Annotated in this window: 50 protein-coding genes and 1 tRNA gene (1 of these 51 running past the window's edge); 16 read left to right on the top strand and 35 right to left on the bottom strand. The window is 39.4% G+C overall.

Translation table 11 applies throughout. The features are described 5' to 3' along the window. A protein-coding gene (locus F959_RS03370; RefSeq protein WP_004877570.1) for a beta strand repeat-containing protein crosses the window boundary here: on the bottom strand, window positions 1-3850 show its 5' portion. Its footprint begins 1169 nt before the window's first position; the window shows 3850 of its 5019 coding nt (coding positions 1-3850); the start codon lies at window positions 3848-3850; the stop codon falls past the left edge of the window. Between the two features lie 502 nt (window positions 3851-4352). Here F959_RS03370 and F959_RS03365 point away from each other — a divergent pair. Then, window positions 4353-4429: transfer RNA gene (locus tag F959_RS03365), tRNA-Arg, on the top strand. Between the two features lie 47 nt (window positions 4430-4476). On the opposite strand, the gene F959_RS03360 is transcribed toward F959_RS03365, so the two are convergent. Next, window positions 4477-5775, bottom strand: coding sequence for a hypothetical protein (locus F959_RS03360; protein WP_004877569.1), 1299 nt, complete (start codon window positions 5773-5775; stop codon window positions 4477-4479). A 186-nt stretch (window positions 5776-5961) separates the two neighbouring features. On the opposite strand from F959_RS03360, the gene F959_RS03355 reads away from it, so the two are divergent. The 3 genes from F959_RS03355 (at window position 5962) to F959_RS03345 (ending at window position 8104) form a co-directional block, all read left to right on the top strand. Further along, window positions 5962-6459, top strand: coding sequence for a YcxB family protein (locus F959_RS03355; RefSeq protein WP_004877568.1), 498 nt, complete (start codon window positions 5962-5964; stop codon window positions 6457-6459). A 33-nt stretch (window positions 6460-6492) separates the two neighbouring features. Continuing rightward, a complete protein-coding gene (locus F959_RS03350; protein WP_004877566.1) occupies window positions 6493-7134 on the top strand; it encodes a fumarylacetoacetate hydrolase family protein in 642 nt (213 codons plus the stop codon). 73 nt (window positions 7135-7207) lie between these two features. After that, entirely contained in the window at window positions 7208-8104 is an 897-nt protein-coding gene (locus F959_RS03345; RefSeq protein ID WP_004877565.1) for a polysaccharide deacetylase family protein, read from the top strand. Here the strand turns inward: F959_RS03345 and F959_RS03340 are convergent. After that, window positions 8101-8901 carry an AraC family transcriptional regulator gene (locus F959_RS03340; RefSeq protein WP_004877563.1) on the bottom strand — a complete coding sequence of 267 codons (801 nt, stop codon included), beginning with the start codon at window positions 8899-8901 and terminating at the stop codon, window positions 8101-8103. The genes F959_RS03345 and F959_RS03340 overlap by 4 nt on opposite strands. 107 nt (window positions 8902-9008) lie before the next feature. Between F959_RS03340 and F959_RS03335 the strand changes: the two genes are divergently transcribed. Then, window positions 9009-9917: a DMT family transporter gene (locus F959_RS03335; RefSeq protein WP_004877559.1), complete on the top strand. Its 909-nt coding sequence runs from the start codon at window positions 9009-9011 to the stop codon at window positions 9915-9917. A 33-nt stretch (window positions 9918-9950) separates the two neighbouring features. Here the strand turns inward: F959_RS03335 and F959_RS03330 are convergent, their stop codons facing one another. Beyond that, window positions 9951-11201 (bottom strand): YihY family inner membrane protein, encoded by a 1251-nt coding sequence (locus F959_RS03330; RefSeq protein ID WP_004877558.1) that lies wholly within the window; start codon window positions 11199-11201, stop codon window positions 9951-9953. A gap of 115 nt (window positions 11202-11316) precedes the next feature. On the opposite strand from F959_RS03330, the gene wrbA reads away from it, so the two are divergent. After that, entirely contained in the window at window positions 11317-11916 is a 600-nt protein-coding gene (gene wrbA / locus F959_RS03325) for an NAD(P)H:quinone oxidoreductase (protein WP_004877556.1), read from the top strand. Window positions 11917-11946: 30 nt separating this feature from the next. Here wrbA and lgt read toward each other — a convergent pair whose 3' ends face one another. Further along, complete coding sequence (gene lgt / locus F959_RS03320; protein WP_004877554.1) at window positions 11947-12759, bottom strand: prolipoprotein diacylglyceryl transferase; 813 nt, start codon at window positions 12757-12759, stop codon at window positions 11947-11949. Window positions 12760-12852: 93 nt separating this feature from the next. On the opposite strand from lgt, the gene F959_RS03315 reads away from it, so the two are divergent. Next, on the top strand, window positions 12853-13635 hold the full coding sequence (locus F959_RS03315) for an NRDE family protein (RefSeq protein WP_004877550.1): 783 nt from the start codon (window positions 12853-12855) through the stop codon (window positions 13633-13635). 45 nt (window positions 13636-13680) lie between these two features. On the opposite strand, the gene F959_RS03310 is transcribed toward F959_RS03315, so the two are convergent. The 12 genes from F959_RS03310 to F959_RS03255 all read right to left on the bottom strand — a co-directional run bounded on the left by F959_RS03310 (window position 13681) and on the right by F959_RS03255 (window position 26627). Beyond that, a complete protein-coding gene (locus F959_RS03310; RefSeq protein ID WP_004877546.1) occupies window positions 13681-15876 on the bottom strand; it encodes a PhoX family protein in 2196 nt (731 codons plus the stop codon). Between the two features lie 170 nt (window positions 15877-16046). Next, complete coding sequence (tatC, locus tag F959_RS03305; RefSeq protein WP_004877544.1) at window positions 16047-16832, bottom strand: twin-arginine translocase subunit TatC; 786 nt, start codon at window positions 16830-16832, stop codon at window positions 16047-16049. Beyond that, the gene (gene tatB / locus F959_RS03300) at window positions 16829-17281 is read right to left on the bottom strand and encodes a Sec-independent protein translocase protein TatB (RefSeq protein WP_004877541.1); all 453 of its coding nucleotides are present in this window, start codon (window positions 17279-17281) and stop codon (window positions 16829-16831) included. Before tatB ends, tatC begins: the two co-directional genes overlap by 4 nt. 12 nt (window positions 17282-17293) lie before the next feature. After that, window positions 17294-17512, bottom strand: coding sequence for a Sec-independent protein translocase subunit TatA (gene tatA / locus F959_RS03295; protein WP_004877539.1), 219 nt, complete (start codon window positions 17510-17512; stop codon window positions 17294-17296). A gap of 243 nt (window positions 17513-17755) precedes the next feature. After that, window positions 17756-18379 (bottom strand): RdgB/HAM1 family non-canonical purine NTP pyrophosphatase, encoded by a 624-nt coding sequence (gene rdgB / locus F959_RS03290; protein ID WP_004877536.1) that lies wholly within the window; start codon window positions 18377-18379, stop codon window positions 17756-17758. A gap of 66 nt (window positions 18380-18445) precedes the next feature. Continuing rightward, window positions 18446-18886 (bottom strand): hypothetical protein, encoded by a 441-nt coding sequence (locus F959_RS03285; RefSeq protein WP_004877534.1) that lies wholly within the window; start codon window positions 18884-18886, stop codon window positions 18446-18448. Window positions 18887-18975: 89 nt separating this feature from the next. Further along, entirely contained in the window at window positions 18976-19563 is a 588-nt protein-coding gene (locus F959_RS03280) for a tetratricopeptide repeat protein (protein WP_004877533.1), read from the bottom strand. Further along, complete coding sequence (gene metW, locus F959_RS03275) at window positions 19560-20153, bottom strand: methionine biosynthesis protein MetW (RefSeq protein WP_004877532.1); 594 nt, start codon at window positions 20151-20153, stop codon at window positions 19560-19562. The genes F959_RS03280 and metW overlap by 4 nt, the downstream gene beginning before the upstream one ends. After that, window positions 20153-21313 carry a homoserine O-succinyltransferase MetX gene (metX, locus tag F959_RS03270; RefSeq protein ID WP_004877531.1) on the bottom strand — a complete coding sequence of 387 codons (1161 nt, stop codon included), beginning with the start codon at window positions 21311-21313 and terminating at the stop codon, window positions 20153-20155. The genes metW and metX overlap by 1 nt, the downstream gene beginning before the upstream one ends. 126 nt (window positions 21314-21439) lie before the next feature. Then, on the bottom strand, window positions 21440-23137 hold the full coding sequence (gene leuA / locus F959_RS03265) for a 2-isopropylmalate synthase (RefSeq protein ID WP_004877530.1): 1698 nt from the start codon (window positions 23135-23137) through the stop codon (window positions 21440-21442). A gap of 444 nt (window positions 23138-23581) precedes the next feature. After that, the gene (locus tag F959_RS03260; RefSeq protein WP_004877527.1) at window positions 23582-24265 is read right to left on the bottom strand and encodes a Fe2+-dependent dioxygenase; all 684 of its coding nucleotides are present in this window, start codon (window positions 24263-24265) and stop codon (window positions 23582-23584) included. Window positions 24266-24368: 103 nt separating this feature from the next. Beyond that, window positions 24369-26627: a TonB-dependent receptor gene (locus F959_RS03255; RefSeq protein ID WP_004877526.1), complete on the bottom strand. Its 2259-nt coding sequence runs from the start codon at window positions 26625-26627 to the stop codon at window positions 24369-24371. A 383-nt stretch (window positions 26628-27010) separates the two neighbouring features. Between F959_RS03255 and tig the strand changes: the two genes are divergently transcribed. The 4 genes from tig to F959_RS03235 all read left to right on the top strand — a co-directional run bounded on the left by tig (window position 27011) and on the right by F959_RS03235 (window position 31364). Further along, window positions 27011-28342 carry a trigger factor gene (tig, locus tag F959_RS03250; RefSeq protein ID WP_004877523.1) on the top strand — a complete coding sequence of 444 codons (1332 nt, stop codon included), beginning with the start codon at window positions 27011-27013 and terminating at the stop codon, window positions 28340-28342. A 197-nt stretch (window positions 28343-28539) separates the two neighbouring features. Further along, window positions 28540-29145 carry an ATP-dependent Clp endopeptidase proteolytic subunit ClpP gene (gene clpP / locus F959_RS03245; protein WP_004877521.1) on the top strand — a complete coding sequence of 202 codons (606 nt, stop codon included), beginning with the start codon at window positions 28540-28542 and terminating at the stop codon, window positions 29143-29145. A gap of 41 nt (window positions 29146-29186) precedes the next feature. Further along, window positions 29187-30497 carry an ATP-dependent Clp protease ATP-binding subunit ClpX gene (gene clpX / locus F959_RS03240; protein ID WP_004877517.1) on the top strand — a complete coding sequence of 437 codons (1311 nt, stop codon included), beginning with the start codon at window positions 29187-29189 and terminating at the stop codon, window positions 30495-30497. 150 nt (window positions 30498-30647) lie between these two features. Next, window positions 30648-31364, top strand: coding sequence for a DUF2846 domain-containing protein (locus F959_RS03235; protein WP_004877515.1), 717 nt, complete (start codon window positions 30648-30650; stop codon window positions 31362-31364). Window positions 31365-31385: 21 nt separating this feature from the next. Here F959_RS03235 and F959_RS03230 read toward each other — a convergent pair whose 3' ends face one another. From F959_RS03230 to F959_RS03220, 3 genes are all read right to left on the bottom strand, one after another. Next, a complete protein-coding gene (locus F959_RS03230) occupies window positions 31386-31928 on the bottom strand; it encodes a DUF2059 domain-containing protein (RefSeq protein WP_004877514.1) in 543 nt (180 codons plus the stop codon). 102 nt (window positions 31929-32030) lie between these two features. Further along, complete coding sequence (locus tag F959_RS03225) at window positions 32031-33554, bottom strand: fumarate hydratase (protein ID WP_004877511.1); 1524 nt, start codon at window positions 33552-33554, stop codon at window positions 32031-32033. Window positions 33555-33708: 154 nt separating this feature from the next. Then, window positions 33709-34569 (bottom strand): helix-turn-helix domain-containing protein, encoded by an 861-nt coding sequence (locus F959_RS03220; protein WP_004877510.1) that lies wholly within the window; start codon window positions 34567-34569, stop codon window positions 33709-33711. Between the two features lie 178 nt (window positions 34570-34747). Between F959_RS03220 and F959_RS03215 the strand changes: the two genes are divergently transcribed. After that, window positions 34748-35653 carry a DMT family transporter gene (locus tag F959_RS03215; RefSeq protein ID WP_004877508.1) on the top strand — a complete coding sequence of 302 codons (906 nt, stop codon included), beginning with the start codon at window positions 34748-34750 and terminating at the stop codon, window positions 35651-35653. A gap of 74 nt (window positions 35654-35727) precedes the next feature. Here F959_RS03215 and pta read toward each other — a convergent pair whose 3' ends face one another. From pta to F959_RS03200, 3 genes are all read right to left on the bottom strand, one after another. Then, window positions 35728-37863 (bottom strand): phosphate acetyltransferase, encoded by a 2136-nt coding sequence (gene pta, locus F959_RS03210; RefSeq protein ID WP_004877506.1) that lies wholly within the window; start codon window positions 37861-37863, stop codon window positions 35728-35730. Window positions 37864-37896: 33 nt separating this feature from the next. Beyond that, the gene (locus F959_RS03205) at window positions 37897-39078 is read right to left on the bottom strand and encodes an acetate/propionate family kinase (protein ID WP_004877504.1); all 1182 of its coding nucleotides are present in this window, start codon (window positions 39076-39078) and stop codon (window positions 37897-37899) included. 299 nt (window positions 39079-39377) lie between these two features. Then, complete coding sequence (locus F959_RS03200; RefSeq protein WP_004877502.1) at window positions 39378-40643, bottom strand: glutamate-5-semialdehyde dehydrogenase; 1266 nt, start codon at window positions 40641-40643, stop codon at window positions 39378-39380. Between the two features lie 354 nt (window positions 40644-40997). Between F959_RS03200 and F959_RS03195 the strand changes: the two genes are divergently transcribed. Then, window positions 40998-42311, top strand: coding sequence for an alpha/beta fold hydrolase (locus F959_RS03195; protein ID WP_004877501.1), 1314 nt, complete (start codon window positions 40998-41000; stop codon window positions 42309-42311). Between the two features lie 44 nt (window positions 42312-42355). On the opposite strand, the gene F959_RS03190 is transcribed toward F959_RS03195, so the two are convergent. After that, window positions 42356-43201, bottom strand: coding sequence for a class I SAM-dependent methyltransferase (locus tag F959_RS03190; protein ID WP_004877499.1), 846 nt, complete (start codon window positions 43199-43201; stop codon window positions 42356-42358). A gap of 288 nt (window positions 43202-43489) precedes the next feature. Next, window positions 43490-44509, bottom strand: coding sequence for a beta-N-acetylhexosaminidase (gene nagZ / locus F959_RS03185; RefSeq protein WP_004877497.1), 1020 nt, complete (start codon window positions 44507-44509; stop codon window positions 43490-43492). A gap of 236 nt (window positions 44510-44745) precedes the next feature. Between nagZ and F959_RS03180 the strand changes: the two genes are divergently transcribed. Further along, window positions 44746-46929 carry a carboxy terminal-processing peptidase gene (locus F959_RS03180; RefSeq protein ID WP_004877495.1) on the top strand — a complete coding sequence of 728 codons (2184 nt, stop codon included), beginning with the start codon at window positions 44746-44748 and terminating at the stop codon, window positions 46927-46929. Window positions 46930-46976: 47 nt separating this feature from the next. Here F959_RS03180 and F959_RS03175 read toward each other — a convergent pair whose 3' ends face one another. The 6 genes from F959_RS03175 to F959_RS16680 all read right to left on the bottom strand — a co-directional run bounded on the left by F959_RS03175 (window position 46977) and on the right by F959_RS16680 (window position 50879). Beyond that, window positions 46977-47432, bottom strand: a complete 456-nt coding sequence (locus F959_RS03175) for a DUF2147 domain-containing protein (RefSeq protein ID WP_004877494.1) — start codon at window positions 47430-47432, stop codon at window positions 46977-46979. Between the two features lie 225 nt (window positions 47433-47657). Next, entirely contained in the window at window positions 47658-48101 is a 444-nt protein-coding gene (locus F959_RS03170) for a DUF2147 domain-containing protein (protein WP_023012931.1), read from the bottom strand. Window positions 48102-48188: 87 nt separating this feature from the next. After that, window positions 48189-48857 (bottom strand): LrgB family protein, encoded by a 669-nt coding sequence (locus tag F959_RS03165; RefSeq protein ID WP_004877491.1) that lies wholly within the window; start codon window positions 48855-48857, stop codon window positions 48189-48191. 12 nt (window positions 48858-48869) lie between these two features. Then, window positions 48870-49232, bottom strand: coding sequence for a hypothetical protein (locus F959_RS03160; RefSeq protein WP_004877490.1), 363 nt, complete (start codon window positions 49230-49232; stop codon window positions 48870-48872). Window positions 49233-49323: 91 nt separating this feature from the next. Then, the gene (hflX, locus tag F959_RS03155) at window positions 49324-50664 is read right to left on the bottom strand and encodes a ribosome rescue GTPase HflX (protein WP_004877489.1); all 1341 of its coding nucleotides are present in this window, start codon (window positions 50662-50664) and stop codon (window positions 49324-49326) included. 74 nt (window positions 50665-50738) lie between these two features. Continuing rightward, window positions 50739-50879: a hypothetical protein gene (locus F959_RS16680; RefSeq protein ID WP_004877488.1), complete on the bottom strand. Its 141-nt coding sequence runs from the start codon at window positions 50877-50879 to the stop codon at window positions 50739-50741. 330 nt (window positions 50880-51209) lie between these two features. Between F959_RS16680 and F959_RS03150 the strand changes: the two genes are divergently transcribed. Next, window positions 51210-52031: a lysophospholipid acyltransferase family protein gene (locus F959_RS03150; protein WP_004877487.1), complete on the top strand. Its 822-nt coding sequence runs from the start codon at window positions 51210-51212 to the stop codon at window positions 52029-52031. Here F959_RS03150 and F959_RS03145 read toward each other — a convergent pair. Further along, window positions 52024-53586 (bottom strand): phospholipase D family protein, encoded by a 1563-nt coding sequence (locus F959_RS03145; RefSeq protein ID WP_017196799.1) that lies wholly within the window; start codon window positions 53584-53586, stop codon window positions 52024-52026. The two genes, F959_RS03150 and F959_RS03145, sit on opposite strands and share 8 nt — an antisense overlap. 168 nt (window positions 53587-53754) lie before the next feature. Between F959_RS03145 and F959_RS03140 the strand changes: the two genes are divergently transcribed. After that, window positions 53755-54765, top strand: a complete 1011-nt coding sequence (locus tag F959_RS03140; RefSeq protein ID WP_004877482.1) for a metallophosphoesterase — start codon at window positions 53755-53757, stop codon at window positions 54763-54765. 44 nt (window positions 54766-54809) lie between these two features. Here F959_RS03140 and F959_RS03135 read toward each other — a convergent pair whose 3' ends face one another. From F959_RS03135 to F959_RS03125, 3 genes are read right to left on the bottom strand one after another with little or no spacing between them, the layout of a single operon-like run. Beyond that, entirely contained in the window at window positions 54810-55289 is a 480-nt protein-coding gene (locus F959_RS03135; RefSeq protein WP_004877481.1) for an outer membrane lipoprotein YfiB, read from the bottom strand. An 8-nt stretch (window positions 55290-55297) separates the two neighbouring features. Beyond that, window positions 55298-56521 (bottom strand): diguanylate cyclase DgcN/YfiN, encoded by a 1224-nt coding sequence (locus F959_RS03130; RefSeq protein WP_004877479.1) that lies wholly within the window; start codon window positions 56519-56521, stop codon window positions 55298-55300. 5 nt (window positions 56522-56526) lie between these two features. Next, the gene (locus F959_RS03125; RefSeq protein WP_004877477.1) at window positions 56527-57000 is read right to left on the bottom strand and encodes a regulatory sequestration protein YfiR; all 474 of its coding nucleotides are present in this window, start codon (window positions 56998-57000) and stop codon (window positions 56527-56529) included. Window positions 57001-57671 lie beyond the last annotated feature (671 nt).

Genomic DNA, 57671 nt, shown 5'->3' with positions numbered 1-57671 from the left:
CTGTGCCATTGCTATTGTCAGTACTATCATTATCCTGATAATAGTTTGTAGTGGTCGTTGATGAGTTATTGGTTGAGTTGGCTGTTGCATTTCCAAAGATTGAGAACGCATTACCAGATGCATTAATTGGTGTCATAATTGGCATCACGATGCTGGCATCATCCGCAATACCATTGCCAATACCATAGTTATGTTCACCATTTCCTGCAGCAACACCGTTCAGGATACCACCATCGCCAAGAGTCCCTGAGCCACCTTCAATTTCGCCAGCATTATGAGCATTGCTGTTATTGATGCTGTCATTGTCTTCGAAGTGATTCACAGTTGTTGTTGATGAATCATTGGTTGAGTTTGATGTTGCATTACCAAAGATGGAGAAGGCATTGCCTGAAGCATTGACTGGTGCAGTAATCGGGGTAACGATACTGGCATCATCAGCTATACCATTGCCGATTCCGTAGTTATGTTCTCCATTGCCAGCACCAACACCATTTAGCAGTCCTCCGCCAATTCCGTTCCCTGAAGAACCACCACCTAGACCACCATCACCAAAACCATTCGCGCTGTTACTGTTATCTGTGGTGTCATTGTCTTGGAAATAGTTTGTCGTATGTGTGGATGAGTCATTCACAGAATTAGAGGTTGCATCGCCAAAGAGTGAGAATGCATTACCAGAGCCGCTCAGCGGGGCAGTGATAGGGGAGACAACGCTGGCATCATTGCCAATACCATTGCCGATGCCATAATTATGATCACCATTACCAGCGGCAGGACCGTTGCCCCAACCGCCTAAGCCGTTGCCAGCAGCTCCTTCGACGATACCAGTGCCACTGTTACTATTATTTGTGGTGTCATTATCTTCAAAATGATTGACAGTGGTTGTTGATGAATCATTCACAGAGCTTGAATTTGCATCTCCAAATAATGCAAATGAGTTACCCAATCCACTCATTGGTGTGGTAATCGGCATGACGACACTAGCATCATCACCGTTCCCATTGCCAATTCCGTAATTATGTTCTCCATTGCCAGAACCAACGCCATTCAGTAAACCGCCAACACCATTACCTGCAACACTATTGATACCAGTGCCGTTATTACTGTTATCTGTACTGTCATTATCAAAAACATAATTTGATGCTGTAGTAGATGCATTATTTGTGGATGAGTTGTTTGCGTCGCCGAACCAAGAAAACTCATTTCCGAGGGCGTTGATTGGTGTCGTTGTTGGCATGATCACGCCTGCATCATCACCGTTACCATTTCCGATACCGTAATTTTGCTCTCCGTTACCAGCGCCGAAACCGCTGAGAATACCACCAATGCCATTACCGGCTGCACCAGCGCCATTATTGCTATGATCAGTAAAGTCATTGTCTTCAACAATATTGGTGGTGTTGGTGGTTGCTGTGTTGGTTGATGTGTTGCTAGAACCATCTTCATCATTGTTATGATTTATTCCAGAGACACCATTGCCCATAATATTGATTGGGCTGACGACAGGTGATGTCCAGTCGACATCATCACCGTTACCATTACCGATGCCATAGTTATGTTCACCATTTCCAGCACTCACACCATTGAGTAGGCCGCCAATCCCATTACCAGAAGCACTGCCCAAACCAGTGCCACCATTGTTGCTATTATCGGTACTGTCATTGTCTTGTACGTGGTTGAGAGTTGTGGTTGAGCCATTGTTCGTCGATGAAACATCACCGCCAATACCTCCAAATGCATTACCTAGAACATTGACGGGTGTTGTGAATGGGGCTGTAACATCAACATCATCGCCATTTCCATTGCCGATACCATAGTTTTGTTCGCCATTACCTGCTGCGGGGCCGTTGCCCCAACCATCAATCCCATTACCTACAGCATTGCCAAGACCATTGCTATTATTGCTGTTATCAATACTGTCATTGTCTTGAACAATATTTGTGGATGTTGTTGCTCCATTATTGTTGGAAGAAACATCGCCACCACCGATGCCACCAAATGAGTTACCGAGAACTTGAACCGGTGTTGTCCATGGGGCAGTTACATCTGCATCGTCACCATTTCCATTGCCAATACCATAGTTTTTTTCGTCATTGCCTGCGCTGACGCCATTCAGTAAGCCATCAAGGCCATTGCCTGTAGAGCCATCAATGCTATTGGAACTATTATTGCTATTGTCGGTTGAATCATTGTCTTCGACATAGTTTAGCGTTTGAGTTGGTGCATTATTGGTTGAATCAACATCACCTCCACCAATACCCGCAACAGAATTTCCTAACGCTTGGAAAGGAGCGGTGACTGGTGCAGTTACATCAACATCATCACCATTTCCATTGCCGATACCATAGTTTTGTTCACCATTGCCAGCAGCAGGACCATTGCCCCAACCGCCAATACCATTGCCTGTTGAATTGGCTATGCCTGTAGCATTATTGCTGTTATCTGTTGAATCATTATCCTGAACAATGTTGGAACTTAGGGTTGGTGCATTATTGCTTGAACCGACGTCACCGCCACCGATGCCTGCGACTGAGTTACCAACCGCTTGAACTGGTGTTGTCCATGGCATCGTGACACTTGCATCATCGCCATTTCCATTGCCGATACCATAGTTGTGTTCATCATTACCTGCACTCACGCCGTTGAGTAGACCATCGCCAATCCCATTGCCTGAGCTACCCTCTATCCCCATGCCATTATTGCTATTGTCTGTTGTGTCATTGTCTTCGATGACATTGGATGCCACTGTTGGCGTACTGTTCACGGAATCTACATCACCACCTCCGATCCCAGCAATCGAGTTGCCAATGCTTTGAAAAGGAGCAGTTACAGGTGTGGTCACACTGGCATCGTCACCATTGCCATTCCCAATGCCGTAGTTTTGTTCACCATTTCCTGCACCAACAGCATTGGCTAATCCTCCACCAGAACCATTGCCTGATGTGCCTGTACCATTGTTGCTATTATTGGTTGTGTCATTATCTTGAAGATGGGTTGAAGATACTGTTGGTGCTGTATTGATGGAGTCTACACTGCCACCGCCAATGCCAGAGATTGAGTTTCCAACAGATTGCACTGGTGTCGTCCAAGGTGTTGTGACACTGGCATCATCACCATTGCCATCACCAATCCCATAATTATGTTCACCATTTCCCGCAGCGACGCCATTCAGAAGACCACCAGCGTTGCCATTCCCAGCGGCATCTACGCCAGTATTGCTGTTATTGGTATTGTCATTGTCTTCAATAACAACTGTTGAACTGGTCGGAGTTGTATTGATTGAATCAACTGCACCACCACCAATTACTGCATAAGCATTCCCTAGGGAGTCTACAGGTGTCGTGACAGGTGTAATGATGTTGGCACCATCGCCATTTCCATCACCAATGCCATAGTTATGATCGCCATTACCTGAAGCAGTACCATTTAAGAAACCACCATCATTGCCATTTCCTGCAGTACCCGTATTACTGTTATCAATCGTATCTTGATCTTGTAAATGGATTGTAGAGGACGTTGGTGCTGTATTTATAGAGGTGACAGGTTCAGCATTGCCAAACCAAGAATATGAGTCTCCGAGTGAATAGAAAGTTGTCGTAAATGGAATAGGAAAATTAACGCCTTCACCATTACCCACGCCAACACCGTAGTTTTGTTCACCGTTTCCAGCGGCAGTTCCATTCAACAAACCATCATAAGCAGAACTACTGCTATTATTGGTCAAGGTACTATCTTCTATTTGATTATTATTGACTGTTGATACCGTATTCACAGAAGATAATGAGCCTTGATTATTCTGGCTTGGAAGAGAAAGGATGCCTGTTATGGGTGATAAGATATTTTTAAATAACATATTGGTATACCTATCATAATTATTAAAGTCTTGTTTTATTCGTCCTTATAATTATGTGACTCCTGTCTCATAATTAATAAAAAGTATTGAATGTTTAACTAATTGTTGTCAACGCCACTCGATAAAGCGTAGTTTTTGTGAAAATCTTGGGGATAATAAAAATCAACTGCTTAGCTTATTTTTTTAGTGTGAGAGAAGAGAGAAAATATGGATAAAATAGCTAAAATCCATATCAAAAGCTAAGTGAATAAAATGTGAAAAAAAGCATCTAACGCTGTAAACAACTTTTTAATCTTCTGAAATTTAATAATAAATCATGAAAATTTTGATCGTAGTGATTAAGCAGAAACTCTTGTCTCGTATTTCAATTGAAAGCAAATGTTTATATTGTGTATTGATGTGTTTTTAAACGATGTGCTGAATCTATAATCAATTGAAATTATTTTGCAATAAAGTTCTTATCAAATGGGAAAAAGTGCGTATAATGCCCTCCATCAAATACGCGCTCATAGCTCAGCTGGATAGAGCACTTGGCTACGAACTAAGGGGTCGGGAGTTCGAATCTCTCTGAGCGCACCAATTTGAAGAATTAACCGCTAACTTAGCGGTTTTTTTGTGCCTGAAATTTATATTTTGTTTTTAACTTTCTGTACAAACACAGTATTACCTCCAACAGCAGGCAGCACATCATGATAAGGCAAGCTGCGCATTGCCCTTAATAAAAATGGTGCTTTTTCATCAATTTTTGCGCTGGTGGTTATTTTAAATAAACTGCCTTGTTTGAGCTCAGTCAACTCCATTTTTCCTTTAATAAAACGTAAATCACCACCCGTGGCATAAAAACTATTCTCGGTGTCATTTGGATAGTTAAAATGCAGTTTAAATGCAAAGGGAATATTAATGACCCCTAAACCGACATTAACTTGAATATCAGCATTTTGTCCTTGGTTTTGAATGGGTGTCGTGACGACTTTTTTAATTTGTCTTGGAAATAACTCCTGATAAGACACTGGGCTTAACCATTTCTGTAGTTGCTGTGGCGGATGCTTATAAAAATGATAGGTCGTTGTAAATCGCATGCCTTCACGTCCGTGAGTATACGGTACGCTCGTCGGGGCATGTAACACGCTGACTGGTTGTTGGGATGCTTGAATCAGTTGAGTGATTTTTGTTAATTGAGCTGCATTGAGTTGTGGATTGGGCATTTGCCCTGCATTGAGTGCAGCCGTGTTTTGTCCAATAAATCGATTTCTGAGGGATTCTAAAATAAATGCATTACTTGTACTGGGAATCCCAAGTTTAACTTCAGGAATGGCATTTAATATTTTTTTGATGATAAAGCCTTTGGGTTGGTTTAGATCTCCCCATTGCGTTAAGGTGATCAAAGTTCTGTTGTCATCGAGTGCAAACCACTCTAATTTCCCTACTCCGTAAGGAATAGGTGCATCGACTACCAAACTCGCGATGCTATTGGCTTTAATCTGATGTTGTAATGTCACATCTTCATTGAAATTAAGTACAGGAATAGGTGTCGGAATCGAGACTTTATATTTCATCTGTACGATATTGCCTGATTGTTCAATACGTTTGGCAGACTTCAGTGTTGGAAATAGACCAACATAATGACTAAAGTCAGTCAATGTTTCAGAAACGCGTTGGCTATTGGCAGGGACAATAATCGCAGCAGTATTAAAACTAACACTTGGCTGAGGATTATTTTTTAATGTTGGTACAGAGGTTTTGACGGCAGGATGCCCATAAATAAAAATATTGCCTTGCGTATAACTGGCTAAAAGCTGAGGATTATTTTGAAAAGGCTGTAAAGCACTTGGAATATTGTCAGACCATGTAATGATCTGAGCAAAACTAAACGGACTTACTCCGAATAAAATGCCTATAGAAATGAGGCGAGAAAAATAAGACATTACATTCCTTTGAGTTCTTATAATTTACCTGTTGAGCAATGGGTGTTTATCCATAACAGTGAATCCAAAATATTTATAATTTCTTTCTAGAGTAAAAAATAGTCATATTGTGTAAAACAACATGTAGCCATTTAAATTAGTGTAATATTTATGCCCATTCATGATGAGCAAAATTAGAAGCCGAGTATGTCTGAACAGCGTCCAACCGTATCTGTGCGTTATTACCTTAACTTACAAGAATCTCAAGATGGTTTTGCCTTAGTTACTTTTGGAAAAAAGCCTCTTACGCGTTTTCTCACCCCAGCGATTAGTATTGCGATTATTTTGTGGGGTGTTTATCTCGGTTTTACTGATGTAGGTCGCTACTACGTCGCGCTTGGTGTTTTCTTCCTGATTATGCAGGGTGTGATGCGTTATTGGTTATTGCCGATGTTGTTTAAGCGTCAATTCGTGCGTTATCAATTTGGAAAAAGTGAGCAAGGCATTGATCTCTACCAAGATCAGTTTGAACTTTACTCAACAGGAAAGAAACAAACAGCGCAGTATGCTGAAGTACAATCCTTTGCAGTAGGCAAGTTGACCTACATGTTAGAGTTGAAAAATCATACGGTGATTATCGTGCCGAAACGAGCATTTATCGATTCAGCAGATCAAACGAAGTTTGAAAATAGCTTTAAAAAATAAACTCATTATTGGTTATAACAACAAGGAGCTTACATGAGTACTCAGCCATCAAAAATAGTTTGTGTAGGCAGAAATTATGCTGAGCATGCAAAAGAGCTTGGTAATGCGATTCCAGATCGTCCGATTTTATTTATGAAACCACCCAGCAGTATCGGTTCACTGGCGCAAGGTGTTAAATGGAATCAGGCTTTAGGCGAGTGTCATTTTGAATGTGAAATTTGTTTGCAAATCACACATCCTCTTTCTCAAGAGACGGATAAACTAAAAGCTTTAGAAGCTGTTGGTGCGATCACGCTAGGTTTGGATCTCACGCTGCGCGACTTACAAAGTGACTTAAAAGCCAAAGGACAGCCCTGGGAGCGAGCGAAAGCATTTGATGGCGCATGTATTCTAGCGGATTGGGTCGAAACAGATGAAATCGGTGACTTGCAAGAATTAGAGCTGATCCTGACGATTAATGGAGTTGAGCGTCAGCACGGTTTTAGCCGAGATATGTTATTTGATATTGGTGCTTTACTGGTTGAGATCAATCAATCTTTCAGCTTACAAGCAGGCGATGTGATTATGACTGGAACGCCAGCTGGCGTTGGTGCATTACATCCGAATGATCAGTTGACAATGAAGTTGATTACCCAGACTGGAGAATATGACTGGGATACCTTTGTAAACGCTTAATAATGTTTAGAATGGCGCTGACTTTTATAAGATCAGCGCCATTTTTATTTAAAAATAAAAGAGAAGAAGAATCATGAAAAAATGCTTAGGTTTGCTGCTGATATTTGTGACAACAATGGGGCAGGCGAAACAACTGGCATTAAGCTTTGATGATGGTGTGAATCCCGATCTAAATTCGCAAGCGGTGCAGATTAATCAGCAAATTCTACAACAACTCAAACAACATCAACTAAAAAGTATTATTTATCCAAGTGTTATTAAAATAGGGGATTATGCAGGTTTGCAGCTTGTAGCTGAATGGGGCAAGCAAGGGCATCAAATTGGGAACCACAGTGAGTTACATCTAAATCTCAACAAACACTATATTAGCAGTCAGCAATATATTGCAGGCATACAACGTGCTGAACAGGTTTTTCGTCCGCTAACGGGTTGGACGGCAAGATATCGTTTTCCTTTTTTAAAAGAGGGAAATACGCTTGAAAAACGAGATCGCGTTGCAGCGTACTTAAAACAACATCATTATCAATCTGGCGCTGTCAGTATTGATGCTAGTGATTGGTTTTATAATCAGAAATATATCGCCTATCAAAAACAAGGACAGACGCAGTACCTTAAAAAGTTAAAACAGGCTTATATTGCTCATTTACTTGATCGGGCCGCATATTATGATCAATTAGCGATTGAAACGTTGAGCTATTCGCCTAAGCATGTTTTGTTGTTACATGTAAATGCGATAAATGCGGCATTTCTGAATGATGTCATACAGGCATTTCAAGCACATGATTGGCAGTTGATTGATAGTGAACAAGCCTACAGTGATGCACTTTACCAAAAACATGCAAAAATTTTGCCCGCAGGTGAGAGTATTATTTGGTCTTTGGCGAAGCAAAAGGGGCATGTCAATTTGCGTTATCCCGCTGAAGATGCACCCTATGAACAGGAAAATTTAAAACGTTTCGAGCTGCCTTAACTGCCTTGATAGAGTTTTCGAAACTGATCTGGGGTGAAATGCATCCAACGTTTGAACATATAAATAAAAGCTGAGGAACTGGCATAACCTAAATCGAGCGCAATACTTTCAATGGTTTTGCCTTTGTTTAACATCGACATTGCTTTCATGACTTTTAAACGTTGTCGCCACTCGTGCAAAGACATACCAAGCTCTTTTTGGCTATAACGTGCCAAGGTTCGCTCAGTCATGTTGATCATTTTAGCGAGTTCTTCCAAGGTACTATCATCTGCTGGATGCTCATGTAAATGATTAAGAATTTGAGCAAGAGCTGGATGTTGCGTAGTGGGTAAATAACTTCCGACTAACTCAGCATGTGTTAAGCAATCAAGCAGCACTTGGAGCAACCTTAAATATTCAGGATCATGGTCGGGTAAGTGATGACTACGAATATGTTCGAGTAAGGATGGAACTAGTGGTGCAGTCAGTAGAATACCTGCCCGTTGCGGCATCTGCTGACACAAAGATTCATGGACATACAGCGTACAATAAGTGACATCATTTCGGTTAATGCCACTGTGCTGCATATGTGGCGGTAACCAAATACCATAAGGTGGCGGTGTTAAATAATGGATTTGCTCGATATTTACTTCTAACACACCATCAAAGGCATAAATAAATTCACCCCAAGCATGTGCGTGTTCGGGGTAAATTGTTTCAGCAGGCGCATCGCGAACTCTTAACCATAACGGGGCAGGAATATCATTGATGGCAGGAATTTTTTGGAAATCCTGAATTCTTTGTGCTGTTTTTTTCATAGAGTGAGAATTGCCCGAAAACACGTATGTATTGTCAGATTTTCACTATATCATGAAAATCTGACAGACTTATATTGGCTCTCTAGAATGAAAATTGGGAGAGGGCGATGGATGAGCGTAAAGCTTTAGATGCAAAAGCATCAGGTCTAATGATCGTGCTTTGTATGATTTGGGGATTGCAGCAAGTGATTTTAAAAATGGCTGCTCCCGATATCTCGCCCTTGATGCAAATCGCATTGCGCTCAGGTTTGGCTGTAATTTTGTTATTGCCTTTGTTATGGCTGGATAAAAACAGTCAACTGTTTAATCGACAAAACCTTAAAGCAGGCGGTTTGGTTGCTGTTCTTTTTTCTTTAGAATTCTTCTTATTGGCACAAGCGTTAAATCTAACCTCAGCATCTCACGCCGTGGTATTGCTATATACCGCTCCGATTTTTGTTGCCTTAGGATTGCATTGGAAGTTACCGTCTGAACGTTTAAGTGTATTGCAATGGAGTGGGATCGCGATTGCATTTATGGGGATCGTTGTAACCTTTATTCGCCCCAATCAAGGCCCTACAACAGTACTTGAGCAACAAATGCTTTGGGGGGATTTATTGGCTTTGGCGGCTGCAATTGCTTGGGCTGCGACGACGATTACCGTACGTTTATCCTCTTTGGCTCAGGCCGCAGTGACTCAGACTTTGTTTTATCAGCTTGCAGGGAGCTTTGTTCTGTTATTTAGCTTGGCTGTTTTTCTGGGGCAATCCACCATCCATTTTACTCCCTTGGTTTTTGGTAGTTTGGCATTTCACACTTTGATTGTTTCTTTCGCAAGTTTCCTTGTATGGTTTTGGTTACTTAGAAATTATTTAGCTTCTCGTTTAGGTGTATTTTCATTTTTAACGCCATTATTTGGTTTGGCTTTTGGTGTGTGGTTATTGAATGAAACTGTAGAACTAAACTTTGTGGTTGGTTCTGCATTGGTTCTGTTCGGGATTGTTGTTGTGAGCTTGCAGGGTTGGCTACGGAAATAAAAAAGACCTCTATTGAGGTCTTTTAGGTGATCTTTATTTCTGTTCAAAGATGGTGGAAAGCGGGATGGAAAGTTTAGCCGCTAAGTAATCATTACTTTCAATCAATGATGGCCCAAGTCTCTCCATCCATTCATCATCTTGATGAATATTCAGAACGTCCTCACGGAGTGGAAGCCGATAAGGTAGCGCAGTAAAGAAACTCCAGAAATCGACTTGTGCCAGATTGCGAACCAAAACGTATTCATCCTTGTCGGTACGCTTAACCAAATTTTGTTCCTCTAATTGGAGGATATATGCAGGCAGGCGGCCCAGTTCGCCTCGTCCAATAATACCGAGAAGCTCTTGCTCCGAAACACTTTCGCCAATCTGTTGCTTTTTATAAAACAATTCCAAAATGTCCAATAACATCAAAATTGGATGGCGTTTTTGTTCCTTTCCTGAGTGAAATGCAGTCAATGCATAACTTACTTCGACACCGAGCAAAATCATATTCCAAGAAAGGTAGATCCAGAGCAGGAAAATAGGAACGGCAGCGAACGCACCATAAACGATTTCGTAGCTAGTGAAGTTGCTCATCACCCAACCGAAGAAGCGTTTTAAGATTTCAAAAACGGTTGCACTAAAACAAGCAGCAATCAATGCTGAGGGAATAGGCACGGTACGATTTGGAATCGTCCAATACAGAATAAAGAAACCAATAATGGTCAATAAAAATGAGATCATCCATAAGATAAAAGATCCATTTAATTGATAACCAGCAAAGTTATTGCTCAGAATATTCATCGAAGCAACAGTAGAGGAGAGGACAAATGCACTACCGAGCACGATTGGGCCTAATGAAATAATGGTCCAATAACGCATAAAGCCAACCAAACCTGAACGTGTCTCTTTAACTCGCCAAATACGGTTGAAAACATTCTCGATGGAGGTCAGCATTAAAACGGTTGTGATAAAAAGAAACAGCACACCAATGATGGTCAGGTTGCTTGATTTTTCAGTGAATGCATTGAGTGCCTTATCAAAAGCGATGGTACTTTTAGGTAAAAAGTTACTATAAATGAGTTGTTGTAGCTGCTGTCGAGCAGGCTCTAACGCCTTAATCGAAGAAATGATAACCAAGAATACAGTTAACATTGGAACCACAGCAAATAGGGTCGTATAAGTCAAAGAACCTGCTTGTTCCTGACAACGATCAGCCTTGAAGCGCCGTAACACAAATACAATAAACTGAAACCATGTTTTCTCTAAAAAAGGGAATTTTTTTAGATAACGGTCTAAGATCATGGGTTCTATCCTAATTATTTTTTAATAAAAATCTTGTGAAAATCACAAGACTTACTGCCGCGCAAACTATAAAAAATGTCGTATAGTGTTCTTTTTAACAAAATTACCGAAACTGATGCAACCTTACGTTCTTGTACTCTATTACAGTAAATATGGTTCAACTAAGCAAATGGCACACTTGATTGCTGATGGAATTGAAGCTTCAGGCATGACTGCACGAATTCGTACTGTACCGAATTTAGCGACTGTTGTGACAGAGGCTCAGCCAAGTATTCCAGCAGATGGTGATATCTATTGTAGCTTAGAAGATCTCACACATTGTTCAGGTTTGGCACTTGGTTCTCCAACTCGTTTTGGCAACATGGCGAGTGAGATGAAATATTTTTGGGATCAGACCACGAGCCTATGGCTGAATGGCGCTTTACACAATAAACCAGCATGTGTATTCACCTCATCAGGATCCATGCATGGTGGTCAGGAAAGTACATTGCTGACAATGTTACCGCCACTGTTCCATCATGGCATGATGATTTTAGGGCTACCGAATTCAATTCCTGCATTATCCAATACCAAAACAGGTGGTACACCTTATGGTGCAAGCCATGTCAGTGGTCCTCGTCATGATCAAAGCTTATCTCAAGATGAAAAAATGTTGTGTGAAGCTCAAGGAAAGCGGTTAGGTGAGGTCGTGAAAGCGCTGATTGGAACGTTTTAATTAAAAAAGGGAGCATCAGCTCCCTTTTTATTATTTCTTAATTTGCCAATCGTAGATTTTCTTGTGATAGGCATACCACATCATCCATAGACCAATAATGATCATTGGGAAGCTAAGGATTTGCCCTTTGGTCATCCAGCCAAACAAGATAAAGCCTTGGTCAATATCTGGTTGACGGAAGAATTCCATGAAGAAGCGCGCAACGCCATAGCCGATCAAGAATAATGCTGAAACTGCCATACGTGGGCGAGGTTTCGCACTAAACCACCATAAGATGATGAATAGAAGCAGACCTTCACACAAAGCTTGATAAATTTGTGATGGGTGACGAACCAATCCTAATGGATCTGTTGGAAAAATCATGCCAAATGGATAGCTTGGATCTTGAACTTGGCGACCATAAAGTTCACCACCAATGAAATTACCAATACGACCGAACATTAAACCTGTTGGTACACACGGTGCGATGAAATCCAAAGTCTGAAACCATGTTTTTTGGTATTTCTTACACCAAAATAACATCGCAATGATGACTCCAAGGAAGCCACCGTGGAAGCTCATGCCACCTGTCCACACTTGGAATAACCAGAGTGGGTTTTCTAAAAACTTACCAAACTCATAAAACAGCACATAGCCTACACGGCCCCCAAGCACGACACCTAACGCACCATAAAACACAAGGTCTGAGACCATGTCACCAGTCCATCCATCACGTTGCTTAGCACGATATGATGCTAAACCCCATGCGCATAGAAAGGCCAATAAATACATCAGTCCATACCAGTGCACTTTGACTGGTCCTAAGCTCAGTGCGACTGGATCAATATTAGGATAGGTCAGCATTGCTGTTCCTCAATTTTATATTTTGAGCAGATTGTAGCGGAATGATGTGAAAAATGTTGTACATTCAATGTGTAAAGATGTGAGAACAAAATAATGTGTATCGTCGCTTTTGCATGGCATGTTCTTGAGGATATGCCACTTTGTTTAATTTCAAATCGTGATGAGTTTTATCATCGTCCAAGTCAAACACTACATCCGTGGAAAAATAGTCAGATCGTTGCAGGACAGGATTTACAGTCTGGCGGAACTTGGATGGGTGTCACCGCATCAGGTCGCTGGGCAATTGTGACAAACTTTCGCAATGGACATGATAAAAACCAATATGAAACCTCGCGTGGAAAACTTATTCAAGACTTTTTAGAAAGTGACTTGCCACCCATTCGCTTCGCGCAAAACTTAGAACAACAGCAACAAGCTTATGCTGGTTTTAATCTATTCGTTGGCGATCGTGAGCAAGCGGTGTATATGAGTAACCATGGCGAAGCACCTCAAATATTAGCCAATGGTGTGTACGTGGTTTCCAATGGATTAATGACTGAGGATTGGGAGAAAACCAAACATTTACGCAAGCGCTTTACGCAAGAGTTTCTACCGATGTTGCAGCAAGTTGATATTTCAGAATCAGATTTAAAAAATGCGGTATGGGATATTTTGGAGGATGAGAGAAAGATTATTCCTGATCTTTTACCAAATACGGGAGTCAGCGTGGAAATGGAGGAGTTACTTTCTTCCACCTTTATTCAAAGTCCGATTTATGGGACACGCTGTTCGAATTTTTTAAGAATGACATCGCAACAGTGGCATTGGCTTGAGAAAACCCAACAAGGTGAGCAGCAGGGGCATCTTGAGGAAATAAAACTGAGCTTGCTGAAATAAATAATGCCGACATTTGTCGGCATTATTTTAGTGGGTAAGCTAGGATTATCCTGCAATTACTCCACCATCGGTACGTGTAATCACAACAGTCGCTGAACGAGGGCGAGCAGTTGTATTATTTGGATTTGTTTGAGTTGCAGGCCAGTTACTTGCTGGAGTTGCATAATCATCTGAATCTTCACCAGGATGTTGGACATTGATGAAAATTGCTTTGTAGTCTGGTGTCATAGCGATACCTGTGATCTCACATTGTTTTGGTCCAGTAAGGAATCGACGTAATGTTTCATCAGTTACTTTTTTACCAACAAGTGTCTCAGTACCATTTGAAGTGGTCGCCGCAGCACCATCACCAATTTGACCTGGTAGAGCAGCAAGCATCATACAGTTTGTTACGTCTGTATATGCACCGTCATCTGTCTGAATCCAAAGAACACCGCGTGGGTCAAACCACATGCCATCTGGACTTGAAAGATCATTATTATCTGTCAAACCTGAAAGGTTGATGTTTGCTGCCATAGAAGCTTCAGCACCAAATAGATAGATATCCCATTTGAAACTTTCAGCAGTAGTTAAATCTGCAGTTTCACGGAAACGAATAATATGACCGTTTACATTGCCTTTTTGAGTTTTTGTATTGTTATATAAATCTTCATAAGTACGAGGGTTTGCAGCATCTGTTGGATAACTTGAACCACGGTTAGAGTTATTGGTTAAAGTAACGTAAACCTCACCATTCTCTGGATTTACTGTACACCATTCAGGACGGTCCATTTTGGTCGCACCAACAGAGTCAGCAGCTAAACGAGCAAAGGTTACAACATCTGCTTGAGAGTTAAATGGATAAACTGCGTTGGTTTGATTTAAGCCATTTTTGCCAAAGCTAAGTTCAATCCATTGACCTGAACCATCATTATTGAACTTCGCAACATATAACTTACCAGCGTTCATGTATTTATCGCCAGCAGCGTAACCGCCATTAATATCGTTGGCATCCCATTTTGCATCTGACACAAATTTATAGATGTATTCACCGCGTGAATCATCACCCATATAGAATGCGAGTTGTTGTCCTACAACAGCTCGGCAGGCGCTATCTTCATGTGCAAAACGTCCTAATGAAGTACGTTTTACTGGGTTTTGACGACCATCAAATGGATCGATTTCAACCATCCAGCCAAATGTATTTGGCCCATTACGATAATCTTTTGTTGCCATATCTGCTTTCGCATCAGCATTCCAACGATCATATAGGTCTTGAGATTCAACTCCACCAATTGCAGATTCCCAACCATAACGTGAGCCAGAACCAGCTTTTAGACCATAGCGTTTCAGTGCAATAATTTCTTCAGGGCTGCGTAAAGCATCGTCAGTTGTGCTACGAGCAAAATATCCAATGAAGTTTTCTTCAGTTGTTAGATAAGTTCCCCATGGCGTGTAACCATTACCACAGTTATTGTGTGTACCGCGTGTTTGGCGGCCAGCTGGTGAATAAGCAGTTGCAAGTAAAGCTGAACCAGCTGCGGCACCAGCAAAGTCCATTACTGTAGAACCTGTAATACGACGGTTGAAGATAGAGTTCTTAACAACCTCTACCTTTTGTGAAGTTTTATCTTTTTTGATTTCGATGACAGAAACACCATGTGCATTTACTTCACGAATCACTTCATCTTCAGGGCGACGACCATCAACTTTCGTTGGCCCTTTAGGGTGTAGGAAAGTTGGGTTGATATATTCGTGGTTCATGACCAGCAAACCACGATCTGAAATGCTTTCATCAAAGCGTTGAGTAGAAGCATTCATGCCGAAGTAATGCATACCGTCGTGACAGTCACCTGAACGGAACTGGAAACTTGGGCCTGATGGAATATTATTGTCATCCCATTCAGCATATGTTGGGTTGATCGAGTCACCTAAAGCATATAAAACAGTCGCCTGATAACCTTCAGGAACAGTAACAATATCATCTAGATTTTTTGAGACTGGTGAGAATGACAATTTTTCTGGTTTTTGATTCGGATCAACAGGTGTTGGTGTTCCACCATTATTATTAGAGTTATTATTATCGTTGTCGTTACAGCCAGTCAACGTAGAAGCCAAAGTTAATGCGACAGCACCACTCGCAGTTTTGCTAATTAAGCTACGGCGACTAATGTGTTGTTCTAAAATGTCACGGAAATGGATATTGTCTGATGTGTTGTTATCCAACTCTTGATCTTCATGATATGGCGATAGCTCGGTCATGGAATATTCCTAAAATAGTAACAGTTGTTCTGAAAGTTTTCCCCCAATTAACTTAATGTTTAAATATGACGAAGCATTTACATTTGCATGACAAATTTGTGAAAAATCAATTAATAAGTAAAATATAAGAAATAAAAAAACAGGTAAAAACCTGTTTTTTCAAGAATAATCTAAGCCGTCTTTCTTTTTTCTATAATTTTTCCAAACAGTAATCCAAGCTCAAACAGGAGCCACATTGGGACTGCTAACATAATCATTGAAATAGCATCGGGTGGGGTAACGAACATAGAAATAAAAAAACATCCAACGATGATAAACCGCCGCTTTTCTACTAGGCTTTGTGTTGTTACGATCCCAATTAAAATCAGTAATAATGTAATGATAGGGATTTCGAAAGTTAAACCGAATACTAAAAATAGTTTCAAACAAAAAGCTAGATAACTATTGATGTCCGTCATAGGGGCTACAGTTTCAGGCGATACACTCATAAAAAAATGTAAAATAGAAGGAAGAGCAATAAAATACGCAAAAGCGATACCAGCGTAAAATAAGACAATGCTGCTTACTAATAATGGAAACGCCAAAGATTTTTCTTTTTCATACAGAGCGGGCTTTGCAAATGACCAAATTTGGTAAATGATGAAAGGCATTGCAAGCATAAGAGCAACGAAAAAATTCAGCTTGAATGGTGCCATGAATGTTGCGGTTACATCTGTTGCAATCATTGATGAGCTAACAGGAAGCTGTGCTCTTAATGGCTCAGAAAGTAATTGATAAGTCTGATTTGCAAAAGGCAACAAGCAAAAAAATAAAACGAGTAATGCGCTTACGATTTTAAATAAGTGTTTCCTTAAAATCATTAAATGCTTCGTAATCGGCATTTCTTCTAGTTTATTTTCTTGCTCATCATTCACCGTATTAGATGAAGGTAATTGTTGAGTAGACGATGGGTTCATACAGCTACCTTTAATTCTGAAACCGATGAGTCAGAATCCGAGTTTGATTTATAGGATTCCAAGTGTAAGACAGCGAATTTAGGAAAATAAATCAATGCTAAAGGCTGTATGAGATATGAATATGATGTTTGAACCTTAATTGGTTGGTCACTGCTAGTCGAGTTCTCTTGTGCAAGAACAGACGCTCTTTGCTGTTCTAATTCATTGATCTGTACTTGCATTTTTTGTTCTAGCTCAGCGATACGTTGCATCTCTTTTTGCATTTGCTCACGTAATTCTGATAGTCGGAGTTCACGATCAATATCATTCTGAACATTACTGACGAGGCGTTTTATTTTTGTGTACCATTTACCGACAAAACGAGCAGCCTCAGGTAATTTATCAGGCCCGAGTACAAGTAAAGCAATAATGCCGAATACTAATAATTCGGACATTCCCAAATTCAGCATAATCAGGCTCGCTTAGTTTTTTACTGAACTTTCAGTATTTTTAACTTGAGCATCAATCGTGCGTGGTTCATTTAAAGATGCAGTTGCCTCATCTTCTTCTTTCATTGATTTTTTGAAATCTTTTACCGCGCCACCAACATCTTTACCTAAGTTTTTAAGCTTAGATGTACCGAAAAGTAAAATAACCACAATAGCGAAAATGAGTACATGCCAAATAGATAAACCAGCCATAATTTTATTCCTATCAAACTTTGTATATATCTCAACAGCTTGGCATGACAAATATGTGACACTTATATTGCAATTTTGCGACAGAGGAACAATTAGCTTTAAATATTTGAATAGATGATTTTACTTTTTGATTTGTAATCAATACCTAATACAGGCGTTTTTTCTAATTTAAGCGTATTTGATTTTTTATTTTATCTAAAAGTGCTCTAGTTTTTATTCATCAACTAGAGCACGCAGCTTGATTTAAATTAAGCTGGCTTTGAAGAGTTGCATTGCTTTGCCACGATGACTGATTTTACTTTTCTCTTCTTTGCTGAGTTCAGCACTCGAACAGTTACATTCAGCTACCCAAAAGAGGGGGTCATAACCAAATCCATTTTCTCCGCGGGCAGTTTCTAAGATTTCACCTGTCCAAATACCTTGAAAGATTTGTGGTAAAGGATCTTCGGCATGTGTGACTAATGCGAGTACGCAAACAAACATGCCTTCAATCACTTCGCCATCTTTGCGAAAAGGTACGAGGTCAGCTAAAAGTTTTTGGTTGTTGGCAGCATCGTTACCATGTTCACCCGCATAACGAGCTGAATAGATGCCTGGAGCACCACCTAGAATTGGAACACAAAGTCCTGAATCATCAGCAAGTGCAGGTTTACCTGATAGTTTAGAGGCATGACGGGCTTTGATAATCGCATTTTCAACAAAGCTGAGACCATCTTCTATCGCATCTTCAATATCCAGTTTACCTTGAGGAATAATCTCGACAGGAAGGTTGAGTTGTTGAAAGAGGTGTTCAAATTCGACAACTTTGCCTTTGTTGTTACTTGCAAGGACAAGACTGCCTTGAGAGAACCAGAGGGGAGTAGACATTGCAAAAATCTCAATAAAACTAGTAATGATTATACTTAATTTAGCGCTAGATTGAATCTTGAGAAATCAAACACCAATTACAGTGATACCATTAATATCTTTTTCCAAAATCTTTGTTAGAAATGCTATTAGCTGATCAATCATGGTTAAGACTTCATTTTTATATTTAGGAAATTTTTTCTTAAAAATCTTAGTATCTCTTTTATAAAGAAGTTTGACATCATCCTTATAATTTAAATAATTTTTAGAACTTAAGTACGTCTTATAATTACTTAATTTTTTTAAAACTATAATTGTTTTTTCAGTATCAAGATAAGTGTAACCCCAATGTGACCAAGGATTTTCATTTTCTAAAAACAACCGTTCTATTAAAGAAAAAGCAAACTCATCAATCACAATTGAATTATGGCAATTAGGATTTCGTTGTAAGTCATAAGGAATAATTTGTATGTTGAGACCAGAATATATCCCATTTGAATAAGGTATAACTTCGAATGATATTTTCACTTAGCAAATATTTATTAGAATACTATTAAAAAAATGACCTTTAGATTGTATCTAAAAGATATATGCTAAAGGTCATTTTGTAGATTTAATTACTGTGCTTGAATCCATTTGTCAGCACGGTCACGTGCAGTACGGATTTGATCTTGCGTTAAGTTAGCAGCTAAAGCAGTTTTCTTACCTTCTGAAAGTTTAATTACTTTAGTGTCGAGCATGCCATCACGAGTAGAAAGCTCATACCATTGATAAGCACCCATGTAGTTTTTCTTTTGCTCTTCCATCATTGCAAGATTAAAGCTGGCACGATTGTCACCATGACTTGCTGCTTTCTCAAAGTATTTACGTGCTAAAGCTTCATCTTTTTTGACACCAATACCATCAGCATACATGCGACCTACGTTTAATTGTGCTGCTGAGATACCTTGATCTGCTGCTGCTTTAAACAAAGAAAAAGCTTGTTTCTCATCTTTAGCCACATCCTTACCGTATTGGTAACGAGTTGCTAAATAAAATTGTGCCCCAGCCTGACCAGCTTTTGATGCGCGTTGTAACTCATCAATACCCATTACTGAGTATCGTGCTGCTTGTGCTGCAACCGATTGCGGTTGAGTCACATAGTCAGCATGCGCTTGTATACTGATCAGACCAAATAAAAATGTGCTGATTAATGTCTTTTTCATAGAGCGCTCACTCGATAAATTGCGACTTCACCAAATAGGTTCGGCATATGCTTGCTCAGCATACTACCTTGTTGGTCACCATTAACGGCAAGTCGATTAATAATTTTAATCCGATTCTCAGCGCATAAGGCTTCAAAGTCACGGAAAGTACATAAATGAATATTCGGGGTGTTATACCACATATAAGGTAAAGCTTCCGAAACAGGCATTTTCCCTTTTAATGCTAGAAAAGAGCGTGTTTTCCAATACGCAAAGTTTGGAAAGGTAATAATGGCCTGTTTGCCGACACGCACCATATCACGAAGTAATACATCTGGTGCATCTACAGCTTGCAAAGCTTGTGCCATAACCACAGAATCAAAAGATTGGTCGGCAAAGCGGCTTAAACCTAAGTTTAAGTCCTGTTGGATAATATTTAACCCCCGACTGATCGCAATTGCAATCTTTTCTTGATCAATTTCTAGACCATAGGCACGAATATTGTGCTGTTTACTCATATGAGCCAGTAATTCACCATCACCACAACCCAAATCGAGTACGCTCGAATTCGGATTAATCCATTTTTCAGCGAGTCGTTGATCTATACGCATTAGTGAACCTCCTGCGGTGCCGATTGCAACTGTTGTTCTCCACCTAAAAATGCTCGTAGTGTTTTTACATAAAGTGGGATTGGGAACAAGAACGAGTCATGACCTTGTTCAGCATCAATATCTAAGTAGCTGACAGGCTTGTGATTATCAATCAATGCATCCACTAACTCTTGTGAGCGGCTTGGGCTAAAACGCCAATCCGTGGTAAATGAGATGACCAAAAACTTACATTTAGGTTGGCTCATAGCCTTCGTCAAAGAGTGCTCATATTCACGAGATGGATCAAAGTAGTCCAATGCCTTGGTCATAATCAAGTAGGTATTTGCATCGAAATTACGGCTGAATTGTTCGCCTTGGTAACGAAGGTAACTTTCTACTTGGAATTCGACATCAAAGCCGTACATAAATTTGCCTGATTTTAAATCACGGCCAAATTTTTGCTTCATCGCTTCTTCGGAGAGATAGGTAATGTGCCCAACCATACGCGCTAAAATTAAGCCACGTTTTGGATAGCTATCATGTTCCAAATAACGACCATGATGGAAATCAGGATCGGAAAGAATCGATTGGCGTGCAACTTCGTTGAATGCAATATTTTGTGCCGAAAGCTTTGGTGCACTTGCGATGATGGCACATTTTTTTAAACGATCTGGATAATCCAAAGACCATTGCAATGCTTGCATGCCACCCAATGAACCACCAATAACTGCATACCAAATCTCAATCCCTAGACGATCTGATAGCATTGCTTGAGTTTTTACCCAGTCGCGAACTGTGACAAGCGGAAAGTCTGGGCCATAAGGGCGATTTTCATTCTCTGGATTCGGCGAAGTTGGGCCAGTTGAACCGCTACAACCACCAATGTTGTTTAATGAAACCACAAAGAAATGATTGGTATCGATTGCTTTTCCTGGGCCAATACAACTATCCCACCAACCTGCTTTTTTATCATCTTCATGATGAAAACCAGCAGCGTGGTGATGTCCTGATAATGCATGGCAAATTAAGATCGCATTTGACTTATCTGCATTGAGTGTTCCATAGGTTTCAACCATCAAATCGAAACGGGGGAGAATACGCCCACATTCGAGTTCTAGAGGTTGTTCAAACTGAAACTTTTGTGGTGTGACTAAACCCACTGAATCCGATGGAAAAGACACTGGAATGATTCGCCCTATATTAAATCATTAATAATAAAAGGATACCAATTCAGGTATCCTTTCAAAAGTCATTTTTTCTGATATTACAACTCAGCTTTACTGAGCATTATGTGAAATTTCACAAATTTACACGGCTGCTGCAACCACTTGTTCAGTTGTCAACACGCCTTGCTCGATCAAGCGGTTAGTACATGCGATAATTGCTTCAATTGATGAAGTAACAATGTTGTCGTGAACACCTGCACCAAATGCGCTCTTACCAGCACCTTTCACTTGAAGCTCAATTAAGGCAAGCGCTTTCGCATTTGCACCTGAACTGATGCTACGTTCTTCATAGTTCACAACATCAATTGGGAGTTGTAATGCATTCAACATCGCTGAAATTGGGCCATTACCTTCGCCACGTAAGCGTTGAACCTCACCTTCAATTTCAATGTCTAATTCAATGATTTGTGTGCCATTGATATCTGACAATTGATAATGCTTCATTTGATAATGACGGTTTTTGATATCAACATAAGTGTTTTGGAATAAAGTCCAAATTTCAGTTGCGCTGATCTCAGTGCCATTTTCATCAGTATGTTGTTGTACGATCTGACTGAACTCAATTTGTACACGACGTGGCAATGCAACGTTGTAATTTGACTCTAATAAGTAGGCAATACCACCTTTACCAGATTGGCTATTCACACGAATCACCGCATCATAATCACGACCTAAGTCTTTAGGATCGATTGGTAAATATGGCATATCCCAAATGTCTTCATCTTTCTGGAATTCAAAGCCTTTTTTAATCGCATCTTGGTGAGAACCAGAGAATGCAGTAAAGACTAAATCACCTGCATATGGATGACGAGGGTGTACAGGCAAACCAGTACATTCTTCAACAGTTGCAATGATTTCATTGATATTTGAGAAGTCTAATTCTGGCGCAACACCTTGGGTGTACATATTCAAGGCAATCGCGGCAACATCAACGTTACCTGTACGTTCACCATTACCAAACACACAACCTTCAACACGGTCAGCACCTGCCATAATTGCCAACTCAGATGCTGCAATACCGCAACCACGGTCATTGTGACAGTGAACTGAGATAATCACCCCATCACGACGTGCTAAATTACGGTGCATCCATTCGATTTGATCGGCATAGACATTTGGTGTTGAAACTTCGACTGTTGCAGGCAAGTTTAAAATGACTTTGTTGGTAGGAGATGCTTCCCAAATTTCAGTTACAGCATCACAGACATCTTTTGCGACTTCTAATTCAGTTGCAGAGAAACATTCAGGGCTGTACTGGAAAATCCAATCCGTTGCTGGATATTCGGCTGCATACTCTTTTACTTTTGTCGCGGCATTGATTGCAAGTTGTTTTGAACCATTTGCATCGACATTCAACACTTTCTTACGGAAAGTCGGGGAGTTCGAATTATAAATATGGACGATCGCACGTTTCGCACCAACTAAAGCTTCAAATGTACGTGCAATTAAATGATCACGTGCTTGAACCAATACTTCGATGTATACATCTTCAGGAATCAAATCTTCTTCAATCAACATACGAGTAAAGTCGAAGTCGATTTGTGAAGCAGAAGGGAAGCCGATTTCAATATGTTTAAAGCCGATTTTCACCAACATTTTGAACATTTTCAACTTTTGATCCATATTCATTGGTTCAAAAATCGCTTGGTTACCGTCACGAAGGTCGGTACTCATCCAAATCGGCGCTTGGTTAATTTCGTTGTTTGGCCATTGACGATCTGGTAAATCCACTCGTTGATACATACGGCGGTATTTTTTGCTTGGGTCAGCCAACATCATGAGATAACTCCTTGTTGTAGCATGGTTGCTGAGTCAAATTAAATGCAACGTACTACAAATATATATGGGGTCTATAAGAATCAATTTAAAGAAAATATGGGGATCGAGTGCCTGAAAAAATAGGCAAAAAATTTATACGCGCGCGAGGCGCAGCATCAGGAGAGCAGTGAGATGTTTTGTATTGTTAGACGGATGGGTGACACCGTGGGTTGTTTTCATCTTCTACCATTCAAATCAGTGATTGGGTTTTGCAGTTATATTCATCATCTAGTAAAAACCAGTCTAGGTGAAAACACAAGCGACTGCAAAGGTCTATAAAACATTTTAATTTGAACAAGTGGGAAATGTTTTTCTATTTTTTGCAGTATTTCAAAAATTATGAGAAAAATTTCCCATAATTTCTATAAAAATCGGAAAAATAAATTATTTCTTAATGCTGAAACTTTATAGTTCCGACCACATACGAATGAGGTTGTGATAGAGATTGGTGAGCTTCATCACTTCTGAATAGTCATCGCCGTGATCTTTGCGGAGCTGGCGGATGCTTTCATCTAAATTAAACAGCATATGACGTTTTTGATCTTCGCGAATAAGGCTCTGTACCCAAAAAAATGAAGCAAAGCGAGTGCCACGCGTGATGCTACTGACTTCGTGCAAACTAGTAGAAGGATAGAGTACGACATCACCTGCAGGAAGTTTTACTTCATGATAACCATAAGTATCCTCAATCACTAAATCGCCGCCGTCATATTCTTCTGGTTCACTCAAGAAAAGTGTGCAAGATAAATCTGTTCGAATTTGTTGACTCGTACCACGAATCAAACGAATGGAGTTATCGACATGAAAACCAAAGGTCTCGTGTTCATCATAGCGATTAAATAGTGGTGGAATAATCTGTCGTGGTAGAGCCGCGGCTTGGAACGTTGGATGTTTCCAAATGGCTTGCATCACGATCTCACTTAAATGATGAGTGAGAGGATCTTGTTCTGAAAGCTGCTGATTTTTTTTAACAGCTGCCGAGAGTGTGCCTGCTGTTACTTTTCCACCAACCCAATTTGCTGTTTCCATCACTTTACGGAATTCTGCAACTTGTTCTTTGCTTAATACATTAGGAATGTGATGAATCACAGAACATATCCTTTTGAATAGATAGTGATAAAAATAGCCTCTTTGTAGAGGCTATTTTATATTAACTTAGATAAATTCCATAATAAACTTATGGGATTTAGTCTTAGTATTTAAAGTTAACAGCAAGTACAGCGTTACGACCATCACCTTCATTTGCGTAATGTGCTGCGTGTGCACTCGTGAAATAACGCTTATTTGAGATGTTGTTGATGTTTAACTGTAAGTTTACATTATCATTTACATCATACTTTGCCATCGCATTATAGATCGTAAATGTAGGCAGGATTTTTGTCGATGTTGTTGCTGTGTTTGGGTTTGTATTTGCATATACCTGATCACGATATTGTGCACCAGCACCTAAAGTTAGTTTTGGTAAAACTTGGTATGTGCTCCACAAGCTAGCACTTTGTTTTGCTACGAAAGGCAATGGTTTGCCTTCCTGAGCAATAGCATTGTATGCAGCTTTAGTTAATTCACTATCTAAATAACTATAACCAATAGCTATTTCCCATTTATCTGTAATATGACCTGTTAAACCAAGTTCGAAGCCATCAACTTTACTCTCACCAACATTTGCTGTTGTGTTTGCATCAATTGAAACACGAGTATTTTGCTTCTCAGTACGGAAAATAGCAGCCGTTGCATTTGCACGGTTGTCCCAAAGGCTCCATTTTGTACCGATTTCATAGGTGCGTGCTTTTTCAGGCTCTAAATCTTGAGTTGAAACTGATAGTCCATCGATGTCTGGGTCAATCCCAACAGGGTTAGCAGCAGTTGCATAGCTTGCGTAAATACTGCCATTTTCGGTTGGACGGAACACAACACCTGCTTGATAAGAGAAGTAATCCGTGTCGTTTGAATACTCAGTTCCAGCTGTGGTTGTTACACCACGACTTGTTACATCTTTATTGTATTTTAAGTTAGTATCAAACTGATCCCAACGTACGCCGAGGTTGAGTAACCAGTACTTGTTGAACTCAATACTATCTAATGCATAAATAGAAACAGTTTCATTGGTTAAGGTGGTTTGTTTCTTATTTGGATTGAGTGTGCCTAACCACGGATCATTTGCGCTAGGGGTGTTTAGATCTGTACACCAACCATCATTGTTTGCACAGTTAGCGTTGAATCCAGCAGTCGTTGAACCTGTGTAACCTGGATAAGTCATATCGTAGTTACCGCGATTGGTTTTTTCACGATTGTACTCTGCACCAACATTAAAGCTATGTGCAATTGCACCCGTGTTTAACTTACCCGCTAAAGACAACTGATCGGTAAATGCTTCTGTGTCACGAATTGACTGAGTGGCACGACGATAAACTTTACCATTATAGATGTTACCTTTTGAGTCATCTGGATTTGTAAAGATATAATCTGCTTTTGAACGGCTATACGTTGTTGTATTCGTTACAGTTAGATCATCATTAAAATCATGTTCTAATTTTAAAGTACCGATGTGATTTTCACGTTTATCAAAGTCGCGATCTTTCCAACCGTAATATGTACCTTGTTTAACATTAACTGGACGACCATCAGCTTTATCCGTTCCAGCAGGTGGATTATTTGGGTTATTAAATGGAACGCCAGAATCTGGTTCATCATTGCTTTTCAAGAAGTAGTAGCTCAGCGTTGCACGATTTTCACTACCTAAACCAAATGCAATACTTGGTGCTAATCCAACACGTGCATATTCAGCACCGTTATGTTGGCCCGGTTTTTCATTCTCATGACCCATCGCAATGACACGACCAGCGATACCGTTGCCAAAGTCTTTATTTGCATCAAGTACGATGTGTTTATAGTTATCAGTACCGCCAGCAACAGTACCTTGGTACTCATCACCTTCGTGAGCAACTTTAGGGATCAAGTTAATGCTACCACCTACACCGCTACCACCAGTAAGTGCAGAGCTTGAACCTTTAGTGATTTCTACTTGGTCGATTGCGAACATGTCACGATTTTGAGTCGTTGAGTTACGCACACCATCTACATAGATTGCGCTTTGCCCATTGTAACCACGAATATATGGGATATCTGTATAAGGTGTACCGCCTTCACCTGCGCCTAAAGTAATACCAGGCTCATTACGTAATGCTTCTAATAATGTATTTGAGTTGGTTTCTTTTAAAAGTTTTTGAGAAAGAATAGAAACAGTCTTTGGTGTATCTTTTAACGGAGCCACATATTTTGCATTTGCAGATTTGTCGACTTTTAATTCATCAACAGTTGCTTCTGCATGGATCGTTGGAAGCTGAACCACTTGGCTTTGATCTTGAGCAATCGCTGTTGTTGCGATCATTGAGAGAGAAGATGCAATTGCAGAAGAAACAAATTTCTTACGTGTTCTGATAAAAGAAGACATATCGTATCCATGTAAACCTTAAAATTCATGCAAATAATAATTATTCTTATTTTTATATGCAATTCTTTGAGATTGGTTTTAACGATCTTAAGATCATATAACTTTGGAAAAAGAAATAGAATAGTGTAATAAAGTGTAAGTTCTTGTGGGTTTTGATTGTTTAAAATATGAGCGTTTTTTATGATGGAGTAATTAACCTTGGGTATATGCAATTTTCACCTATTTAGAATAATCACTGAAAATAATTAAAAGAGGCGAGTTGGTAGAGATGCTCGGATTCACTTTTGCTGCTAGAATGCCTGACTAATTTTGTATATCAGCAAAGTTGTCATATAATGTGGCACTTTTAAAATTGTTACTACTAACTATATATCGAGGAAGCCATGCAAGTAACGACTGAAGCGGTTTCGGGCGTTGCCCGTCGTTTAAATGTTTCTGTACCGACGAGCCGTGTTAACGAGCAATTTGAAGCTCGCTTAAAACGCACTGCTAAAACTGTGAAGATCAACGGCTTCCGTCCAGGTAAAGTGCCTTTAAATGTTGTTCGCCGTGAATATGGTGCGAGCATTTATCAAGAAGTTGTGAATGACATCATTCGTGACACAGTATTCGAAGCGATTCAACAAGAAAAAATCAATGCGGTCGGTATGCCGAACATTGAGAAAGTTGAAAACAAAGATGATGCTTTAGTTTTTGAAGCGACTGTTGAAGTTTATCCTGAAGTAGAAGTGAAAGCTTTTGCTGATTTAGAAGTTGAGCGTAAATCATCAGAAATCAACGATGCAGATGTTGATGTAATGATTGAAAACTTGCAAAAACAACGTGCTTCTTGGACTGAAACCAAAGGCATGGCGAAAAAAGACATGCAAGTGACTTTCGATTTTGAAGGTACTGTTGATGGTGAGAAGTTTGAAGGCGGTACTGCTGAAGACTTTAAACTAGTTCTTGGTTCTGGTCGTATGATTCCAGGCTTTGAAGACGGTATCATCGGCATGAAGAAAGGCGAAGAGAAAGTGATTGATGTTACTTTCCCTGAAGACTACCAAGCTGAAAACTTAGCGGGTAAAGCAGCTCAATTCAAAATCACTGTGAAGCTTGTTGAAAAACAAAAACTTCCTGAGATTGATGCTGAATTCTTGAAAATCTTTGGTTTAACTGAAGAAGAAGGCTTAGATAAGTTAAAAGCTGACGTTCGTAAAAACATGGAACGTGAAGTTCGTAACGGTCTTCGTAACCAAGTTAAACAAGCTGCATTTGATGCACTTGTTGCTGCAAATGAAATCGAAGTTCCAGCTTCTATGGTTGCTCAAGAAATTGACCGTCAACGTCAACAAATGATCCAACAGTTCACTCAACAGTTTGGTGCTCAAGGCGCTGGTGCGTTTGATAGCAGCATGCTTCCTGATGAGTTGTTCAAAGAACAAGCTGAAAAATCAGTTAAGCTTGGTGTATTGGTTAGCAAAGTATTGGCTGATGCTAAACTTGAAGTTGACCAATCACGTGTTGATGCTTACATCGATGACATGGCTTCTTCTTATGAAGATCCAACAGAAGTTGTTGAATACTTCAAAAATGATAAACAACAACGTGCTCAAATCGAAGCAGTTGTTTTAGAAGACCAAGTTGTAGATCACATTTTAGCTGCGGCTAAAGTAAGTGATGTCGCTGTAAGCTATGAAGACTTATTGAAAGAGCAACAAGCACGTCGTGGCTAAGCTTTCAAAAGTTTAAAAGAAAGGCGCTTATTGCGCCTTTTTTTATCCGTGTTATGAAAGTGTTAATTTCTAATGAAATTGCCAGCTTTTAGTCTAAATAATCGAATATTTCAGATTGAACCTTTTGCAATTTCGTCGATTATCCCTCATATTGTTGGCATAGACCGAGTCACAATAATTTAGGAATAAATAAACGTATGTATGTTCCAACAATTGAAAATGCTTTAGTTCCTGTTGTCGTTGAACAGTCATCTCGTGGTGAGCGTTCATTTGACATTTATTCACGTTTGTTACGTGAGCGCGTTATTTTCTTAACGGGTGAAGTAGAAGATAACATGGCAAATCTCATCGTTGCTCAGATGTTATTTTTAGAAGCTGAAAATCCAGAAAAAGACATTCATCTTTATATTAACTCACCGGGCGGTTCGGTGACTGCGGGTATGGCGATTTACGATACGATGCAGTTTATTAAACCTGATGTCGTGACTTATTGTATGGGACAAGCTGCTTCTATGGGCGCTTTCCTATTAAATGCTGGTGCAAAAGGCAAACGTTACTGTCTTGAAAATGCACGTGTCATGATTCACCAACCTTTAGGCGGCTTCCGTGGTCAAGCTTCTGATATTGAAATTCATGCTCGTGAAATTTTATTTATCAAAGAGCGTTTAAATCGCTTAATGGCTGAACATAGTGGTCAAGACTATGAAACGGTTGCTCGTGATACAGATCGTGACAACTTCATGACTGCGCAAGCAGCAAAAGAATATGGTTTGGTTGATCAAGTGCTTAGTAAGCGTCCTTGATTTTTAAAAACTAAGTTTAAGATTTAAGTGGTGGAGTAAATATGTCCGAACATCCTCAAGGACAAAAACATTGTTCATTTTGTGGTAAGACGCAATCTGAAGTTGGAAAATTGATTGCAGGTGAGGACGCATATATTTGTAATGAGTGTGTGGATGTCTGCTTGGATTTAGTGCAAACAAGTCAACAAGTGGAAGCAGGTGATTGGGCGACAAAACCATTGCCTAAACCACACGAAATTCGTGCAGCGTTAGATCAATATGTCATCGGACAAGATGTTGCTAAAAAAACATTGTCAGTTGCGGTTTATAACCACTACAAACGTTTGAAGGTTGGTCAATCTCAGCATGGTAATCCAGAAATTGAGATTGCCAAGAGTAATATTTTGCTGATTGGACCAACAGGTTCAGGTAAGACATTGCTTGCACAAACGCTTGCTCGTTTACTCGATGTGCCTTTTGCTATGGCGGATGCAACGACACTTACTGAAGCGGGTTATGTCGGTGAAGATGTAGAAAACATCGTGCAAAAGCTACTGCAAAAAGCAGATTATGATGTAGAAAAAGCGCAGAAGGGCATTATCTATATTGATGAGATCGACAAGATTACTCGTAAATCTGAAAATCCATCGATTACTCGTGATGTGTCTGGCGAAGGTGTACAACAAGCATTATTGAAAATGATTGAAGGTACGGTTGCTTCTATCCCACCACAAGGTGGTCGTAAGCATCCACAGCAGGAATTTATCCAAATTGATACTGCGAATATCCTATTTATTTGTGGTGGTGCATTCTCTGGTTTGGAAAAAATCGTACAGCAACGTCAGGAAAAAGGCGGAATCGGTTTTACTGCTGATGTGAAGAATAAAGATGACAGCAAAAAAGTCTCTGAATTATTCCGTCAAGTTGAAGCGACGGATCTCGTTAAATTCGGTTTAATTCCTGAATTTATTGGTCGTTTACCTGTGATTGCAACCTTAGAAGAGTTAGATGAAGAAGCTTTGATGCAGATTCTAACTGAGCCTAAAAATGCATTAACTCGTCAATATCAATACTTATTCAGTATGGAAGATGTTGACTTGGTATTTGATGATTCCGCATTGCGAGCAGTGGCGAAGAAAGCGCTTGAGCGTAATACAGGTGCGCGTGGCTTGCGTTCAATTCTAGAAAATGTATTGCTTGAAACCATGTATGATTTACCTAGTCGTACAGACGTAGGTACTGTGATTGTGGATGAAGCTGTGATTAATGGTACAGCAAAACCTACTTTCAAAGCTGAACGTTTACCACAAACAGGTACGCCAGAATTGGTTGAAAAAACGGATTTGAAAGTAGTTGACTCTAAGTCAGCTTAATTCACATTCATCTAAAAAAGCATGAAAGGCTTGGCTTTTCATGCTTTTTTTATTTGCAATTAGGCGTTGAGGTGTTAATCTTAAAATTGAAAAAATCCGCATAGTTTTGCGCTGTTAAAAATAAATTCAAAAAACGCCTTGAGGGATGTCATGCGTTATTTAATATTGTCATTATGTTGTGCAGGGGTGTTGGCTGGCTGCCAAAGTCATAAGGCAGTGGAAAATGATCCAACTGTATTGACTGCGACACTTCCATCTATAGATACAGAAAAAGAGCCAGGTTTATTTGATCAATATCATGTCGGTGGTTTCTCTGTCGGTGGTTGGGTCAATCAAAAATTAGGTCAATACTTCGAACCCATCAAACCGCAAAATGAACAAGCTGCTGTCGTCTATTTATACCGACCAGACACGCGTTGGAATCGTCAGGAAATTGCAGCTGCGAATTTATTTATTAATGGACATCGTATCCCAAGCTTGTTGCATAATCACTATTATTGGTTGGAACTACCAGCAGGTACATATCGTTTAAGCGTGAGTCGTCCTTTGGCTGGTTTACATTTCCAAAAGCCGAAATATGTCGATTTTACTGTGGATGCGGCACAAACATATTTTATTAAATACGATGAAGAAAATAAGATTTCTAGAAGTGAGCATACTGGTCCATTTATGATTATGCCAGATAAAGTCGCACGCCAAGAAATAGCATTTACTCGATTAAAATCATCTAGCTATAACTTTGTTGCACAGGATGCTTCTGGGAAAATTCGTAGCAAGCCGCAAGAGTTAAAGCCTGCGAAGTACGACGAAAAATCAGAAGTACATTTGGTCAAACCATTTAAGTTATGGAACCCTTTAACTTGGTAAAACCAACATCAAGAATAATTATCAGTTGATTTGAATGAGTGGTTTGATGATCGTTAAAAACTGCTCTTTCAGTTCGGCGTTTTGTTCTGGATCATTTAATGTCTGCTCACTCAAACTATTCATATATTGAAAAACATCGGTGCTGATTTTCAGATTTTTCTTATTAATTGATTTACCTTCAGGCGTTTTCAAAAATTTGAGATAGGCTTGTATTTCTTCTTCCGTCAAAGCCTCGGCATAGATTTTTTCAATATTTTGTAGAGTTTCAGGACGGGCAAAAACTCTAGAGCTAGTTTGCTTCAGTAGCTGACTTAGCTCTAAAACGGCTAAATGTTCTTGTGTGGTGGTTAATTCATTCTTACCCAAAATATTTAATAAAATGTTCTCGGCTTGTTTGTCTAATGCTGGCTGCATTTCCTCTAATGAGGCATTTAAAACATTTTCAAGATCACTAAGTGTGATCAGTTCTTTAACTGATTTCAATTGAGCAGGGCTAGCAAAAGTATTCTGCATGTTGATTATTAGACAAAACCCAATCATAAAGATGGGTAAACGCTTACGCATATCTCTATCCCTATACTCATATTATCTTTTTGTAATGTAACAGAAACTTTAGACAAAAAAATAGCCGAATCAATGGATTCGGCTATTTTTCTGATAAAGGAATTATTGAGCAGCATCAACGACTGGAATTTTACCAATCTTTGCTTGCCAGATTTTCGGTGCAGTCGCATGGATTGAAGTACCATTTACGTCTACAGCAACAGAAACAGGCATATCTTCAACCACAAATTTGTAGATTGCTTCCATACCTAAATCAGCAAATGCAACAACTTCTGCTTCACGTACCGCTTTTGATACGAGGTAAGCTGCACCACCAACGGCCATAAGGTAAGTTGCTTGGTTGTCTTTGATCGCTTCAATCGCAGTAGGGCCACGATCTGCTTTACCAATCATACCAAATAAGCCAGTAGCTTCTAACACTTGACGAGTGAACTTATCCATACGGGTTGCCGTTGTTGGGCCAGCAGGACCAACCACTTCATCACCAACTGGATCCACTGGACCCACGTAGTAAATGAATTTACCTTTTAAGTCGACTGGAAGTTCTTCACCATTATTTAACATGTCAACCATACGCTTATGTGCAGCATCACGACCTGTATAAATGGTACCGTTAAGAAGTAATGTATCACCTGGTTTCCAAGAGTTCATTTCTTCTTGAGTGATCATGTCGAGATTCACACGCTTAGATTGAGAAGAGTCCCAAGTTACAGCAGGGTAGTCTTCAAGTTTAGGTGCTTGAATGTGTGCAACACCTGTACCATCTAATTGGAAGTGTGCATGACGAGTCGCAGCACAGTTTGGAATCATACCAACAGGCTTACCTGCCGCATGGCATGGGTAATCCTTGATTTTAATATCTAGTACTGTAGTTAAACCACCAAGACCTTGTGCACCAATACCCAACGCATTCACTTTTTCGAAGATCTCAATACGGAGTTCTTCCATTTTGTTTTGAGGGCCATGACGAAGTAATTCGTCCATGTTGATTTCTTCCATCAATGCTTCTTTTGCAAGCATCATGGCTTTTTCAGCAGTACCACCAATCCCGATACCGAGCATACCTGGTGGACACCAGCCTGCGCCCATTGTTGGAACAGTTTTAAGTACCCAATCTACGATTGAGTCTGATGGGTTCAACATTGCAAGTTTAGATTTATTTTCTGAGCCGCCACCTTTAGCAGCCACGGTAATATCAACTTTATTACCTGGTACGAGTTTGTAGTGGATGACAGCAGGGGTATTGTCTTTGGTATTTTTACGACCAAAAGCTGGATCAGCAAGAACAGAAGCACGCAATACGTTTGAGTTTTCTAAGTAACCTTGGCGTACGCCTTCGTTTACTGCATCGTCTAAGCTCATGGTTAAATCAAATTTAACGTCTAAGCCAACTTCAAGGAAAACGTTGACAATACCTGTATCTTGACAGATTGGTCGATGGCCTTCAGCGCACATACGTGAGTTGATGAGGATTTGTGCAATTGCATCTTTTGCAGCTTTGTTTTCTTCACGATCATAAGCACGGCTCATCGCTTGGATGAAGTCTTGTGGGTGATAGTAAGAAATAAACTGGAGGGCATCCTTGATTGATGTAATCAAGTCATCTTGTTTGATGATCGTTGTCATATCAAAATTCTCTTGAGCGGGCTAATAGCTGGCGGGCTAAATTATATGATAAAAAGCGTTCATTGTGGGAGTTTTACCGAGTATTTGGCAAAAGGTCTAAGAGGAACGATAAATAGCTTTTATGAGCATTTACTCAAATGATTGAAGAGGAAAATCATTTCTTTCTCATTTGCGATGGAGAGTAGCCAAAATGCTTTTTAAAACGATGACTAAAATGACTACTCGAACTAAATCCATATTGAGTCGAGATATCCGTCAGATTTTCGTGGGTCAGTTCTAATGCTTGATGTGCCAATTCTAGTCGACGTTGCATGACATATTGATGAGGTGGCATTTTCATTGACTGTTTAAACATATGTGCAAAATGATATTCACTCAATGCTGTTTGTTGAGCGAGATCAGATAAAGTCAAGCTTAGGTGTAAGTGTTGATCAATCCATTCTAATAATTGCTTTAATACATAGGGTGATAATCCACCTTTAACTTCAGGTGTCGTCCATTGTGTATGGCTATAATTTTTAATTAAGTGATTGAGTAATAGCGTTGTTGCGGTACTCATTTGCAAATGATTTTCACGATTTTGCCAAGCACCATTGAGTAAAAAATGTCGATAAAGCGTAGAAATTTGCGGGTCAGCCACAAAAATCTGTGGATTTAGGACGATTTGGCTGGGTTCTCTATCCCAAACTTGCTCGGCAATCCGTCTTAGGTGTTGTTCTGTATAGTAAAGATGCACAAAAGTAAGCGGATCTCTGAGATCCCATGTCGACTCGAAATCTTGCGGCATCAGACACATACGATCTGGTCCACCGCCATTGTGCCAACCATGCTCAGTCTTTTGATAGCTTTGATAGCCGCCCTGAATATACATGCTTAAGGTGTGATGATTACTGCAAACGCTGACACGATCTTGGTTATTTTGCCACATCGCGAGTTGCATACCCGAACCCAGTTCTACTGAGTCGAGCAACTGGGCCTTATATTGTTGTAATTGATCTAGAATCTGATATTTCATCTTCTACACACTGCGCAAGTATCGTGATTAGTGTAGGACTTTCTATTGATATTGTCACCAATACGAAAGCGGATAAAGAAAATCGCAATTTGATGATAATCACCACAAGATCATGCAAGCATAAAAAGAGAGAAGTTAGACAAAATAGTGATCTCTATGATTGAGTTTGGTTTTAGAAATGAATGCGTTGTTATATGCCTTGGTTGTGGTGATCTGGGGAACGACATGGATTGCAATTACGGTACAGCAACAAAGTGGCATAGCAGCAAATGTAGCTGTATTTTGGCGTTTTTTTATATCCGCATTGGTGTTATTTGTTTTTATTTGCTTGACTCGAAAATTACAGAAATTGACGGCTAAAGATCATCTGTTTTGTATGTTGCAAGCGAGTTGCATTTTTGGTTTTAACTTTGTCTGTTTTTATTATGCGGTGCAATATATCAGTAGCGGTCTAGAGGCTGTCATTTTTTCAATGGCTGTTATTTTTAATACTATTAATGCAAAACTCTTTTTCTCTCAGCAAATTTCTACACGATTTTATCCTGCGGCGTTGTTGGGATTGTTTGGAATTGTGGCTTTGTTTTGGCATGACGTGGTTGGGACAACCTTAAATAGTCATACGCTGATGGGTATCGGGCTTTGTATAGTCGGAACCTACGGATTTTCATTAGGAAATATGATCAGCTCACGTCACCAAAAACATGGACTAGATATTTTCACAACCAATGCTTTTGCCATGTTTTATGGTTCTATGTTAATGGCATTCATTTCGTTGTTAAAGCAGGATGATTTTTTCCCAAGTATGCCTGTGAGTTCTGTGAGTGCATTATTGTATTTAGCAATTTTTGGTTCAGTGATTGGCTTTACTGCTTATTTTTATTTGGTAGGGCGAATTGGGGCAGGCAAGGCTGCGTATAGTACTTTACTATTTCCACTCGTAGCATTGCTCATTTCTACAATTTGGGAAGGTTATCAATGGCAGATCAATGCCGTGATCGGGGTAATTCTGATTTTATGCGGTAACGCAATTTTCTTTGTAAAAGGACCGCAGTTGAAGTCATTCAGAATGTCAAAGGAAGTGTGAGAAATACGATGATGTGAAAAGACCATCTATTTAAATGTATCAAATAGATGATCTTTGATTGTCAGAACAATATGTTAGTCTTGTTGTTTTGCCTGAATCGCAGTTAATGCGATGGTAAATACAATATCATCAACCAACGCACCACGAGACAAATCATTCACAGGCTTGTTTAGGCCTTGCAGCATTGGACCGACACTCACGACATTGGCAGCACGTTGCACCGCCTTATAGGTCGTATTGCCTGTATTGAGATCAGGGAAGATAAAGACGTTGGCACGACCAGCAACTTTTGAATCTGGTGCTTTTTGACGACCTACGCTCTCAACTGAAGCCGCATCATATTGCAAAGGACCATCGATCAATAAATCTGGTCGACGTTGTTGTGCAATTTTTGTTGCTTCGGCAACTTTTTCAACATCTGCACCTGTCCCTGATGTGCCTGTTGAGTAGCTGATCATAGCAATACGTGGGTCTAAACCAAATGCTTTTGCCGAGTCTGCAGATTGAATCGCAATTTCAGCAAGTTGTTCTGCATTTGGATCAGGATTAATTGCACAGTCACCATACACATAAACTTCATCTGGCAGCAGCATGAAGAAAATAGACGAGACGAGTGAATAGTTCGGCGCAGTTTTAATAAGCTGGAATGCTGGGCGAACAGTATTTGCTGTTGTGTGAATCGCACCTGATACCAAACCATCAACCTGATCAAGCGCAAGCATCATCGTACCAAGTACCACTGTATCTTGAAGTTGCGCTTTGGCTTGTAAGGCATCGAGTTTGCCTTTACGTAACTCCACCATTGGTTCGATATATTGATCACGGATACTGTCTGGATCAATGATTTCTAAGTCATCGGGTAGTTGAATACCACGCGCTTTTGCAACTTCGGCTACAGATTCTGGTTTAGCAAGCAAAATACATTGTGCAATACCACGCGTTTGACAAATCACCGCGGCTTGAACGGTACGAGGTTCATCACCTTCAGGTAAAACAATACGTTTTTTCGCTGAAATTGATTTTTGAACCAGTTCATAACGGAATGCTGAAGGTGACAAACGTGGATGTAAATTATTTTGCGTGTGCTGATCAAGCCATTGATTATCAATATGGCTAGATACAAAACGGGTCACTTGTTCTGCACGCTCAGTATCATCAACTGGAATTTCATTACCAAAGTGATGTAAGCGCTGCGCCGTTTCTAAGGTGTCTAAAGACGTATGCAAAATCGGTAGACCTTGTTTAATGGCACTTTGACAGAATTCTAAGACATTGTCTGCTGGCGCAGCTTGTTCCGTTAAAACTAGGCCTGCGAGTGGAATACCGTTACTACTTGCAAGGCTTGCTGCAAGTAGCGTATCGGTACGCTGAGACGCACTAATAATCAGCTCGCCTGCAACAAATTTATGCAGTTCAGATTCAATATCCGATGCAACCAAACTGGTATGTAAAATACGACGTTGTTTGGCTTCACCTTCATGTAACCATGTCCCATTGACCAGCGGGGCAATATCCAAGCTTCTTGGGACGCTTAAAATATTGCTAAATGGAACGAGTCCAATAATTGGAAGCTCATTGGTGCCCATGAAGCGATTGTAACGTTGTAACTCAACTGAAAACTCAGCGATTTGTTTTTCTAAACGTAAACTTGGGTCAAGGGTGACTGGGATTTCAGCAGTACCATCAGGAAGCCCTTTGGTTCGCATGAACAGTACGCCTGTAGTACGAGCAGACGCAGCACCACCAAATTGACGGAGGTGTGCATCAACTTTTTCGGCTGTTTTGCGTGGATCAGCTAAATCTGCGGTACTGACAAGCACAACTTGCGCATCAAGTGCTTGAGCCAGTGCTGCATTGATTTCGCTTGCAAAATGATCTTGTCCATTTGGAACTAGACCCTCCACAATAATCACATCATGATGTGCGGAAATTTTACGATGAAGGGCAACAGCTTCTTCAAGTAATTCGTCTGTTTCACCTAATGAAATTAATTGCGTTAGTTTTTCATAGGTAATTGGTTCGACAGATTGATGTTGGAATAAATGGCTATATAGCGTTGTTGTTCGATCAACCGTTGTATCTGCAATTTGAGAAAATGGTTTTAGAAACCCCGCATTAATACCTTTACAGTCCAATGCATAAATCATACCTAAGCAAGCTGATGTTAAACCAACACCTTCGCCTGTAGGAATTAATAAAATAGTGTTCATAATGACCTTAATTTTTATCTAAATTTTTTTGAACTAAGCTGAAACAGTTTGCTCAACCACTTGACGTGTTTCTTTGGCAATACGACCTTCTTCGTCTGTAGGCACCACCCAAATCTGAGGGCCTTGGCCTGCATCAATACGGCCTTCAGTACCGCGAGGGAGCGCATCGTTTTTCTCTTTACTGAACTGTAAGCCAAAGTGAGATAAGTAACCTAAAGTTTTTTCACGAACATAAGCCGAGTTTTCACCAATTCCACCAGTAAATACCAAACCATCTAAACGTGGTAATCCACAGCTAAGTGCTGAGAGTGATTTTGCTAGACGATAGCAGAATACTTCGATTGCAAGTGTTGCTCCTTCATGTCCATCATTTGAAGCATCAACTAAAGTACGCATATCGTTTGATAACCCAGAAAGACCAAGCAAGCCACTTTCTTTATTGAGCATATTGTCAATTTTTTGAATATCCCAGCCCAAGTTACTTGCCAAGAACAGATGTAAACTTGGATCTACATCACCGCTACGCGTGCCCATAACCACACCTTCAAGTGGTGTCATTCCCATTGATGTATCAATACTTTGACCATTCCAAACTGCACAAGTCGAACTACCGTTACCTAAATGTGCACTTAACCAACCGCCTTGATTTTTTGCTCCTGCAAGCTCACTTGCACGCTCTGTTACATAAGCGTGGCTTGTGCCGTGGAAGCCATAGCGACGAACGTGGTGCTCTGTATATAAATTTTGTGGTAATGCATAACGATATGCATATTCAGGCATAGTTTGATGGAATGCAGTATCAAATACAGCAACTTGTGGTAATTCAGGGAACAAACGCATGGTTGCTTCGATACCCACTAAATGTGCAGGATTATGCAATGGAGCTAAAGGTGTTGCAGCTTCGATACGTTTCACGATTTCAGGCGTTAAAAGCTCTGCTTTGGTGAGGTTGCCACCATGAACTACACGATGACCAATTGCTTGCGGATTATAATTTGCTAGGCGAGCTAAAAGTGTTTCAAGTGCTTTTGCATGGTCTGCATGTGGAATCGAAAGCTCTAAGGGTTCACCACCAACGGTCACACCTTTGATTCGTGCATCAGCAGAGCCTAAGTTTTCTGCCAAGCCATAAATACGATCTTCACGACGCTCAGAAATTAGCGCGTATTTGATTGAAGATGAACCACAGTTAATTACAAGTACAGATTTAGCCACGTTTTGAACACCTAACAGATTTTAAATTTGATGACGAACACTTTGATCTTGCCGCGACGCAAAAGGCAGTGGAATCAAGCGCAATGTTTTAACATGGGTTGTTGTATTGGTGAAAATAGACTTTAGCCTATACAACTGATTTATAATTGAATCTCATTAATTATAGGTTGCAAATCATAATTTCTTTTGAGTGATGTGTTTATTTTGCACGTATTTTTTGTATGGAATTATGTAAAAACACGATAAAGATCAAATTGATGAGCTTTATCGTGTGGAATATTTAAAACAACAAAAATAAATTATTGGCGAATTTGACCATCACCAAAAACAATCCATTTTTGTGAGGTTAAGCCTTCTAAGCCAACAGGTCCGCGTGCATGAATTTTATCGGTTGAAATTCCAATTTCAGCACCTAAACCATACTCAAAGCCATCAGCGAAGCGGGTTGAGGCATTGATCATGACAGAGCTTGAGTCAACACGTGCGAGGAACTCGCGTGCTAGACTAAAGTTTTCAGTTACGATGGCATCTGTGTGATGAGAACCATATTTGTTGATATGCTCAATAGCTTCATCCATGCCGCTGACGACCTTGATCGCCAAGATCGGGCCTAGATATTCGGTATACCAATCTTCTTCAGTCGCCGTTTTAACTGAATCACCTAAAATACGTTGTGTTTCCGCACAACCGCGAAGCTCAACTTGTTTTTCAGCATAAAGTTCAGCAATACTCGGTAAGAAATCATCTGCAATTGCTTCATCGACTAACAATGTTTCCATCGCATTACACACACCATAACGATGTGTTTTAGCATTTAGTGCGATAGGCAATGCTTTTTGAAGATCCGCTTGTGCTTCGACAAAAACGTGGCAATTTCCGTCTAAGTGTTTAATCACTGGAATACGCGCTTCATTGGTAATGCGTTCAATCAAGCTTTTGCCACCACGAGGTACGATCACATCAACATATTCAGTCATGGTAATCAAATGACCAACAGCAGCACGATCAGGTGTATCGATTACTTGCACGGCATACTCAGGTAATCCTGCAACTTCTAAACCGTGTTGAATCGCTGTTGCGATGGCTTTATTTGATTCAAGTGCTTCTGAACCGCCACGTAAAATGATGGCATTACCTGACTTTAAAGCAAGTGACGCTGCTTCTAATGTCACGTTTGGTCTTGATTCATAAATCATACCAATGACACCTAAAGGCACACGCATTTTACCAAGTTGAATACCTGATGGACGGTAAGCAAGATCCGTGATTTCACCAATTGGATCAACCAAGGCAATCACATCTTTAAGACCTTGTAACATGCCTTTAAAGCGGGCAGGGGTCAACTCTAAACGGTCAAGCAAAGCGTTGTCTAATTGGCGTTGGCGACCATTTTCCATATCGATTTGATTGGCTGCTAAAATTTGTGCTTGATTATTTTCCAAAGCAGTATAAATTGCAGACAATGCATGATTTTTCAAATGAGTCGATGCGCTAGTCAAAACACGAGACGCTTTACGCGCTTGGATACCGACCTGCTGCATATAATTTTGAATAGAGTCTTGCATAGCATTTTGATGATTGTATGTATTTATAAAGATAGTAACAGTCAAATGCGGAACAATGAATAGTTTGAACCGACAATTCAAAAAATTATAAATTGTTAAATCGCTCAAACCTTTTGATTTAAATGCGATGGAGATATTAAATAAATCGCTGCGACTACATATTTTGCAAAAGATTATTGCTTTAAACAAGATAAGTGGTTAAGGAAATGATTGCGTATAAAACGTGCATTTGTATAGAATGAAAATGTATAGGATAAATGTAATACAAATTTTATAAATTTGTTAACTAGCAAGTAGAAATCGCTAAAAATGAGACTCTTGCTGCAAAAAAATAATCAAGGATGGAGGAAGGATATGAATTCCATTATCCAAATGGACTCGGATTTAAATCATACCTTCACGGGTTTTGGTTTTTTCGACATATACAATAAAAACAGTTTTAAACAACCAGCACGTACGACATGGATAGATGGTTGGAAAATTGAATATATGGCAATTGCAGATCCTAAAACGATCTACAACACGCCAATTGTAATTGTCGGGGGCGCATTTCAAAATTTTAACTCTTATAAGTATTGTGTTGAGCAACTCTTTGAGAGTGGACCCGTGATTTTAATTGATTTACCTTCAATGGGAGCTAATCAACAAATTCGTAATGTTGATACAGGTGAGTCAGCTGGAATTCTAGAACTACCAGATTTATCTAAAATGTTAGGTCAGTGGCTTGATATCGTTGGAATTGAAAAAGTTTCAGTGATGGGGATGTCATTAGGCTCAGTGGTTGCATCTTCTTTTGCTCACCAACGTCCAGAACTGATTGATCGTATGGTGTTAATGGGGGTTATGCAAAAGACCCGCAAGAGTTGGCGTATGCTGCTTGAAGAGTCTCTGCATTTAATGCGTGAAGACCGCATGGAGGAGTTTGGTCAAGCTGTAATTTTGTATCTCGTAAATCATGCGAAGCTAGACAAAACGCGGATGTCACCAACGGCAAAACGTTTGTTCTTCAGACAAATGGCTGAGTTTACTGCGACAGAGCGAGAGCGTTATGAGATTAATTGCAATCGTTTACTGCGTTTAAGTGATGTGCCAGTTCCACAATGTAAAACATTGGTCGCGGCTGGTCAGTACGATAGTTTTACTTTGCCACATGAAAATGCTGATTTCGCTTTGCAATGTCAAGATATGCAGTTTGCTTTAATTGCCAATGCAGATCATGTACCGCAACTGCAACGCCGTAAAGAAACCATGAATTTATTCACCTCGTTCTTAAAAGGAGAGTCCATCGATAACCTTGATGGCATTATTCCTATGACGCGTGAAGAAATGAAGAACATCGAGCGTCGTGGTGAAGAGCGTATTCCTGTTTTGCAGCCTGAAACGAAATTATCTCATCGCCATTCAGACACTGAAGCTGGTGTGAAAATTGTAGATATCACTTTCTTTGGTGTGTTTTTAAAACTTGATAATCTTGAACAACTTGACTTTGTTCGTCAGCATCCGCGTGATTTAGCATTGCATTTGGTTGATGAAGAAGGTGAGTTTAAAATTGAGTGCTTAACCTTTGATGCTACTGAGCAAGGGCTTCGTATTCTGTTCAAACACGGTAGTTTTGATGTAGCAGACCGTTTGACTCGTTTTATTGCACGTCAAAAACCTGCTGAATAATCGTGATAAATAAAAAAGGTGGGATAACCCACCTTTTTTAATGTCTATTTATTATTGCTCGCTTTTATAGTCCAGACGAGATCACCTAAATGCTGCTGATTGTTTTCTAGAATCTGCTGCTCGAAAAACTGTTTTGGTTGTTGGATCACAACCTGTTTAAAACCTGCTTCATAAAAGAAGCTTTCAACTTCAGCAGGTGTTTTAAAGTGGAAACTGAACGCACTACGAGACATCCATTTAAGTAAGCGACTACTGTTCCAAATAATGGTAGCGAGTTTATTTTGAGTAGGTTCTGGATAGAGATCAGTTAAATAATGTAGTTCTTTAAAGTCTTGACCATAAGTCACAATAGATTTAATCAGTTGTTGTAATAAAGGCTTTTCAAAATAATTGATAAGCCCTTCACTGATAATCACAAGTGGACGTTTTGGATCAAATACTTCAAAAGCCGAAGCGAATGTTTCTGTGAATAAATCAACTGAAAGGACATCATCAACTTCACCTTCAATTTGTTGCAGGGCGGCTTGTTTGGTTGCAGCCATATCAGGTAAATCAAGCTCGCGATAGGTAATATTTGGATAATGTTGTCTAAACCACCAACCACGCGGTGACAAGCCACATGCAATTTCGAGTACTTGGATATCAGGATACTGCTGAATTAATTCTTGTAAGTCATGATCAAGCATCGTATGACGTTGTTTAAGCGTGGTGCGCATGCTGCCACCAACATATTTTTCAGCCCAACTTTCAATTGGATGTACAAGTGCTGCTAGTGTTTTGCCTTTGGCAGTTGCTAAAGCTGGATGTGAAATCCCCATTTGATACCAAATATAGCCGGTGTAGTGTGCAGTAAATGAAATATGGCGATGTTTTGAAAGTTGTTGTGTCATCTGTCCTAGACTCTATTTTCCTAATTTGGATATATAAAATTAATCTCTTTTTAACGTTGAGATTTTGCTACCAAATCCGATTTTAGGTTTGTTATTTACTATCGTAGAGCGGCATGGATGCCGCTGTTGGGCTGGGGTTACAAGGATGTACCCTCAGCCTAACAAAGGATTTTTGCTTATTTTTCATCCCTGAAAAGTAAGTCGAGCCGAAGGCAAACTTATTCAATCAGATCAGCACTCGGCAAGATTCCATTATCTTAATAAAACAATGGGAAAATCTAAGTAAAGTTAGAACGAATTCTTAAATTCTTCAATGACTTTTCTGACGTTATTCCAGTTTTCATCTAACACGAGTGTTGTTCCCACGTCGATATTTGGAATTTTGCCACGCATACGCTCTAAACGTTGCTGATTTGGTAAAGCCAACGCTTGAATTCCGTCTAATGCAATACATGCAGCTGCGCGATCATTACACACCAAGCCCATATCACAACCTGCATTTAAGGCAGCTTGAATACGTGCATCAGCGCCACCAGCAACACAAGCTGCTTGCATACTTAAATCATCAGAGAATAAAACCCCATCAAATTTAAGTTGTTGGCGTAAGACATTTTGTAACCAAAATGGAGAGAAGCCAGCTGGGTTTGGATCAACTTGATCATAGATCACATGAGCTGGCATCAAGGCATCGAGTTGAGGCATTAATTGAATGAAACTTTGCATATCTTTGTCGTAGATTTCTTGATATGAGCGGCTATCAATCGCAGCAGCAATGTGAGAGTCCGCTTTCACTGAACCATGCCCAGGGAAATGTTTGCCTGTCGTTGCCATGCCTGCTTTTTTCATACCACGCATAAAAGCATCTGCCAGTGGGATGATGTCTTGTATATTTTTAGCAAAACCACGATCACCAATTACATCACTAACATCATTGAGATCTAAGACTGGAGCGAAACTAAAATCGATACCAACCGCGAGAACTTCTGTTGCCATTAACCAACCGCATTGTTCTGATAGTTCAATGGCTTGTTCAGGATGATGTAAGTAATGTTCCCCAAGTCGTCCCATTGCAGGAAGTAGGGTGAAACCTTGTCTTAAGCGTTGTACACGACCACCTTCTTGATCGACCGCGATCAGAATATCAGGACGGACTTGACGCATATGATCCGTAAGTGCTCGAACTTGTTGTGGTGATTCAATATTTCGCGCAAATAAAATCATTCCGCCGACTTGCGGAGCTTGTAATAGTTCAATATCTTCTTGAGTAAGTTCTGTGCCAGCAATATCCAGCATCAATGCGCCGATCATATGGATTCCGTTTGAATTTTGATGAAAAAAACGATAGCTAAATTGTGCAATGATTTGCTACATTTTGTCAGTACAGAATATGATAAAACTAGATGATATTGATGATAAGTGCTTATTGGTCATTTATTTATGAAGATTGATAAGTTCTACATGTTGCAAAACTATCGAATGAATTATGTTCATATGATGATAGCAGCATGTAATAATTGCCAGATCCAAGGAAGTACCAGAATTTTATGAAACTTCAAATGATAGCGTGTGCAGTTGCAATTGCGACTGGTGGTTTATTTTTTTCTCATACAATCAATGAGGCTTTTGCAGCAACTGAAACGCCAATCGTTTCAAGCGTAATCAAACCATCGCAAGAGCAAGCTTTGGTCGCGCGCCAGCTAGCAACCTTGGTCGATCGTCAGCATTATTTAAATATGCGTTTGGATGCGACAACTTCAAATCGCATTTTAGATATGTATCTCGATAGCCTTGATCCAGATCATTCATTATTTTTACGCAGTGAAGTTGAAGACTATAAGAATAAATATGGTTCAAATTTTGGTAGCGCTTTAAAAGCAGGGAATCTGACAGGGCCATATGCAATTCATGCTCAATATCGTGACCGTTTGAAACAGTTCTATGAATTCATGTTAGCTGAATTAAAAAAGCCACAGAACTTGAATCAAAAAGATGTGTATTTAGATATTGATCGTGAAAAAGCGGCATACTTTAAAACCTCTGCCGAGCAAAAAACACACTGGCAGAAAATGCTGGTTTCACAATTAATCAATCTCACGATCAGCAAAGAAGAGGAGCAAGCGAAACAAAAAGCCTTAAAAGCTAACCCTTCGCTTGCCAATGGACAAGATTTGACGGGCCCAGAAGATTTAACCCCAGTTCAAACTTTAACTAAACGTTATACTCGTCAATTAGAGCGTATTGGTCGTGTCAAAAGTGATGATGTGTTAGATAAAACACTGAACGCGATGTTAGCGACTTACGATCCACACAGTAATTATTATCCGCCGATTGATGCGATGGAGTTGAATCGTCAAACAACTTTACAGTTAGAAGGCATCGGTGTTTCGATTCGCCCAGAACGTGGTAATGAAGATTACACTAAGATTGAAACCATCGTAGAAGGCGGGCCAGCAAGTAAATCAGGTCAAGTGAAATCAGGAGATCGCATTATTGGGGTTGCTCAAGATGGCGAAAAAATGGTGGATGTGATTGGTTGGCCTAGCTCCGAAATTGTTGGTTTGATTCGTGGTAAGCGTGGTACGAAAGTAGTGGTTCGTTTGTTGGGCGCTGGCGCATCGATGAGCCAAGCACGTAATGTCACTTTAACGCGTGACATCATTCAAGAAGAAGATGCAGGTGTTCGCTCTCGTACCGTTGAAATTACTCGCGACGGTAAAAAACATAAGTTTGGGGTGATTGAAATTCCATCTTTCTATTTTGACTACCGTTCACGCCGTGCTGGTACTGAATATCGCTCAGTCTCTGAAGATACAGCAAAAGCATTTGAGTCATTAAAAACTCAAAAAGTGGAAGGCATTATGGTCGACTTACGTAATGACCCAGGTGGTTCATTAGAAGAAGTTGCCCGTATGCTTGGTCAGGTGATCAAGTCAGGTCCTGTTGTCCAAATCCGTGATGGTAATGGTAATGTCAATGTCTTTGAAGATACTGATGGCGGTGAGCAAATTTATGCAGGGCCAATGGCGGTACTTGTGAATTTAGCTTCAGCTTCAGCGAGTGAAATTTATTCTGCAGCGATTCAGGATTATGAGCGCGGTATTATCATTGGTAGCACAACTACGGGTAAAGGAACGGCACAAGTCCAATTAGATTCTTTAGCTCATGGTCAAGCGACATTGACACAACGTAAATTCTACCGTGTAACAGGTGGCAGTACGCAGAATAAAGGGGTCGTTCCAGACATCAAATTGGTAGATATTTACAATGAGGAGTTTGGTGAGCGTAAGGCGAAGAATGCATTGAAATGGGATACGATTCCAACTGCACCATTCAAGCGTGAAGGTTCAATACAGCCTTATGTTACTAAATTATCTGAGCTTTCTCAGCAGCGTGTAGCGCTTGATCCACAGTTTAAATATTTAGAACAACGTAAAGCTATTTCTCAGAAAACTTCTGAGCAGAAAAAAGTTGTACTAGATATTGATCAACGCAGAGCTGAATTGATTGACTTGGAAAAACAGACTTTAGCAGCTGAAAACCAGCGTCGCAAAGAAACAGGGCAAGCACCGTATGCGAACTGGGAAAGCTATCAAGCATCTATTGATGCATTGGTTGAATCTCGTGCCAAAATGAAAGCACACCTTCGTCCACCACTACCAGAGGAAGAAACTTTCATTAATGAAGCTGCAAATGTGCTTCTAGATTATTCAAAGTTGCAAGGTCGCTAAAAATTAAGTGATAAAAAAGCCCTGAATATTCAGGGCTTTTTTATTGATTATTCAGTTTTATTGTTGACTCGAATCCATATTTGGCTGCGTCCTAATACAGAAACGCCGACATAGCCACGTAAATGTAAACGCTGTCCATTCGAGCTCAGTTTTGTTGTGAGGCTATACATGCGACCACTGTTAGGATCTAAGATTTTGCCACCAGTATATGTTAAATCTTTTTTGTGCTTGAGTTTGGTAATAACGTTTAAACCTAAGATTGGTTTATTGGTATAGGGTGCAGGACAACCCGTACAGAATTCTTTTGGCGTATATCCTGTGCGAGGCGTGATTTTTGTAACCTTGCCCGTATAGGTGCCATCTGCATTTTGAGTAATTTCAACTTGCCCTTTAGGTGCACCCGTAAGGTCATCTACACTTTGCCAAGTTCCTGTAATATCTTGTGCAAATGTTAGATGGCTTAGCCCCATGAATAAAAATAGTGTAATGAGTTTTGTATACATATTTAAGCCGCTCAGCCTATATTCTTGTCCCTCTATTATTTCGGATTTCTAATAATAGATTCAATCTTTATTTTACAATTGTGCATTTTTATTAATTGTTGAAATTTCAATAATTTTCAGGCTAAAAAGTAGAAAAGCTTTCTCAAAGATTGTTAGACAATGAGAAAGCTTTTTGTATAAACCGTGATCGAAGAGAAGATGGTAGATGCTTTATCTATCTGAGTTTTATTCAGTACGAATCCAGATTTGATTGCGTCCTAAAGCCGATACACCAAGATAACCACGTAGATGCAATCGTTTGCCATTTGAACTTAATTTTGCTTTCATGCTGTAAACTTTGCCTGTATTCGGATCAAGAATACGACCATTACTATAATTAAGTCCTTCACTGTGCTTCAGACCTGTAACAACATCTAAGCCTAAGATTGGTTTATTGGTATAAGGTGCTGGACAGTCTACACATATTTCCTTTGGAGTATAGCCTGCACGAGGGGTGATCTTTACGATTTTACCTGCATAACTACCATTCGTCTCTTTACGAATTTCGATTAACGCTTTAGGTGCCCCAGTTTTGTCATCAATACTTTGCCAAGTCCCCGTGATGTCTTCTGCGAAAGAAAAGCTACTGATTGCAGATAAGAGTAATGCACCTATAAGTTGTTTGCCCATCATTAAAAATCCTTTTAACGTTTGAAATCCCATTATGTCGGATTTTTGACAATTAGTTCAATCTTAATGTGATATTTGTGGCAAATTTTAAGATAAAGACAGTATAAATGTCGGTAACCAGATCGCTGTAAATACACCATTTACTGCCATACCAAACGCTGCGTAACGACCAGTCACAGGGCCACGTTGCCATGCTTGCGCTGTTCCGATGGCATGAGCTGCTAAACCTAAAGCAAGACCAGATGCACGTTCATCATGGATGTGTTTCAAAATCCAAGGAGAGAAGGCAGCACCAATTACACCAGATAAAATGACAATCAATGTCACCATCATCAATGGCGCATGTAATAGGGTAGCGATGTTCAGTGCGATAGGAGTCGTAACTGCACGTGTAGCAAATGCCATGATTGTAGGTTCAGACATATGTAATAAATATGCCAAACCCATTGGCAATGCGACCGCACTGATACTCGCAAAGCATAAAATACCGATCATTGATTTAATCGGTAAATCATCATAGCGCATTGCAGCTAAAGGAATAGCTAAGGCAACCGTGACATAGCCTAATAAATGATTAAAGATATCATTTACGTTCTTCATGTAATGCTCATAAGGAACGCCTAAAATGGCCAATAAAGCAATAACGATAAACATTGCAAATACGATCAACGGAATTTGCGGGAATTTTTTATTGAGTGGTTTCGATATCAGATAGCTGACCAAGGTGATCATAAAGCCATAAATAATCATAAACATATTTAGCGACTCCTATAACCAACGCTTTGCCATTTTGGCGTAAATCCAAAGAGGGAGTAAGGTACTTAACGTAAGTACAAATAAGAAAACAGGGATCTCTTTGCCTAAGTGAACCAACATAATCAAAGAACCTGCGCAGATGGGTAAAAATGCAAATGCGCTTTCTTTCATGATTTTATTATTAGTATCAATCAAACGATTCGAAATCTTTCTAAATCGTCTCCAGATTAATAACGTTGCAAGCAAACTCATCAAACCGACGAGATTGCCGAGTTCTGGATGATTAAATACTTTAGTGATTGCGACGGCACCTTCACGAAATACGACAATCAATAAAATCGTATAAAACCAAGCTGTCCAATCAATATCTTTCATGTTGTCTCTTACTCATTTATCTGAACAATGGACGATTACCATTATGATGATGTCATTCTTTTCTTAAGATGCTACCACGGGAAGAAAAAATTTATTGATCTTTCACGTATTCAAACTCTTCTAATGGTCGTTTGAATAAAGCGGCTTTCTCTCCAAGAATTTCATCTAGTGGTAAGTGGGCTTGTCTGATGATTTGTTCCAGTTTTTGTGGTGCTATACAAACTGATAAATGCAAATCACCTTGCTCATCGTAATGCTCAGATTGAATTACATTCAGTGTATAGAGTTGCGTGCGTAGTTTACCGTATGCAGGTTTCAAGACTAAATTAAAGTGTTGTAATTGTCCTAATAAGCACTGTTGTACAGCCTGACTTAATAAGGCTAAACCTTCGCCAGAATGTGCGGATACATAAACTCGATCTGGAAAATCAGGAGATTTATAAATGATTTTTGCACTATCTCCACTTTGGTCAATTTTATTATAAACATGCAAAATGGGTGCATCTGCCCCAATCTCTTTGAGCACAGACTCAACAGCTTCTATTTGTTCAAGCATATTCGGGCTACTACTATCCACAACATGCAACAGTAAGGTAGCTTCCAAAGTTTCTTCTAGTGTTGCTTTGAAAGATTCAACCAAATCATGTTGTAGGTTGCGGACGAAACCTACGGTATCTGCTAATACAACTGTACCAATCCCATCCCAATCTAAACGACGTAAGGTTGGATCTAAGGTTGCAAAGAGTTGATCTGCCGCATATACATCACTTTTCGCTAGAATATTAAAAAGTGTAGATTTCCCAGCATTGGTGTATCCAACGAGAGAAATAGTTGGAATGGCTGCTTTCTGACGAGCAGCTCGACCTTGTAAGCGTGTTTGTTGAACCTTGATTAATTTTTCTTTGAGTTGTGTGATACGAACACGAATCAGTCGACGGTCAGTTTCTAGTTGTGATTCACCTGGGCCACGCAGCCCAATCCCACCTTTTTGTTGTTCTAAGTTCCCAGTAAAGCCTCGGATTAAACGCGTTGACAAGTGTTTAAGTTGGGCAAGTTCGACTTGTAATTTACCTTCGTGTGTACGCGCGCGTAAGGCGAAAATATCAAGAATCAATCCTGTACGATCGATGACACGACACTTCAGTATTCTTTCTAAATTACGTTCTTGGGCGGGACTCAAGGAGTGATCAAAAATAACCAACTCAGCTTCAAGTTCCTGTACTAGTTCTGCAATTTCATCGACTTTCCCTGAGCCAATAAAAAACTTAGGATCAGGTTTATTTCTTTGTACAGAAATATGTTGCAGGATTTCAGCGCCAGCAGATTGAGCGAGCAATCGAAACTCTTCAGCATCAAGATCATCGAGGAGTTGAACAGAAACACTGACTAAAATTGCCCGTTCGCCACCTTGATGCTGCTCAAAATATTCCACGCTGCTGTCATATCCTAGGTATTAAAGTCCTATTTTAGAATAAACTTTAACGAAAGGGCAAAGACTTACTCGATTTATATGACATTACGACGAATTAGCTCAATGAATCCGATTAGCGTCCCCATATATAAAATAGCCCAGCCTAAAAACATTTTTAAAGCATAACCATAAGAGATGGTATTTTCGACTTCAGTGGCGGTGCTGTTGGTGTGCATAGTAGGACTCTTTTGATCTATTATTTCGATTGATTTATATTATTTGATCTAATTGTTGATTTGAAATTGAAAAAAATCATGCTCACGTTCGTTTTTTATTATCAAGATAACTATTATAAGTGGATATTGGCATGATATAACTTGCTTAACTCAAAGCGTATATACCGAGATTTTTTGGTAATTTATCTGTGTATAACGTGAGAATTGATTAATTAAAAGTAGCGGAATTATATAGTCTGCATCTTGTATCATCCAAAGATGCTTGTGCCTTTTGACATTCATGCCACAAGTGTCTATGACGGGTGAAAACCCAATGGTTTTAATGATTTTATGACTCAAGAAACAACTGCAGTAGATAGCGCACCATTAAATTTATTTTCAAAATTTAGTTTATATAGTCGAAAATTAGCTTCTGGTTTAGAGACCATTGGTGAAGGCTTTTATCTTATTTATCGTCATGGTTTATATAAAGATCCAAATAATCCAGTAAATACACGCTATGTGCAGTATTTCTGTCGTCGTCTATGTGAAGTCTTCAATATCGAAGTACAAGTGCATGGTACGATTCCGCGTGAACCTGCACTTTGGGTGAGCAATCATATTTCATGGCTTGATGTTGCTGTACTTGGTTCTGGTGCTCGTATTTTCTTTTTGGCCAAAGCAGAAGTAGAAAAATGGCCAATTCTAGGAAATCTAGCGAAAGGTGGAGGTACGCTTTTCATTAAGCGAGGTTCAGGGGATTCAATTCGGATTCGTGAACAAATTACTGAGTTTTTAAAACAAGATATTCCAGTACTATTTTTCCCTGAAGCAACGACCACAGATGGTCATAAGGTTAAAAAAGTACATGGTCGATTATTAGGTGCTGCGATTGAAGCGCAGAGACCTGTTCAGATTTGTGTGATTTGCTATGTCAATCAACATGGCGAACTTGATATGGTTGCACCTTTTATCGGTGAAATGTCTTTTGCTGAGCATGTGCAACGCGTTTTAGAAATGCCGAAAGTCACTGCACATTTAATGACATTACCTGCTATTCCTGTAGAAGGACATACAGTTGATACCTTAACCAAAGAAGTTGATCGCCAAATGCGTGCGGGACTTTTAGAGTTACAACAAAAGGTTTTAAACACCCCACCTGATGCTACATAAAACCTTCGATAGGTAGCCAAGACAAAACTTTAACCCCAGCTTTTTGCCACCATTTCATCCGAGGTTCTTTTGTGTAAACAACAGGACCTTGAGGTGTTTGGCGTTGCCATGTGATTTTCTTATTCGCATTTAGAACAAGTTTATAGGCGTATTTACTAAGATTTTGATCCATAGTTGCGTGCACAGCTTGAGCCAAAGGTGGGCTATCAAGTAAAACACCAATTTCAGTATTTAAATAAGCTGAACGTGGATCAAAATTAAATGACCCGATAAAAACTTGCTTTTCATCCAGCGCCATTAGCTTTGCATGTAAACTTGATCGGCTAAGACCTTTAATATTAACTTTGGCTTTTTTGGCTAAATCTTCAGTATGTTTGTCGAGGTCATCTTTATCTAAGGCAGGTAAGAATTCATAAAGTTGAACGCCTTGCTCTAAAAGCTCCTTTCGATATTTACCATAGAAAGCATGTACCACAGCAACGTCATTGGCTTTAAAAGAGTTGGTTAAAACTCTAACCTTCACACCATCTTGGGCTAGATCGCCTAAGATTTTTGCCCCTTTTTTTTCGGGAACAAAATAAGCTGAAATAAGATCAATATTTTTCTCAGGCTGTTCTAAATGATTGATCAGTTGGAAATTAAGATGTTCTTGCTTTTTCGCTTTAGACTTGATTTTATCGGGTGAGTCTTTAACAACTTCCGCTTTAACCCAATCTAATGAAATGTCTCGATTGATCAATGCATCGATTGATTGTGAACGATCTGTTAAATCTAAATAGTTTTGTACAGTGACTTTTTTATAGTGATCATCAAGCTGTTGTTTTAAACTTTCATAGCTGAGACGATGAGATTTTGGATTAACGATTTCACGAACATCATAGGCATATTCATGATTCCAATAATCATCAAAAGACTTGGAAATGTCATTTACCGCCGTTCCAAACAGCATGACATCAACATCTGAAAATTGATAATTATCACTAACGTTATAGTATTGATTCGTCATATTACGACCACCGATCAGTGCAACCTGATGATCTGCAATAAAACTTTTATTATGCATACGTCGATTAATACGTTTTAAATCTAAAACCATATCGATTGCGCGGTATTTGCGAAAGCGATAAGGGTTGAATAATTTGACTTCAATGTTAGGGTGTTGAGCTAAAGCTAAGAAAATACCTTCGGTATGTTTTGCATTATTGTCATCAATTAAAAGTCGTACTTTCACACCACGATCAGCCGCACCAATCAATGCATGTAATGCAAGTGCTCCAACTTTATCGTTATCCCAAATATAGTATTGAAGATCTAAAGTTTTCTCTGCTTTATCAATTAAACGCAAACGAGCAGCCAAAGCCTCCAAGGGCTCATATAAAACATGATAGCCTGTCAGGTTTGGATGTTGTTGCTGTAAAGGTTGAATTACTTGCGCTAAAGTTGTATCAGCAGTGTTGATCTGTAAGGTGGGCTGTGATGTTGGTTCAATTGTGTGCTTTGGTAGCGTACTACAGCCCGTCACCGTGATCGCAATACTGCAATAAATCGCAAGCATACTTTTATTGTAAGTAGTTGTACTTATTTCTGTATGTTTGCTATTTATGCGAGAAAATTGCGTCATAATTGTTACTGATTAAAAGTTGGGCTTGAGTATAACATTTCATCTAAAAATATAAATATGAGATGCGATATCTGTCCCTAGATGAGGTTAATGAGATCTGTAATGCTTGATTCAGATACAACAGTTTTGATTTTCTATTCGATTTTCGCAGTTCTAGCACTCTGGGCATTTATACAGGCTTGGGTGCATCAGTCACGTACAGAGACAATTCATCCTTTTAAAGCTTTTGTGCACTTATTGGCTTTTTATCTCTCTTATTTACTTATTCCACTCTGGTTTTTTAGTTTGTATGCAGGGTGGATTGGTTACTACAGCATACATCAAACTACGTTTGTATTTCTATTAAGTAGTCTTTTAATTTATGCCCGCTTTATTGAGCCGCATACAGTTCATGTCAAATATCATCAATATCGTTTGAATCCGCATCGTGAATTTAGCAAGCCTGTGAAAGTGGCGGTTGTGGCTGATATGCATGTTGGATTGTTTTCAGGACATGAGCGACAGTTAAAAACGATTGTTAGAAAGCTGAATCAGGAGAAACCTGATCTTGTGGTTGTGGCGGGCGATTGGACATACGAACCTGAGAATCGGTTAGTGCATGAGCTTGCAGTATTGAAACAGATTGAAGCTCCTGTTTATTCAGTACCAGGAAACCATGATGAGCAATATCCTGGACCACCGATTCAAGCGTTATTAAATGAAGCATTAAGCCAAAATAATGTGATTGATATCGAAGGCAAGATTGTTGATTTTGATGAGTTTCGTTTAGTGGGTATTGGTGACTTATGGGCAGGTAAGGCGAATATGCGTTTCTTACCAGAGCTGCCACAAGATAAACCGTGGCTGATTTTGTCACATAATCCAGATACTGTAGACATGGTTCCAGAGTTACCCATGCGTCCGTTAATGCTGTCAGGACATACACATGGCGGACAAATTGAATTACCGTGGATTACCAATTACATCATGAAGAAAGTTTCGATATTAGGGCATAAAAAAGGATTTTATATCCATGAACATGCAGATGTATTTGTCACGGTGGGTACAGGCATGGTTGGCGTTCCTTTTCGATTTAGAGTGCCTCCAACGATTGATATTATTGAGCTAAAATAAAAAAAGGCCAACTTTATTGTTGGCCTTTTTATTTATTAATCATTTTATGGAATGATAATCACAGCAACGCGACGGTTATTTGCACGATTCTCGTCACTTGTGTTTGGAACAAATGGTTGTTTAGAACCACGCCCAATTACAGTTAGATTATTTGGTTTAAACCCTTCATTAACAAAAATAGAAGCAACACTCTGAGCACGTTCTTCAGATAGTTTCTGATTGTATTCAGGATTACCAATATCGTCAGTATGCCCGACGATTTTTAATTTCTCTAAATCATATTTTTCTAGCTGTTTTGCTAGGCGAGTAATTTCTTTACCATGCTCTGGCTTAATATCTGATTTATTAAAGTCGAATAATAGGCGCTCTGGTAAACCAAGGCTCCAGCCCTCATCCGTTAAAACAAAGCCTTCTTTTTTTAACATTTTAACTTGACGGTACTTAAGTGGACCAAAACTCAAACATCCAGCCAATGTTAGGCAGAGTAACGCAATAAATGAAATTTTAATGGTATGAGTGCGCATAACATGTCCTAAATTTCTGGTTTATATAAAAACCAATGTGGATTTAAATTCTTTGCTTTATACATTGCTTGATCGGCTTGCATTACCAAATCTTCTGGATTTTCTGCAAATTGGGAGAACGCAATACCCAGACTAAAACCAAAATGAATAATTTCACCGTTAAAATTTAAAGGTTCTACGCTGCTTGCAAGTAGCCCCTCAGCAATAGCTTTCAAATGGTCAGCATGGTGAATTGCATGCAAAATAATCGCAAACTCATCTCCACCCAATCGAGCAATAAAATCTTCTTGTCGAACAGATAACTTTAAACGCTGAGCCATTTCACGTAACACAGCATCTCCAGCTAAATGTCCAAACTGGTCATTAATAAGCTTAAACTTATTATTGTCGATGAATATTAACGCAGAATTGTGACGAAATAGAGGGTTTTCGAAAATATTGAGTAATTCTTCATAAAAATAATGCCGATTTGGCAGGCTTGTTAGCTGATCATGGTGTGCTTGAAAAGAAAGCTGGCGATTTTCTTTTTGTAAGTTGTTATTCCAGATTTGAATTTCTTCTAATAATTCATTAAATACAGTATTTAAATTTTGGAACTCTTTAATATGATTATTTGGGAAGCGTAAATTATAAGCTTTTTGATCGCTGACTAATTGGGCAATATGCGTGAGTGGCTTAATTGCTTGCATAATCTGGCGATAAGTTAAATTTACCGACCATAATAATGCAATCACAATAAAGAACATGGAAATAGCTAAACCAATAATAATGGTCTTAAGAAAATGTAAAATATTTTCAGAACTACCATATAGAACAAGTTCTCCAACTTTTTTCTTATGGTGAACAATCATAAGTTTAACAGGATCATGCAAAAACCATTTGTCGAGTAAATCCTGTAAAAAAGAAGTGTTTGCAATCTTCTTTGTACTTTCTGCCAATAATTGTTGTTGCGGATCGTAGACGTGAATACTTCGAATTGCATGTTCTCTTGTGTAGTCATCCAAAATTTGATCAATCGCGCCTTTATCTTTAAAGACGACTGCTGGTTGAATACGCTCAAGCACAGTTTGACTCAGTAATTTAAGGTTCTGTTTTGCATAAGTTTCCATCGTAAACATAGAAATCGTGGCAAAAGTACATGAACAAATTACAAAGGTAATTGCGAAAATCGTAAATTGAGATTTACGGAATAATGCATGTAATGAAGTAGATTGATATAAATTTGAAATCACTTTAACTACTCCGTGTTCTTCGCCAAAATTAAGACGCGAGGGTCGATATGAACCTTGGAGTAACTCAAAGCATCTAAATTTACTTTAAAAGTAGAAAAGGTCTTTTTATTGTAAAGACAAAAAATACTTCCGATTTCACAAGTAGAGTTATTAGTACTTAATGATAATAAAAATCGAGAAGGGTAAGACTGAATTAAATTTTGTTGTTGCTGAGGCGATGTTGTGGAGAAATAAGCAACATGACATTGAGTCTTAGAAAACTCTTTGGCGCTCACTGCCTGCACTTGATAATCATAAGATAGTTCTTTCACACTTGCTTGAAATTGATTAGTCGCTTCTGGATTATCAATAACACAAATAGTTGGTCGTGTTGTATTAGGCCATTTACTATAACTTAATATTGTTAATGCCAACTCATAAAAGCTATGGTTTGAAATGGCGTAACAAAGCCCACTCGTAGTTATGACAACTACAAGCATCAAAAGCTGCGCCGTTTTATGAACAAACCGTATTTTCAATCAAAAAAACCAAAAAGTGTGAAGCAAGAGACATATTCTACTGGACTTAATTGTTTAAAAAAAGTTCTTAATCACTCAGAAAAGCCAATAAAAGTAACTATTCAGTTCAAAAAACATGCATTCGGTAATAAAAAATAAAAAAGGGGGTTGAATTGGTTTGGGAATGCTGTAGAATGCACATCCATCGGCGGTGATGCAGATAAAAACTTGTTGATAAACAAGGATTTGGCTAGATTGGTTAGATTCTTGGGTTGGTTGATAAGTTTATAAAATATCTAAATTACCTGTTGACTTTGAAGAAATTTAGAGTAATATAGCCGACCTAGCTTGATGGTGATGAACCATTGAGAAGATCATTAAGAGAATAGAAGAACAACTTGTGTGGATTTTTACTAGTTGATCAATCGATATATATTATCATTGATAATTGGTAGAAATTTCTCGAAGTTTATTTGAGCAAATTTTTTGTCAGTAATTGATGAGCCAGAATTAGCACCTTGTCTTAACTAAGGTGCAAAATGATTTTAACTGAAGAGTTTGATCATGGCTCAGATTGAACGCTGGCGGCAGGCTTAACACATGCAAGTCGAGCGGGGAAAGGTAGCTTGCTACTGGACCTAGCGGCGGACGGG

This window comes from Acinetobacter venetianus RAG-1 = CIP 110063, assembly GCF_000368585.1.
Lineage (GTDB): Bacteria > Pseudomonadota > Gammaproteobacteria > Pseudomonadales > Moraxellaceae > Acinetobacter > Acinetobacter venetianus.
The sequence above is the reverse complement of the archived record's forward strand: the minus strand, read 5'-3'. Positions and strand labels throughout refer to the sequence as shown.

Coding starts and splice junctions, on each gene's coding strand:
- leuA (WP_004877530.1), bottom strand. CDS start 23,137: ATGATGTTGGCTGACCCAAGCAAAAAATACCGCCGTATGTATCAACGA.
- F959_RS03355 (WP_004877568.1), top strand. CDS start 5,962: ATGTCTGAACAGCGTCCAACCGTATCTGTGCGTTATTACCTTAACTTA.
- F959_RS03175 (WP_004877494.1), bottom strand. CDS start 47,432: ATGTATACAAAACTCATTACACTATTTTTATTCATGGGGCTAAGCCAT.
- F959_RS03125 (WP_004877477.1), bottom strand. CDS start 57,000: ATGCTTGTAGTTGTCATAACTACGAGTGGGCTTTGTTACGCCATTTCA.
- F959_RS03220 (WP_004877510.1), bottom strand. CDS start 34,569: ATGAAATATCAGATTCTAGATCAATTACAACAATATAAGGCCCAGTTG.
- F959_RS03165 (WP_004877491.1), bottom strand. CDS start 48,857: ATGTTTATGATTATTTATGGCTTTATGATCACCTTGGTCAGCTATCTG.
- F959_RS03215 (WP_004877508.1), top strand. CDS start 34,748: ATGAATGCGTTGTTATATGCCTTGGTTGTGGTGATCTGGGGAACGACA.
- F959_RS03195 (WP_004877501.1), top strand. CDS start 40,998: ATGAATTCCATTATCCAAATGGACTCGGATTTAAATCATACCTTCACG.
- F959_RS03360 (WP_004877569.1), bottom strand. CDS start 5,775: ATGTCTTATTTTTCTCGCCTCATTTCTATAGGCATTTTATTCGGAGTA.
- F959_RS03330 (WP_004877558.1), bottom strand. CDS start 11,201: ATGATCTTAGACCGTTATCTAAAAAAATTCCCTTTTTTAGAGAAAACA.
- F959_RS03335 (WP_004877559.1), top strand. CDS start 9,009: ATGGATGAGCGTAAAGCTTTAGATGCAAAAGCATCAGGTCTAATGATC.
- F959_RS03170 (WP_023012931.1), bottom strand. CDS start 48,101: ATGGGCAAACAACTTATAGGTGCATTACTCTTATCTGCAATCAGTAGC.
- F959_RS03255 (WP_004877526.1), bottom strand. CDS start 26,627: ATGTCTTCTTTTATCAGAACACGTAAGAAATTTGTTTCTTCTGCAATT.
- pta (WP_004877506.1), bottom strand. CDS start 37,863: ATGAACACTATTTTATTAATTCCTACAGGCGAAGGTGTTGGTTTAACA.
- F959_RS03350 (WP_004877566.1), top strand. CDS start 6,493: ATGAGTACTCAGCCATCAAAAATAGTTTGTGTAGGCAGAAATTATGCT.
- clpX (WP_004877517.1), top strand. CDS start 29,187: ATGTCCGAACATCCTCAAGGACAAAAACATTGTTCATTTTGTGGTAAG.
- F959_RS03280 (WP_004877533.1), bottom strand. CDS start 19,563: ATGAAAAAGACATTAATCAGCACATTTTTATTTGGTCTGATCAGTATA.
- F959_RS03340 (WP_004877563.1), bottom strand. CDS start 8,901: ATGAAAAAAACAGCACAAAGAATTCAGGATTTCCAAAAAATTCCTGCC.
- F959_RS03180 (WP_004877495.1), top strand. CDS start 44,746: ATGAAACTTCAAATGATAGCGTGTGCAGTTGCAATTGCGACTGGTGGT.
- F959_RS03230 (WP_004877514.1), bottom strand. CDS start 31,928: ATGCGTAAGCGTTTACCCATCTTTATGATTGGGTTTTGTCTAATAATC.
- F959_RS03235 (WP_004877515.1), top strand. CDS start 30,648: ATGCGTTATTTAATATTGTCATTATGTTGTGCAGGGGTGTTGGCTGGC.
- tig (WP_004877523.1), top strand. CDS start 27,011: ATGCAAGTAACGACTGAAGCGGTTTCGGGCGTTGCCCGTCGTTTAAAT.
- metW (WP_004877532.1), bottom strand. CDS start 20,153: ATGCGTATAGATCAACGACTCGCTGAAAAATGGATTAATCCGAATTCG.
- clpP (WP_004877521.1), top strand. CDS start 28,540: ATGTATGTTCCAACAATTGAAAATGCTTTAGTTCCTGTTGTCGTTGAA.
- F959_RS03225 (WP_004877511.1), bottom strand. CDS start 33,554: ATGACAACGATCATCAAACAAGATGACTTGATTACATCAATCAAGGAT.
- F959_RS03310 (WP_004877546.1), bottom strand. CDS start 15,876: ATGACCGAGCTATCGCCATATCATGAAGATCAAGAGTTGGATAACAAC.
- rdgB (WP_004877536.1), bottom strand. CDS start 18,379: ATGTCTACTCCCCTCTGGTTCTCTCAAGGCAGTCTTGTCCTTGCAAGT.
- F959_RS03145 (WP_017196799.1), bottom strand. CDS start 53,586: ATGCTTGCGATTTATTGCAGTATTGCGATCACGGTGACGGGCTGTAGT.
- tatA (WP_004877539.1), bottom strand. CDS start 17,512: ATGGCTGGTTTATCTATTTGGCATGTACTCATTTTCGCTATTGTGGTT.
- F959_RS03160 (WP_004877490.1), bottom strand. CDS start 49,232: ATGAAAGATATTGATTGGACAGCTTGGTTTTATACGATTTTATTGATT.
- F959_RS03200 (WP_004877502.1), bottom strand. CDS start 40,643: ATGCAAGACTCTATTCAAAATTATATGCAGCAGGTCGGTATCCAAGCG.
- tatB (WP_004877541.1), bottom strand. CDS start 17,281: ATGCTGAATTTGGGAATGTCCGAATTATTAGTATTCGGCATTATTGCT.
- F959_RS03345 (WP_004877565.1), top strand. CDS start 7,208: ATGAAAAAATGCTTAGGTTTGCTGCTGATATTTGTGACAACAATGGGG.
- wrbA (WP_004877556.1), top strand. CDS start 11,317: ATGCAACCTTACGTTCTTGTACTCTATTACAGTAAATATGGTTCAACT.
- F959_RS03150 (WP_004877487.1), top strand. CDS start 51,210: ATGACTCAAGAAACAACTGCAGTAGATAGCGCACCATTAAATTTATTT.
- lgt (WP_004877554.1), bottom strand. CDS start 12,759: ATGCTGACCTATCCTAATATTGATCCAGTCGCACTGAGCTTAGGACCA.
- F959_RS16680 (WP_004877488.1), bottom strand. CDS start 50,879: ATGCACACCAACAGCACCGCCACTGAAGTCGAAAATACCATCTCTTAT.
- F959_RS03135 (WP_004877481.1), bottom strand. CDS start 55,289: ATGCGCACTCATACCATTAAAATTTCATTTATTGCGTTACTCTGCCTA.
- nagZ (WP_004877497.1), bottom strand. CDS start 44,509: ATGATCGGCGCATTGATGCTGGATATTGCTGGCACAGAACTTACTCAA.
- F959_RS03190 (WP_004877499.1), bottom strand. CDS start 43,201: ATGACACAACAACTTTCAAAACATCGCCATATTTCATTTACTGCACAC.
- F959_RS03315 (WP_004877550.1), top strand. CDS start 12,853: ATGTGTATCGTCGCTTTTGCATGGCATGTTCTTGAGGATATGCCACTT.
- F959_RS03140 (WP_004877482.1), top strand. CDS start 53,755: ATGCTTGATTCAGATACAACAGTTTTGATTTTCTATTCGATTTTCGCA.
- tatC (WP_004877544.1), bottom strand. CDS start 16,832: ATGAACCCATCGTCTACTCAACAATTACCTTCATCTAATACGGTGAAT.